We start from the raw sequence: 54,453 nt of genomic DNA on the forward strand, positions 1-54,453 counted from the left end.
GTAGATTTGAACACCTACAACAGAGCTGCAGATTTATTCCAGAAAGCTGGTGTGGAGTAGATTTGAACACCTACAACAGAGCTGCAGATTTATTCCAGAAAGCTGGTGTGGATTTGTCGCCGGAATCTGGCGGCGCTGCAAACCTGTCTTTGGATCCAACGACAACGATGACAGCTTCGTATACAAATTCTCTAACATCTGCGGCAAATACGAAATCTGGATTTACGATCAGCGGTAACTTCTTCACTTCGGGTTCTTTTACTGCGAATCCTCCGATTTGGGGAACAAAAGGGTCGACCAATGCGCAGGAATGGCTGCAGGCAGACTTCGGATCACCGAAAACATTTGACGATATCAAACTATATTTCTATAACGATAAACCGGATGTGTTTTACAGGGAGCCATCCATGTATGTGGTCCAGTACTATAACGACGCAACATCGTCTTGGACGGTTATTCCTAAGCAATATAAATCACAGCTCGTAGCCAACTACAATCATGTTCAATTCCCAACGATTACTGCACAGAAAATAAGGGTATTGATGACTCCAAAACCAGGAGCTAGTGTTGGCGTTAAGGAATTCCAAGTCTTCAATACAGGCGTGATTGCTCCGGAAGCTGTCAATACACCTCCTGTAGTTATTGCTCAACAAGATGCTACGGCGAAAATTCCTTTAAAGGCGAAGCTGATTACGAATATTACGGACGATGGATTACCTTCCGCCACGATTGAAAGTAGTTGGGTGATGAAAAGCGGAGTCGCGGGCGGCCAGGTATCTTTTACGAAAGATGCATCCGGTAATACGTTAGCTTCATTTAACAGACCAGGAAACTACGTGCTGACTATCAATGTCACGGATGGTGAATTGACCACATCTGTTGATGTCACAGTTACTGTAGACGCTCTTCCTAACTCTGTTAACTTAGCTTTACAAGCAACACCTAGCACTTCCTTTGTATCATCTTTTGAAAATCTGAATGCCATTAACGATGGTCGCAGTGATCCTGCCAGTTCAACAAGTAAGGGCAGCGGGGCATATGGTAACTGGAATAGTTCCCCCAAGACGCAATGGGTGGAGTACACTTGGGGAACTCCTGTGAATATTAACAAATCCGACGTATATTGGTGGACGGATAACGGCGGAATCTTGGCGCCTACGGCAAGTAAGCTTGAGTATTGGAACGGCACCGCTTATGTGGATGTTCCGAAGGCCGTCGGTAACGGGGTAGCGCTCAATAAGTATAATACAACAACATTCTCACCAATCACGACGACTAAATTACGGATGACTATAACCAGAGGCACACAATGGACTGGAATCTTGCAATGGAAGGTTTACGCTACGCCGACAATTAGCGTAAAACCGGTGAAGGTAAGCACACTGCACGATGTTCTGCCAGTTCTCCCGCCTAAAGTAACCAAGAATTTCGAGGATGGTTCAACGGTGACTGCAAGTGTAATATGGGATCAAGTGACACCTGCGCAAGTGGTGACACCTGGCAGCTTTACAGTAAAAGGTGTTGTTGACGGAACGAATATCGAAGCTGAAGCAACTGTATTCGTGAGGGTAACGAATGAAGTGACGATTAATAGCATACCAGATGAAAATGTCACTACTTTAGTTGGTCAAACACCTATCCTGCCATCGGTAATCGAAGCTTATTATAACGACGGCTCGATTGATAATATCAACGTGCCAGTGACTTGGGAAACCTATGATCCTAATTTGTTAAACCAAGCCGGAACATTCACTATTCGGGGTACGGTACCTGGTACCTCAGTATTAGCCAAAGTCAATGTTACAGTTATCCCAGGGCCTATTACATCGATTACAAATGCAATTGCTTCAACAATCGCTGGGGTAGCGCCTGTATTGCCGCCAAAAGTGAATGTGGTCTACGATAACGGTTCGAATGCTTCGGTGGACGTCGTATGGAATATAACTCCGGCACAGTATGCGACTCCAGGAACGGTTACAATTGATGGGGCCGTTGCCGGGACCACAATAGCAGCCAAATTGACTTTAACGGTAACAGCTAGAGCAGTTGCTAGCATTGCGCCAGTTAACGTAACGACTAATCCGGGCACAGCTCCAGTACTTCCATCCGTCGTAACAGCAACATATAATGACTCGACGATTGCATCGTTGAATGTTACATGGGATGAGATTGATCCTGCGAAATATGCTGCTGTTGGAACATTTAGTGTAAATGGTACGGTTGCAGGCACGACGGTGAAAGCAGTAGCGAACGTATCCGTTATAGCCGTTCAACCGTTTATTACAAGCATTAGCCCTGTAAGTGTATCAACAACAGCGGGAACTGCCCCGGTATTACCGTCATCTGTAACCGTAACTTATAATGACTCGACAACAGCATCTCTCCAAGTCACATGGGATGCGATTGATCCAGCAAGCTATGCAAGTGCGGGAACAATTAGTGTAAATGGTACGGTTGACGGTACTTCGATCAAAGCCGTGGCCAATATTATTGTAAATCTATTGGATGTCATCACATCCAACTTAATTGGACCTGATGATACTCATCAAGTCGTTTATCCAGGCCAATCGTTTGATATGACCTATGGATTAAGCAACCCGGATCCGATCTTAGTTGGTGGCATTTATGCCGAAGATTTGATCGTTAATTATGATCCGACACAATTACAACTAAGTGCGGTTACTTCGCTGATCGATGGCATTTTTGTGAGCCAAACTGGAACACCGGGGCACATCCGTATCCTCTCGGCGAGTAAAGGGGCAACTCATGCCATTAACAGCAGCAATAGTGGAGCGATCTTGAAGCTGAGTTTCTTGGCAAATCCCACTGCGCAGTCTACGAGCAGCACAGTCTCCTTGTCGGGCGTGGTTGTCTCCGACAGCCATGGCGTAGAGAAACAAGTGCAAGGCGCAACCAGCAGCGCTCAAATTACAGTCGTTGATAAATCGACTTTGACGACGCTGATCGCATCTGCACAAGCCAAGTACGACACGGCTGTGGAAGGAAGCTATCCGGGTCAATATCCAGCCGGATCGAAAGCGGCTTTACAAACGGCGATCGCGACGGCGCAAGCTGTAGTCAATAACGCTACAGCCACACCGGCTCAAGTAAGTCAAGCGGCAATTGATCTGAATACGGCAATTCAGACATTCCTTGCTTCGATTCACGTAGCGCTTCCAGGCGATCTGAACGGCGACAATAAATTCAGCATCGTAGACCTCGCCATTGTTGCAAGTCACTATGGTGAAATCGCAACTGATGCGAACTGGTTGGCAAGTGCGGATATCAATAATGATGGTGTCATTGATATTATCGATCTTGCTGCTGTAGCACATAATATTATTTCGCAGTAAATAAGTAATTGGTTTGGAGGAAGGCGGCCATCGCACGGCGCCTTCCTCCAAATTTATTTTACGAGAGCAGTGGAAAAAGAAGTGAATCGTGGTGCTTTCCAAAAAACGATGGTTTAAAGTCGTTATTTACTTGATGCTGACTATTATGGTGTTATCTAGCTTACTTTTTACCGCAGGCCTATTGTAAATTCCTGATCCTGTCATAGAAAAAGAGGTGAACTGTCTTGAAGAAAAGAGTAGGTTTTGCAATCTTGGTTGCGAGCGTCATTGTAGCTATGACAGTACCTTTTTTTATTATAAAATATCAAAGGCTTCATCGGATTCCTATTTGGCTATTGTCGATGGAGAAGGGATAACGAAAGCAGAGTTTATGGTTTTTTTTTAAGACTCAAAAAGACAAGTTACTTTCCGAAAAGATATTACCGACATAAATACCCAAACAGATTTCTGGAAAATTAAGATTGACGAAGATACTGCAGAAGAGGTGGTAAAGAAGAATACCTTAACTAAGCTTAAAGAACTTAAGATTCAGCTACAAAAAGCAAAGGAGAATAATCTTGCCTTGGATTCAAATGACTTACAAAATGCAAAAGGTGAAATATTGGCGACCTTCGCGGTCTCCACGGTACGTTTACCTTTAACGATGCGGACAACGCATCTAACGTACGCTTTAAGTGGGAGATGGGAGGAGGATCGCTGTATGATGCAGGTTGCTATCCAATCAGCGCTGCAAGGCTGATTTTGAACAAGGAACCATAAGCAGCTCTTTTATCCCCTGCTCATGATTATGTGGATATGATGGCTTCAGGTCTGATCGAGTTTGCAGATGGATTAGCTCTTACTTTTGAATGCGGCATGTGGTAGTCCTTTCGAAACACTTTAGAAATTTATGGAGCGAAGGGGCGGATAGAAGTGCCATTCACTTATTTGTGTGAGGCAGACAGCACGGCCGATTAACGGTACAACCAGAATAGAGACGACTGCGAGACTAAATCAATATGCGCTGCAAATTGATGATTTCGCCTCCAGCATTCATGGAGAACGTCCTCTGCGTTTTCAACCGGAAGATGCCATTCGAAATATGAAAGTCAACGACAGTTGTATGGAGTCTGCGGCTAGAAGAATACGGAACCAGCTGTAACATTTACCTCAATATGTTGGAAAAGGTTGTGGAATTGTGACGGAGCAATTAAAAGCCAAAATGAAGATAGATAAGGATTTCAAGATTGGAGATATTGACAATCGGATTTATGGCTCTTTTATTGAACAGCTTGGACGAGCTGTTTATGGAGGCATATATGAGCCTGGACATGAAACTGCTGATGAGAAAGGCTTCCGTCAAGATGTGATGAAGCTTGTAAAGCAGTTGAAAGTTCCTGTCATTCGCTATCCCGGAGGCAACTTTGTTTCTGGCTATAATTGGGAAGACGGAGTAGGGCCGGTAGAGCAGAGACCAAGAAGACTGGAGCTTGCCTGGAAGACCATAGAAACAAACAGTTTTGGAACGAATGAATTTGTACAATGGGCCAGAGAAGTTAATGCAGATGTTATGATGGCTGTAAATTTAGKGACACGCGGTGTAGATGAAGCACGTAATTTGATCGAGTACTGTAATCATCCGGGTGGGACCTATTGGAGCGATTTGAGAAAATCACACGGATACAAAGATCCGCACAATATTAAAATGTGGTGTCTCGGAAACGAAATGGACGGCCCTTGGCAAATCGGCCAAAAGACGGCTGACGAGTATGGAAGAATAGCATGCGAAACAGCAAAGGTGATGAAGTGGGTGGACCCTTCTATTGAATTAATCGCATGTGGCAGTTCTTTYCGCGCAATGCCGACTTTTGGACAATGGGAAGCAACAGTGCTTGAGCATACCTACGAACACGTAGACTATATTTCACTCCATACCTACTATGGCAATCCGCAAAACGATATTTCCAATTACCTTGCCCGCACGATGGATATGGATCAATTCATCCGATCAGTTATCGCCACTGCAGATTACGTACAAACCAAAAAAGGCAGCAAAAAGAAAATTCATCTTTCTTTTGACGAGTGGAACGTATGGTATCACTCCTTGGAAAGCGACAAAAAAATGTCTCCTTGGCAAATTGCTCCCGCGCAACTAGAAGACACGTATAATTTCGAAGATGCTCTGGTCGTAGGGTGTATGTTGATCACTTTGCTGAAGCATGCAGACCGCGTAAAAATGGCTTGTTTGGCTCAGCTTGTTAATGTGATCGCACCTATAATGACAACGACAGGCGGTCCGAGCTGGTGCCAGACTATCTTTTATCCATTTATGCATGCATCGCTATATGGAAGAGGAACGGCTCTACTTCCACTGGTCTGGTCCCCGGTATATGACAGTAAAGATTTCACGGATGTGCCTTATCTTGAATCTGCAGCAGTATACAATGAGGAACTGGAAGAGCTTACGATCTTTGCTGTTAATCGTGACGAGAAGCGCACGCTTGTTTTGGAATGTGAAATTAGAGAATTTGCAGGCTATAAAGCGATCGAACATATCGTTTTGGAAAATGAAGATTTGAAAGCTGTGAATTCACAAGATAAACCTGATCAAGTAGTTCCGCATAATAACAGAACAGTGCAATTAGACAATGGGCTGTTGACAGCTGAGCTGCCTAAAGTTTCATGGAACGTGATTCGTCTGAAAAAATAGAATTGTTATACTCAACTGCAAAGAGTGTAGGTCGAATGATTGTATTCGACCTGCACTATTCTTATTATATGTATTTAAAAATGATATTCGGAGGCTCTTTTTACATTTTTCTGCTTCGACAATTTTTGCTTTCATGATTTTTTCTGAAGCAGATACCATTCAGCCGGATATGCAGGTGTTTAACAATGAATCGGAAAAGCGTCCGGAGCTTCGCAACATTCAGGACTATCAGACGGGTTCCATTTATGAAACAAGAATTATTATCGATAACCATACTGGAGCTCATTTGGATGCGCCGTTACATATTCTGGAAAATGCGATTGAAAGAGGTTGTCGCAGGCTACTATTTTTTCATCCTTGCTCCTCTGAAATTGAAGGGAATTGAGGCCGCTCCGGCTAGGGCTATCCTGCTTGGATTTTGATTGACTACTTTGGGAGATATAACTATGAACAATTTTGAATTTGAAAATCCAACTCGCATTTTTTTTGGTCAAGGAATGGTTGACCGGCTTAGCGAACAGGTTGAGTCGTACGGCAAGAACATTTTGCTTGTCTATGGKGGAGGCAGTATCAAGCGGAGCGGACTATACGACCGTGTTAGAATATTTGCTGACATTAATAAATTCGCTTCTGCCTAGGATGTAGAATATAGTAAAAGCTGACCGCACACTGGTCAGCTTTTTTTATGTTGCTAATGGGAAGCACGATTAGGTAATTTCCTATAGATGAAATCCCGTTAACCTTATAATGAATCACTATATGACCAGAATATGACCAGTAGCTCATTTAAGGTACAAAACTGAAGAAAATAGCGTTGGAAATAAATGAAAAAAGCCTTGATTATCAAGGCTTTCACGGTATGACCTGTAGTGGGCTCGAACCACTGACCCCTACCCTGTCAAGATAGTGCTCTCCCAGCTGAGCTAACAAGTCGTTTATAGATACAGGTATCAATATACCAAAAAAACGAGAGATTGTCAATTGTTGGGCTGCGTTACTTCCGCCAGAAAAAAATCAGCTTATGCAGGATGGAATAAGGCTTTCGTCTCTTTTTGGACCGCGGAATGAAGGAGAATGGCTCCGATCTGGTCATGGAAGTGAAATTAATGTACCATAATTCAGCGATGTTTCCTAGTATAGCTTTCATCTTGCGTGAATTTATGGTAACTTGAGAACATTAGAGTTTGGGAGGATTAGCTATGACGAAACAACAACATCGTTGGAATTTACGTTTAAAGAGTAGTAATGTGTATTTAGGTACGGTGTACCTTGGCGACCCACTACCTGAAGTGGAAGATGTGATCATGATCGGCGAGAAGAAATATACGATTCTTGAGCTCGGAAGCACGCGCGACGCAAGTGACGTTTTCGTAGAAGAAGTGAAGAAGAAGTAATGGAAATAATCGAAGGAGCAGATCCAAGTGATCAGCTCCTTCTTTTTTTTATGTGATGTGGTATAAGGACGCAAGGCAATCAACGAACATTTTGTTATACTCTTCACGTGTGAGGTCTTTACTGCAAGCGATGTCTCTTCCCAAAAATTGAAACCAAGTAATTTCTGTAAGATTTTTCTTATACACAAACTTGTCATGCTGAATAAGAAAGGTATCATTTTCGAAAAAAGGTACTTTGTCAAATTGCAGGGCTGGTTCGTTTTGCTTTTCGCTCACTAATGTGGCCAGAAGAATTAACATGCGGAAAGGATCGCGGAAAATTTCGTATTGCGTGGTCATGGTTTCAACACTCCTTTTTCGGGTATCCAAGCAAGGTAATCATACTAAAACCAGAGGATTAATTATAGATGTTAGCTTAAACTGGTGAGGAAATTCAAGGGAAATCAGAGGAATTTGAAGGAAATAGAAAAAAGACTGAAGTCACTCTAAGGAGGATCGAGTGATTCAGTCTTTTTTGAGCTTGCTCCTACATCAAAGGATTAGCGTTTGTAGCCGCCTAAAGATTGTTCAGCCATTTGCACTAATCTTTTTGTGATGTTGCCACCGATTGAGCCAGCATCACGTGTTGCCAAATTACCGTTGTAACCAGATGGGGAGAGAGGGACACCAATTTCCTGAGCGACTTCATACTTCATTTGATCAAGTGCTGCCTTTGCTTCTTGTACGACTAAAGTGTTTGATCTGTTAGCCATTCAAAATCATCTCCTTTTTATTGGTACACCAGTATTATTTGAATGTTCAGAATATTTATTCGCTGAAATTAAAAAAAATTTTAGTATGTAAAATCAATAAACCCCCAACTGTGAAGTTGAGGGGGATATTTGATCATGTATGATAACGGTTACATTATTCTTCGGATTGTTCTGCTTCTTCCTCTGCAGCAGCTGCTTCTTCAATCGCTTCAGCGATTACTTCTTCAGCCTCTTGACTTACCACTTCTTCAGTGGATTCAGCAGAGTTTTCTTCTTGCTCATTTTGTTGTACTACTTCTTCTTCTTGGCTCATTTTTGTCACCTCCTCTGATACGTATAGTAACATTGTAGCACTTCTAATAGGTTATACAAGTAGGTTGAGAGCGAATCTATCAGATTTAATGTAGTCTTAATAGTTTTGTCATTCTATAGCGGAATTGTCATGCAAAATAAGTCGAATACAAGGAGAAAACCCGCTATTTTAGAGGGTTTCAGCTTGTATGCATGTTTTATTTTGCTATGAATATAAATGAGGCTAAGCAACAATATTTAATGTTTTACTATGCTGAGTTTCTATGAAAACTCATAGGAGGAATCCGAATGAATCGGTCGGATGTTATTTTAGAGCTACAACTTGTACCGGAATTGTTGAAACAAGCGGAAGCCATTTATGTCGATGCCGTATCTGAATTGAATTGGGCAAAGCATATGCTTCTAACGAAGGAGTATGAAGTCATTGGTGAAGGGCTCGTAACAGGAAAGAATGAGCTGCAGCGGCAGGCGGAATTATGGCCATACACGAAAGAGTTGCAAAAACAGGTTCTACAGATGGAAGACGCGGTTGAGCATACGAAGGTGGAATTTCACTTTTACAAACGAAAATTAGAAAACCTACAAATCATCGCTAAGCTCATGACTATTTTATAATCTCATTTAAAACGAACATGGAAGAGGATGCCTGTAATCGAAAGATTGCAGGTTTTTTGCCTTTTCAAAGGAGGAATTAGAAAATTTGTTAGTTGTTATGTGGTTATCGTGAKGGGCAGTTGTGCATCCTAAGGGTAGAATATACCAATGTGAAGTATTACAGGAGGATTGTACATAATGAAAACAGTTCAAATGATAATGACAGCAAGCTTGGGTCTCGTGATAGTGACAGGGTGCCAATCAGTTCGAAGTACCTCAGTATCAGAAGCCACCACATCGCCGGAAACGATTCGTGTAGCGCTCATAGGATCTAATAACCAATCAGTAGGTTCTGCGCAATTAACCGCTGTAAGAGACGGTGTACAGATCGATGTAGAAGTCAGCGGACTTTCTCCTGGCCTTCATGGTCTGCACATTCATGAGAAGGCTATATGTGAAGCACCAACGTTTGATTCGGCAGGAGTGCATTTCAATCCACATATGAAGGAGCATGGCTTCCTTAATCCGAAGGGTGCACATGCCGGTGATTTGCCAAATCTCATTGTAGATGCACAAGGTAATGGACGATTTAGCAGTGTTACGAAAGCCGTCGTCTTAGAAAAGGATAAGCCTAACTCGCTATTTAAACCGGGCGGAACTAGTTTAGTTATTCATGAGAAAGCAGATGACTTGAAAACAGATCCTTCTGGCAATTCGGGTAAGCGTATTGCATGCGGTGCTGTGAAATAAGGGAAGGAAGGGTTTCGACAACATGATCAAAACACAGGATCTCAAGCTGCAAATGGATGAATTAACCAAACAAAATGATATGGTACTCATTGAATTAGAGCAAGTCAAAAAAATGTTGATCTCAAGTGCGCAAGGCTCACAAGACAGCCAGGGGCAGCAGCAAGCTTCCTCTAGCGATGGAACTGCTGCGTCAAACAACTCGACACAAGATACGTCCCAGGGTCAAGGCCAAGGTCAAGGTCAAAGTCAAAGTCAAGGTCAAGGTCAATCACAAGCTCAAGGCCAACCACAGGGTCAGAATCAGAACCAAGGTCAAAATCAAGGTCAAAATATGAAATCAGACCAAGGAAATTCGAATAATCAGCAAGTGACTGATTTGGCGAATGAACTTTTGAAAATTAAAGATTTAGTCGTGAAACTGGAACAAAAAACGTCCCAGTACGTCAGCAGTCAATCGAATGGCTCGCTAACGGAAAAGGATGCGGTGAATCTCATTTTGACATTAATGAATGGGATGGTTGACTGGGCGAGCGAATTTGTCTCGTCTAAGGCTTCTTCCAATGGACAAGTGCAGTAACATTATCCCATGTAAAAAAAGCAAAAAAGGCTGAGTCTCTCAGCCTTTTTACTATGCCTATAAAATAAAAAATTAGGACTGTACAACGTTGGCTTGTAAATTCATTTGTTTGGCGCAATACTCGATAATTTCGCTACGTCTGACAATTCCAATGAATTTGTCGGAATCATCGACGACAGGTACGAAGTTTTGTGCTTTTGCCAAATCAATCAGGTCAACCATCTCGGCATGAATATGAACGGGTTTATTTTTAACACGTAAAGGAACCTCTTCAAGTACATGGCGATGAGCGTTCTCAAAGCCGATATGCGCTGCATTCTTGAGAAACCAAAGTAAATCTCCTTCCGTAACGGTTCCTACATAATGACCATCATCAGAAAGGATCGGAACAGCGGTATATCGATGATACTCCATGCGCTCCAACGTTTGACGAAGGGTTGCTTGTGGAGTCGCGGTAATGACCTCGGATTTAGGTAACAGGAAAAAAGCGATATTCATCAGTCACACTCCTTACATAAGAATCAATGTGTCTAGTATAGCAAACTTTGCGCATAGAATCTAAACCTGTGATGGATGCTAGTAGTGAGGTGAATGGAAATGAATCGAGCATTGACTACAGCTGTGATCGGTATTGGAGCCGCTCAAGCCATCAAATTACCATTAACGTATATGTTCAGTAAAAAATGGGATTGGTCACAATTGGTTCAAACTGGTGGTATGCCAAGTTCGCATTCTTCTGGCGTTACGGCACTCGCTACCTACATTGGGATGAAAAGAGGCTTCTCAGCCATAGATTTCGCGGTGAGCTCCATATTCGGCGCTGTCGTCATGTATGATGCGATGGGCATTCGTAGATCCGCTGGCGAAATCGCAGTAGAAGTGAATGATTTAGACGAAAAGGTGGAGCGGATTGCCCAGCAACACCCGGGGATCTATCACGCCAGAAGAAGGAAAGCGCTAAAGGAACGATTAGGTCATTTACCACGGGAAGTTGCAGCTGGTGCTCTGTTAGGATTTGCGATTGGTGCTTGCAGCTACTTATTGGAACGAAAGTAAAATGTGTAATCACTCATGTGGACAACTTTTTCGGAATGGGATAAGATCAAGAAACGATCTTAGAGAGGAAGATGCCCACATGAAAACTATTCGTGTTACAACAATGGATCAATTGAAAGCTTGTTTTGCTGTGCGATTTAACGTATTTGTGGATGAACAGCAAGTACCCGCACATCTTGAGATGGATGAAAAGGACGAGTCTCCTGAAGCCTGCCATCATTTGCTCATCATGGATGGTGAAGCTCCGATTGCGACTTCCAGATGGTATGAATACCAAGAAGCAACAGCCAAATTGCAACGTGTCGCTGTCTTGAAAGAGTATAGAGGAAGATCCCTTGGGAAACAACTCATACATGCTATGGAACAACAGGCTCTCGAGCTTGGTTGCAAATATGCAATTCTAGATGCGCAATGTCAAGCAGAAGGCTTTTACAGTCAGTTAGGCTATACGGTGATCTCCGATGAGCCTTTCTATGATGCCGGAATTTTGCATGTCAGAATGAAGAAAACTCTTTAACTTACAGCTGAATTGTCATTCCCATTGGTCATATTAACGGCAAGTGGGAAAGTAAGAATAAATCGTGTCCCTATACCGAGCTCACTCTCTACTTCTAATGTACCTTGATGATCCTGAACGATTTTATAGCAAATCGATAATCCCAAACCTGTACCCGTTTCTTTGGTTGTAAAGAAGGGATGGAAAATCTTGTCGAGTTGATCACTCGGTATGCCAGGACCATTATCCGCAATGACTAAAGTCGCGTTCTTCTGATCGCGGCTTAATTTCATGTGGATGGAACCGTTTGATTCCATGGCTTCGCAAGCATTCTTCATCATGTTTAACAAGAGTTGTATCATTTTATCTTGATCCATAAGCATGTGAACGGCATAGGTTGACTCATGAAAATGGATCTCATGTCCCGAGCTGGTCGCTTCGGACTCAATGAGCGAAATAACTTTGAGCACGCATTCATTCAACGAATGGGTTTGAAAGACAGTTTGGTGTGGTTTGGAGAATTGAAGGAACTCACCAGTTAAATCACTCATCCGATCAATCTCATCCATGATGAGTCCATACCAATTTTCAATATTGTAATCGCTTGCTTTTGATAATTGCAGAAAACCTTTAACCGTTGTTAAGGGATTTCGAATCTCATGAGCCATACCAGAAGCTAGTTCACCGACGACACGTAGTTTCTCTGAGCGCTGCATTTGCTCTTCACGTTTTAACCAAGATTCACGTTTCTTCATAAATAGATTATGCTCCGCGTGCAAAATAAGATCATCTTTCGTCAACGCGTCTTGAGGAAAGATGGCAATACCATATGTATTTTGGATCCCAGTAAGCTTAGGGAGTTCAGAATCAAGCTTCTGCTGATAGGAGGCTGTTGTCAGAAAATCTTTGTTAAGCGGCATAACGACAGCGAATTCATCGCCGCCATATCGCGAGATAAATAGTGCTTCTTTGAATAGGATTTGAAGGAGATCAGCCATTTGCTTTAGCACGAAATTACCAGCTTGAAATCCGCCAGAGGTATTCATTGCCTTCAGATCCGTGCAGTCGATAAGAAACAGCACAAGGGGTTGATGAAGTTTGATTTGCTGCTCGAGTCTTCGATGACATTCTTCATAATTATAGAGACCAGTAAGGGAGTCTTTTTGCGTTAATAAATGTCGCTCATTGCGGATACGTTCCAATTTGCCACTGCGGAGATGGATGGTTCGCGTTAGCCAAGTGACGGCAGCAAAGTCGAGGATACTCATGAATCCAAACATGGATTCCCTAGATGCCGAATGCGTGATGAAATTAACCGTAGATAAATAAATGATCATAGCGCTTACGGAAAATCCCCATGCTCTCCACGTATTTTCTTCCTTGAAGGAATAATGTGAAAGCGTTAATAAATATAAAGGATAGCATAAGGCAGATTGTCCAAGTGCGTGAAGAGAACCAATGAGGAGTAGTTGAAGATAAGGCATAGCCGGGTGTGAAGAGTGGAATCGAACGGATAAGACAAATAGACAAACAGCTAGAAGAAACAAAGGGATATTCAAGTCCGAGTGCAGATAAATCGTATATAGGCCATACAAGATTACATACACAAAATAAAACCCATTGATATTCACCGTATCAGCTCCCGATTGGAAATTTCCTCCGTTCATACACTCTTGTGACATGTTCTATGCTTGTCATAAAATCCCTGCTGTTCACGAAAAAAAAATGAAAAATGAAGGGGGGAATTATCGAAAGAAGCCCTGAGAAAATGAATTCTCAAGGCTTCAGTTTGCAGCAAGATCAATCGGAGATCTCGATGATTTCATGTTTGTGGATAAAGGTCATGGGACCTGTTTGACCAATGAATTCTGTCATGTGATCGTCATAGTGCATCAAATATATGAGTTTCTGAATATCCTCTGGAAGGGTAAGTAGTTCTTCCAATGTTGTGTGAACATATCCAGGTCCGTTTAATTGACAATCGTGAAAAATGGTGTGACAATTTCTTGTATGGGCAACTTCGTTGATGAGAAAGTCTTTATTAAATTGCAAATCAGCACTATAGAATGTCCGGTGATTAATGAACATCGAATAGTTAAGTTTCTGGGCAATGTGCAAGGTAGGGATGATTTCAATTGTTAGCTCTGGAGATAGTTGATAAGGTACTCTTTCCTGTAGAAAAACCAGTTCGAAATAGTCCTGAAGCTGATGGAAGTCATCCTCCGGATTATAGAGTCCGCCTTTCAAACTATTTTCCCAAAGAACTTCAGCTAATGCCTMTGTAACATAAAGCGTCACACGTTTGCGGTTATATTGATAGAATAAACGAAAGGCTACTTCTTCAAGGCCGCCTATATGATCAGCATGAATATGTGAAATAAGAATTCCATCAATTTGATCGAGCTCTATCGCAATCTCGCTAAGTGATTTAGGCACTGTGGGTCCACAATCAATAAGAATAGTGGCATCGGTAGTTCGAATTACTGCACTTGTATTGTAATACAATTTGGAAAAGGCACTGCCGGTTCCCAACATTTGAATTTGCAAACTCATTCAGTGTCCTCCAATTTTCGACAAAATCCATCTTTTTCTAATGTAACATGGGAGGTTGCTGTCTTTCAACCACTATATATAGAATTAAAGAAACAGTAAAGTGAAAGTAAACAAATAGAAGGTGTTGATTTCATAATGATTGGGTTACTTGTTAGTAGTATTCTTTTGCTGATTGTGCTTGGTGTTGTTGGGCTTTCAACCTACGTGGGGTGGCAATTAACGCATCCTAAACGGAAGATTGTGGATGATACCGCAGAGAATTATAACTTGCACCGAAAGGATGTCTCATTCCCAAGCCGAACAGAGGGGGTGCTGTTAGATGGCTGGTACTTGGAATCGCCCAAAGCGCCGTCCTTACCTGAAACCAAGACAGTCATCATGTCACATGGTTATGCGGGTACACGTCTAGAAAAAGGTCTTCCAGCCTTGTCATTGGCTCAAGTACTTGTGAATGCAGGCTATCATGTTCTGATGTTTGATTTTCGGAATTCAGGACGGTCAGAAGGGAAAACAACCACAATTGGCTTCCTAGAGAAGGAAGACATCCTTGGCGCTATCGATTGGGTACAGACCTATGCTAGCAAACCAACGGAAATAATATTACTTGGATTTTCGATGGGAGGCACGTCGTCGATCTTAGCTGCTGCGGAGGCGAAAGATGTGGCAGGTGTCATTACGGACAGCGCATTTAGTCAATTACTTCCTTATCTCAAAGAAAACTTGCCGGTGTGGTCAAAGCTTCCACGCTACCCTTTTACCCCGTTGATTCTATTTATTTTGCCAAAATTGATTGGCGTGAATCCACATGCTGTTGATGCATTAGCTGCCGTTGACCGGATTGTGCCAAGGCCTATCTTGTTCATTCACAGTAAAGACGATCAAGCTATCCCTTATACCAATAGTTCCCAGATGTACAAGCGTCATCCAGAGGATTTTGAGCTATGGATTACAGAGAAAGCAGGGCATGTCGGTACCTTTCAGCTAGAATCAGAAGCATATATTAAGCGTGTACTGAATTTTATTGCAAAATGTTAAATTCATCGCAACTCTTCCTAAACATCGGCGTATAAAGATGCAGACAGACAGATGACTAACGAGGTTGGAGGTTAAAGAGAGATGAAAGTTCAGCGCATTTTTACGTTGATGGTTGTGTTCTTTGTTTTAAGTACGGCTGCGGTGGTAGCCTCATCGATATGGGGGGATTATAAAGGGTATAGTATCGCTAGATTAGTCGTAAACAATCAAACGAAGGAATTCGCAGATTCCGATGTTCCGCCGCTTATTGTGGATGGCAAGACGGTACTTCCATTACGTGCAATGAGCGATGCTCTACAGTCCCTTCTCAGATGGGATGATTCGAGTAAAACAGCTTATTTGTTCAAGCCMAATGTACATATGTTCTTTACAACGGAAGTTCGTAAAGATTCGGCGATCGTCCCTTTCGGCGTTGTTGAACGAGGGAAACAAGCGGATTTTATCGTGTTCGCACAGGTAGATAACTTGAAAACAGGCATTAATTCCGTTCGCGTTTCCATTGTTTCTCCAAGTGGAAAAAGTGTAATTACACCTGTCGAGAAATCAATCTCCGATTCCAAAGAATCGTTCTGGTTGAAGGTTCCTGTCTATGGTGTTTCATTCGATGAAGCGGGTACCTATGTTGTTAAGTTTGCTATGCAGCAAAATGGAAGCAGTGAGTACTCTGTCGTTTCGGAAAAGCAAATTCAATCGGAGTAAAGCAAGCAGGGATTATCTGGTTTGACCTCTTAATATGAAAATGTTAGGATATTTAAGTAACTTATTACTTAATGAAATGAGGTTCTGCCTGTGAGCGATGAGAAGCATGTGCACGGCCCGGACTGTGACCACGATCACGACGAGCAAGGGGAAGACGTTTTTATCGTTACGGACGAGAACGGTGTAGAACATGAAATGGTCATGGTATATACCTTCCAATCTCAGGAGCAAGCGTATGCTGTTTTACTCGATCGTAATGATCCTGAAGCAGACGGCGTGATTTTCCGTGTTGAAGAAGAGGACGAAGATGCATTCCTCGTTAACATTGAAGATGAAGAAGAGTGGGAACGTGTAGTAACGATTTACAATGAAATCGTGGCTCAAGAAGGCGAAGAATAAGAGCTATACATAAGAACCCCCTAGCAGAGTGATCTGTTAGGGGGTTTCTGTTTGTGTTCATTCATTTTCTAGGATTGAAATACATGATTCTACCGTTAAATAGATGAAGTTCAGCTTTCAGAAGTTTGCCCAAATATTTGCAGAATTCATTGCCTTTGCTCTTGTCACCATGTGTGGCATTGTCAGGTAATACGAATTGCACGAACTGGCGCTCTTGCTCCTGGTTTTGTTCAGAACCGACCCCAACCACGATCGTATGATATAAAGCGTTGGTGCCTTTCAAATAAAACCATTTGCCTTCGCCTTCCGGCTTCGTCTCAATCGTATAAGGGAATCCGGCTTCGTCATACTCCCAACCAAGCTGTTTGGCTGTCAGGCTAAGTTGATCCCGATAATGCAGCAGCTTGTCCTTGATTTCATCCAAGGTAAGTGCCGCGACAGCGGATCCTGTTACGAATTTAATATAAGCGCTTTGAGCCATTCCTTGATCACCTCATTCGCAAAACATCACCCATATCATAGCATCATGTAAACGGTTTTACAATATATCCCTCAGGGTAGAGAGCTTAGAAGATGGCTTGTGTTTCTACGATCACTTTCACCTGTTGGACACTACGGTCTTCAGGCCCTTTAACAGGTAATCCGACCTCTACATGCTCAACGATATAATCAATTAGCTCCTGTGTAATAACTTCACCAGGGAGCAAGATCGGAATGCCGGGCGGGTACACATAGATGAATTCAGCAATGATACGATCGGCAGAGTCTTTAAAAGGAAGGATTTCCGTTTCTCCATAGAAAGCATCACGTGGTGTCAATGTCAATTGTGGGATCGCAKGAACCTTGATGACAACTTCTTTAACTTCGGCAACATCATCATTGATGTGAGATAACTCTCGCAAAGCCGTTAATAGAATGTCTACATTCTCTGGTGTGTCTCCTGGTGTGAAAAGACAGAGGATGTTGTACATGTCACTCATCTCGACTTCGATATTGTAGTGATCTCGCAGCCAATTCTCTACTTCAAAGCCCGTGACACCTAGCTTACGAACGTGTACGCAGATTTTGGTAGGATCATAAGCGTAAGTGGCTTCATCCCCGAGAATTTCTTCCCCGAAGCAATAGAGGTTCGGAATCTCGTTGATTTGCTTGCGCGCGTAGTGAGCAAGCTGAATCGTGCGTTCTGCCATTTCACGTCCGTTCAGAGCAAGGTGACGGCGAGAGGTATCTAACGAACCTAGTAAAATATACGAAGTCGACGTCGTAGTCAGCATCGAAATGATCGTCTGAATACGTTTCGGATTCACACGATTTCCTTTTACATTGAGGACGGAGCTTTGCGTCATGGAACCACCAAGCTTATGTACACTTGTAGCCGCCATATCAGCACCAGCATCCATAGCGGACATCGGCAGTTTCTCGTGGAAATGAATAAGGACACCGTGCGCTTCATCTACAAGTACGGGCATATTGTAGCTGTGTACGAGATCTACGATTTCCTTAAGGTTCGTACATACACCATAATAGGTAGGATTAATGACAAGCACGGCTTTCGCATCCGGATGCTTTTCGAGTGCACGGCGAACAGAACGAGTCGGAATGCCGTGATCAATTCCTAGATTTTTATCACGAGCAGGTTGAATGAAAACAGGCTTAGCTCCAACGAAAATAATTGCGGCTAGTACGGATTTATGGACATTCCGCGGCACGATAATTTTATCGCCTTCGGAACAAACGGTCATAATCATTGTCATAATCGCTCCGCTCGTGCCTTGCACAGAGAAGAACGTGTGATCCGCGCCAAACGCATGCGCAGCCAGCTTCTGAGCTTCTTCAATAACGCCCATCGGCTGATGAAGATCATCTAGCGGTGCTATATTGATGAGGTCGATGGAAAGGGCATTATCGCCTATGAAAGCACGAAACTCCGGGTCCATGCCGACTCCTTTTTTATGGCCAGGAATGTGAAACTGAATTGGATTTCTTTCCGCATGCGCAAGCAATGCAGAGAACAGGGGTGTACGGGTATGATCCACCTGATTATCGCTTCCCTTCTATCGTGGATTGCTTGTTCAAAAGTTGCAACAAACAAAATGAGTATATCAAACTAGAGATTTGATGCAAGTTAATTTTTTCAAAATAGTTTGCACAAAATGGGGTCAAACTAACACGGAGAAGTATAAATAGGCAAATAAAAGGAGAAATCGGATGATTTGGATGCGGAAATGGCGGGATAATCGGCTTTTCTCACCATTTGTGATGGAATTGTTAATTATTATGTTCGTCGTAGAATTTGTAAAGGGAGCCTTGCTTTTAACTGTTTTGCCGGTTTACATGACTACATCGCTCGGTGCTTCTGCATTTGTTATCGGATGGACGTTGGCTGCGCAATATATTGGCGATAATGTATTACGTACACCTGTGGGATGGATTATTGATCGGCTAGGATATCGTGTAACTATGCTAACAGGTGTGTTGTTGACTTTCCTTTCCGTTATTATCATGGCAATCACAACCCAATATCTGTGGATGATCGTTGGTTGTGCACTACTCGGATTTGGGACAGCCCCATTGTGGCCATGTGTTATTACAGGAACGACTGAAGTAGCAGGGGATGAGGGGAAAGCGACGATCATGAGCGTCGTTTATATGGCATGGCTGTCTGGGGTAGGGCTTGGTCCTGTGGCGATTAACTTCTTCGTTGGTGAAAATAACTATGCCTTTGCATTCAAGCTGCTTATCGGCTGTATGAGGGTAGTCGTGCTGGTCGCGCTCATGCTTCCACGCAAACAGAAGGTAGCTAACACGGCTCGTGGTTTAGGGGAGGAACAGGTTGCCCTCAAGCTGCATCACGTACAAAAGCCTACTTGGTTACATCGAGTATCTACCTATTTAAGCGAGGTTCGGAAATCGATGTCGATAAGCCCTCTGATGTTTCCGGCTATGTTTGCTCAGACATTTGCGCTAGGGATATTAACGCCGATTCTTACGCTCTATGCCAAAGAAGTATTGATGCTATCTTCCTTTCAATACAGCCTATTTTTGGTCGCTGGAGGTGCGGTTACCGTTATATTTCTGATTCCAATGGGCAAAATGGTAGACCGCTTAGGGATTCGCCCGTTTTTACTTATCGGGTTTACACTTAGTGCAGCAGCCTTACTTCTTTTCACTTACGTGAAATCCATGAGCATGCTGTACATCTTAGTGGCGCTGCTTGGTGTAGGTTATGCTTTCATTATTCCTTCTTGGAATGCGTTGATTGCTTCTGCCATTCCGCCTGAGAAAAGAGGGGCAGTTTGGGGGTTTTTCCTCACGATTGAAGGATGTGGGATGATAGTAGGCCCTATTGTGTCGGGTAAGCTTTGGGACGTATATGGATATCATGCGCCATTCCTTACGAGTGGATTTGTACTTATCTTGTTACTTGTTCTTCAAATGTTCATTTCCATCCCCAAAAAAGGTATGGTACGATAAGGAAAAAGAATTGGTTTGGAGGCTTAATGCATCATGAATAAACAGATTGGAATCATCATGTTGTTGCTGATGACGATCTTTATTGGTTTCGGAATTATCATTCCAGTGTTGCCAGAAGTCGTGACTGGAGCGGGAGCGAAGTTTCATAACGCCGTACTCTTGTCGGTGTACTCGGCAGCTTCCTTCTTAATGTCTCCTATCTGGGGAGGCTTATCGGATCGTATTGGGCGTAGACCGATAATTCTAATCGGACTGCTGGGCTTTAGTGTGAGTTTCTTAATTTTCGGCTTCGCCAATGATCATTTATGGATCATGTATGTATCCCGTATTCTAGGCGGCTTATTCTCAGGCGCGGCGACAGCTTGTGCTGTAGCTTATGTAGCAGATATTACAACGGCAGAGAATCGGACCAAAGGTATGGGCATGGTTGGGATGTCGATTGGGCTAGGCTTTATTTTCGGACCAGCACTTGGCGGAATTGTTAGCAAATGGGGAACGTACACGCCATTCTTTGTAGCTGCTGCGCTTTCATTTGCTTCATTCCTCTTAGCGGCTGTGATACTTAAAGAATCCTTGACATCGGACAAACGCAGATCTTCGAAAGAAAAAGCGCCTTCGCGCTGGACTGCTTTCGATGGTGCTTCTAAGTACTTGTACGTATTGTCATTCTTCGTGTCGTTCACGTTGGCAGGACTTGAAGCAACGCTTCAGTATTATCAAATGGACAAAATCGGCGCTACGCCGTTTGACATCGGCATGATGTTCCTCGCGAGCGGCATCGTCGGCGCCTTGATCCAGGGCGGCGTCGTACGCCGCCTCGTGAAACAAGGTGCCGAACAGCTCGTTATCGGCATCGGTTTATTGCTTTCAGCAGCTGGCTTCTTCCTGCTGCTGTACTCCAGCAGCGTCGTAACCGCTGCGATTTACTTGTCGGTCTTCGGCGCAGGCAACGCGCTGATCAGACCGTGTGTGACGTCGCTGATTACGCAGCGTACGAAGGTTGGACAAGGCGTCGCGACAGGCCTCAGCTCCTCCATGGACAGCCTGGGCCGCATAGCAGGCCCGCTCCTTGGCGGAGCGGTGTTCGCGATCGCCCATTCGCTGCCGTTCATCATCGGCGGCGTGCTTTGTCTAGCTGCGATCTTACTGCTGCAGCGCTTCATTATGGTTGATCGCCAAACTACCGCGCAACGAGCGGTTTAGCTGTACACAGAAAAGCTGCACATCCATTTCTCCGGAAGGAGAGGGGGTGCAGCTTTTTGTTTGCAACAGCACGCTATCGTGGCGACAGACCATACAAAATGAACTTAATCGTATAGTCAATTTCTTTCTCTTCATCCCAGTCCGCATCAGGGACAAGAAGAAAACGAGCAATGAGAAAGCCGACTATCGTGGAAACGATCAGACGCATTGTAGTTGGCGCAGGGAGTTCAATGATTTGCCCCTGCTTTTGGAAATGCCGAATGGCTTTATAAGCTTTCTCCAGCACCAGAACGGCCACTGTTTCTTTAAATTGTTCGCGAAGCTCGTTGTGGAACGGGATTTCATGCATGAAGATTTTGATGACTGGAAAGTGCCTGCGCGCAAATTCTAAGCGATTCACAATAATTGCACGTAGGAATTGCTCGACATCGGGATAATCCGCTTCCAAAACCTTCGTAAAATCTTTAACCGCAAATGGTGCAATGAGCTTGGACATCATCGGTGCTACGATCGAGAGGAGCAGCTCTTTTTTTGTTTTGTAATGACGGAAGATCGTGCCTTCAGCGACGCCAGCTTTCTGTGCAATCTCACTTGTAGAGGAGCCTGCAAAACCTTTCTCAGAGAAAATCTCCACAGCCGCTTGAACAATCTTAATCTGTTTATCGGTCATTTTATCTTCTTCGTCGTTCAGACGCAGCAGTTCAGTTAACCATGGCTCGATCTCGGACATTGCATTCACCTCTTTCTCCGTTCTAGACATCCATCCATTATATCTTACGATGCTTCTTTAATGCCACAATATTCAAGATCATAAAGACGAGTGTAAAGGCTGCAAGTACAAGCACATCAAGCCAGATGCGATCCCAGCCTGCGCCGCGAATCATAATATTCCGCAGAGCGTCAGCGCCATAGTACAGCGGCATCAAATGACCAATCCAGCGTAGGTAGACAGACATTGTATCCAAGCTGAACAAACCGGAGAAGAAGACCTGAGGCACAATGATGAGCGGGATGAACTGAATCATTTGGAACTCATTGTTCGCGAAGGCAGAAATCAAGGTTCCCAAGGAGAGCGCAGCCRGAGCCAGCAACAGGGTAATCAGCAGCACATACCAGAAGGATCCTACCATCATCAAGCCGAGAACGCTCGTTGCAAACCAAGCAATAAGTGTCGCTTGCAAGGTAGTGAAGATTCCAAAACCAAGGATGTACCCCACAACGATCTCCCATCGACGCAAAGGTGTAGCGAGCAATCGTTMCAAGGTCCCGCCTGTACGTTCTCTCAAGAAGGACACACCTGACAGTAGGAAGACGAAAAAGAAAACGAAAAATCCAATAAGTACCGGTCCGAAATTGTCAAAAGCGGCCATATCAGCGGCACCGTGTAAATACGATATCGTTGGCGCAAGTACGGATGCGGTGCCAGTCGGGGCTGAGCTTTGYAGTGACTTTTGCAGCAGGAAGAGAACAGCTTTGTTCTTGCTTGGATCACTGCCTTCCAGGGTTAATTGCGGTGTAGTTCCATTCATGACTAGCACAGCGTCTAAGTTGACATGATMCAGTTCTATTTGCGCTTCTTCTGCCGAGTAGACAGTAACCTCCGCGTTCAAATCCTGCAGCTTCTGAATAAGCGGGGCAGGAACATTTACGGCGCCAAGCTTGGGCACATAGGTGTTGCCATTGAAAACTAAGGACATCATGAACAAAATGAGCATAGGAGCTACCAGCATCATCATGAGAGTTCGTTTATCATGGAAAAATTGACGAAGAATGCGTATAACAATGGCCCGAATTCTCATGCGTGAGCACCTCCATAAATTAAGAATGCTTCTTCGATCGTGGAGGAAGAGGTAGCGTGTTTTAACTCCTCTGGCGTACCTATGGCGGTGAGGCTTCCGTCTCGAATCATACCGAGTTGATGGCACTTGTCTGCTTCATCCATTACATGTGTGGTCAGAAGAATGGTAGTTCCATTCAGACTTAGATTCATGAGCTCCTGCCAGATCGATTTGCGTAACACAGGGTCAATCCCTACGGTAGGTTCATCGAGAATAAGGATGCTTGGCTCGTGGAGCAAGGAAATGGCAAGCGATAACCGTCGCTTCATGCCCCCCGAATAGTTGCTGACTTGTTTCTTCAAATGATCGCTCAAATCAACGAGCTCCATGACAGCTTGAATGCGCTGCTTACATTTGGCTCCTTTGAGGCCATATAAGGCTGCGAAAAAAGCCAGGTTCTCCTGCGCCGTCAATTCGGTATATAAGGCATCTGATTGCGCCATATAGCCGATTTGGGAGAGCATAGCTAGCTGTGGCATCTTCTGGCCAAGTACGGTCACCTGACCGGTTGTAGGGGCATCAATGCCTGCGATCATGCGGACCAGTGTTGTTTTACCCGAACCAGAAGGACCTAGTAGTCCAAAAATCTGTGCGCGAGGAACTGCAAGCGTAATGTCCTTCAGAACCGTTTTCTCACCAAATTGCTTGCTGACTCTTTGCACTTGAATCGATGTGGCGGATGTCATGGTCTGCACCTCTTTCAATAAATAATAAAGTGAGTAATCACTCATTTTTGATTCTAAACCCATCATACGATAAATTTATGCAGTTGAGAAGTGAGTAATCACTCATTTTTTAAAGTGAGGTGCTAATACTGAAAAAGAGGCATTCCATAGAATGCCCCTCCTGTTAACGCCAAACTACTTTTTCGCTTTTGGTTCCATTTTGTGATCAACCCACTTCTCAATCGAGGGTGTTAATTGATCCTTAATCGATACCACTAGCTTGTCTTTGGAAATGCCTTTCGCTTGCGCAATTTCAGCCAAAGACTTACCTGCATGCAGTTGTGCACGGAGTTCGTCTTTACTCATGCCTAGCGATTTTGCGAGCTTTTCAGTGTCGGGCTTTAAGCCGAACTTATGTTTGCCATGCCCAGGATGGTGAGCTAGCAGGTTCTTCTCATTGAGAATGAACTTCAAATGCTCGCCGAGCTTTTGCTTCATGTGCTCGCCTTGGTCAGCAGTCAGCTTGCCATCTTTCACTGCGGTTTCAATCTTCGTCGTCCGAAGTTGTTGCAGCTTCGCAGTCAGATCGGCTTCCGAGATGCCTTTTTCAGCGGCGACCTCCACAATGCTTTTCCCGCTCTTCAGCGACTTGAAGAGAACTTCTTTGTCGACACCGATAACCGTTGCGGATTCTTCAATAATCGGCCATTTCCGTTTATGGTGTCCGCTTTGACCAGTCTCATCTGACTGTTGCAACGTAACGGTTGGCTGATCTTCTGAATCAGGGTTCTGTGCGACAGCAGAGAGGCTGCCACCCAAGATACAGGTGAGTGCGATGGAGCTTATGAGCATCTTCCTAATGTTTGTTGCTTCCATGGGATTCGAGGCCTCCTTTCCTGTTTATTGGGAATTACAGGATTTAGTCTGCGCAGGAAAGCCGYGTTTTAGTTGAAAGCAACCTTAATTTAATATAAATTTTTCGTGAAATTAGAGCGATGGTGTGTCGACAGCAAGTTTGTACAACGGAATCAGCTTCTCAAAGGTTTGTTCGATTAAAAGTTCCAACTCAGCAGGTTTTGCTAACACGGGGTCATCGAAACGGAGGTTTCGACCGATGAGCAGCTCTGCTTTTTTGACATCACGGAAGCGAATTAAGGCTTCGTTCCAGCCTGTAGTGTCGAGTTGAGACACGGAAATCGTATCTTTTTTCATATGATCAAAAGAAAGTAGGAAATCTGTTGGAATTTCGGCTTGAATCTGCTTCAAATTGTTCATGTAAGTCGTAGCGATATTGCCTTTGTTCGGCAGCTCATAAATGAGTGCAAGCCAGATGAAAACTCGATCATCGAAAAGACCGACCTGGAAGTGAGGTACTTGCTTGTAGCCGCGTTTGTTAGGACAGATAGCCATCCAGGTGTCGACAGGAGGATTGATCTTACGTCGTAAGTGTTTGGCAATATGGAGGAACATTTCGGTTCCCGATTGGACAGATAATTCGGTTGCCAATACATCGCCAAGGGCTTTGAATTTAGGTTGAATTCGCTCGCGAATGGCGGCCATTCGTCCGTCTAATCCCTCGATGGCGAAGGTATCGAAATCGTGTTGTGTAAATCCTGTAAAACTCATTATGGAAGTTCCTCATTTCACATGCATGTTTTTCAACTATTCTAAAGCAATTTCGACCAACTCGCAATGAATCAAGTGCATTGTTTGGTTAGCTTTTATAGGTCAATAGAGGGAAATTGTCGAAACAAGGAGGTAAATTAAGGTAGTTGTCGAATGAGTTAAGGTAACAAGCTAGGAAAGGTACAGGAGGAATTTGGATGAAGAAGATGCCAAAATGGTCGAAGGTTGCAATCGTTGGAACACTAATGGGAACATGTTTTGGGGCAGGTGTATATGCACAAGATGTACTTCAACGTGTCGATGCGTATCTCAGAAGTGATTATAAAGTTGTCGTAAATGGTCAAGCTGTTCAATTAGCGAATCCGCCATTAATTTATAATAATTCAAGTTATTTGCCCGTTAAGGAGTTGGCTGGTCATTTAGGCGCTGTCGTGAATTGGCAGGAAAGTACGAAAACGATTTATGTCGTCCCGCGCGTGAATTCGAATCAGCCAGTTGTGGGAAATGAATCGAATTATACGGAGATGGTCTTGCAATTTCCCTATGCGCAATATATGGATTACCAGGGAGCATCCTACCCGGTCTTACTTAATAACACAGATCAAACGTATTATCGGTTGAGCGATATTGAACGAATGGGAATCCGAACAGATGGTTTACGTAAAGCAAAAGAGAAATTTACGGGTCAAGTGTACGTGAGTGAAACTGAATTGAAAAATGTATGGGGGAACCAGCCCCCACAGATGTCTTATTCCAGGTATGAGACATTAGTCGTGTCAGGTGAGACCGATCCGCTTAAATTGAAGGCACTGAAGACTTATGTTGATTCTTACCGTTATTTTGTTGTGGATAAAGTAAGTTACTCTTGGAATCCAGTCATTATTGATAAGCTGCCGGAAGAAAACACCTATTATTACTTGTTGAATAATAATGGACATTTCTTCAAAACCACGGTCAAGTTAACGCCTTTTATCAATTATAGTAATGAAATTTCTGATTACCTAGTTGCCAGTACTTCGGTGGAAGATATCGAGGCGGGTAAAGTCGTGAATTAGGTTCTCAGCCTTGCTGTCGCTTCAGGTAAAAAATGGCAATTTGAGTGCGATCTCGGAGGTTCAATTTACTTAAAATTTCAGTTACATAGTTCTTCACCGTACCTTCGCTCAGGAATAGCTCCTGGGCGATTTCTTTATTTGAAAGGCCTTCGGAGATTTTAGCAATGATAGCCTGCTCATTAGCTGTCAAGCCATACCCATCAAATGGATGGGCCTGTGCATCAGCTTTTGGGGGACTATCTTGAATGAAACTGGTTAGTTTCTTCGCAATATCAGGATGAATGAGCAAATTTCCTTGCTTCACCGTCTTAACGCCTTGAATAATACGATCTGGGGAAATATTTTTTAATAAATAACCGCTGGCGCCGTTTCGCAGTGCTTGTATGATGTACGCATCATCATCGAAGGTAGTCAGAATCAGTATCGCGATTTCCGGGTACGCTTCTTTGATTTGTTTTGTCCCTTGAACACCATCGCAGAGCGGCATACGGATATCCATGAGGACTACATCAACTAGTGTTCCATTTTGAATAAAGGTGAGTGCTTCGTTCCCGTTCGTACAAGTTCCAACAACCGAGATTTCAGGATCAAGACCAATAATTAATTGTAAGCTTTCACGAATAAATGGATCGTCGTCGGTTATGAGTACATGAATCATCAACAATCCCTCCTTTTAAGTAGCTTCATTGTGTCGAAAAGCTGGCAGCACGGTAGTTACGGTGAAATGTTCCTCATTCGAAATAATAAGATGCCCGCCAATCACTTTAATTCGTTCTTCCATACCGGATAAACCAAGCCCTTTAACCGTAGGCTCCATCTGACGTGTGCCATTATTAGAGACTCCCATGGTCACTTGATTGGCTGTGTACTGCAATGTGATCTGAACGTATGTAGCAGCGCCATGCCGAATCGCATTAGAGATCGCTTCCTGTGCATTTCGGTAAAGAATGTATTCAAGGCTTGGATACAATTCATAAGGCATTCCCTGAATATCGAGTTCAATGTCGATAGCGTTCTCTCGAGTTAGCTCATCAATTAATGTAGCCAAGGAATAACTTTGCAGCGAATGCTTGTTCGGTTTCAATCGACGTACAGTTGAACGAAGGAGTTCCATACTCTCACCGAGTTGATCGCGAACAGAACGTAACATCTCAGTACCTTTGGTTGGTTGAGAGGGGAGGATGGTAAGTGAGGCCTCCATCATCATTTTGATTCGAATAAGCTTATGTCCCAAATCGTCATGCAAATCATGTGAGATGCGGTTACGTTCTTCCGTTTGGGCAATGTTCTCTACTTTTCGGGCATAATCCATTAATTGAAGACGGGCTTCATCCAATTCATAATGCTTCTTTCGGAGTTGATCATAGAGCAGCTCAACATCATCTTTATTTTTTTTCATTCGCTGAAGCTGGAAAGATAGGATGGCGATTGTGCCAAACATCACGTTTGCAAAGATGAAATACATAGATGGTTGATTTTGCAAGGAAAAATTAAGAACAAGTAGCTGTAACAGAATTGCTCTAAATTGCTGCTGACGATTCAACTTGGGTACGTAAGTCAGAAGGGTTGAGAAGAACGAGAGAAACCATACGCCTTCGAAATGATAACTCATCCAGCCTGTACAGGCGATTTCAAGGAGGAGCATCCAGTTCGTGTTCGGGAAGCGTGTTCGCCTCATTTCGATCAGTCCAATAAATAGGAGTACGAATAGCGCATAGGTGTTATTGGATATGTAGACTTCCAAATACATGGAAGCAATCGCAGGTACGAGTAAGAGAAGATAGCGTGTGAGTAAGAGTTGGTTTATCAATCGAGATTCGCATCCTTTATCTTAGTAAAGAAAGTATAGCATACGACTTTTCGTTGGATAACACTTTTCTTAGCAAAAATAAAGTGACTTTTGTCACTTTGTAAAATGACTTCTTCTACCTGTCGAGTTGCTCACAAAAGCGTACAATTACGGTAATAAGTGCAGTGAAGAAAGGGAGAGATGTATGAGCTTTGTTCAATTGAAGGATGTAGTTAAGAAATATGACAATCGTATTTCTGTAGATCATCTGAATTTGACGATTCGAGAAGGTGAAGTTTTTGGTCTGTTAGGACCTAATGGAGCGGGCAAAAGTACAACGATTAAAATGCTAAGCGGATTGCTGAAAATCGATCAAGGTGACATCTTGGTAGGTGGCAAATCTGTTGCTAAATACCCAATGGAAGTCAAGCGTAATTTGGGGCTCGTGCCTCAAGATTTAGCGATATATGAAAACTTAACAGCTCGGGAGAACGTCACTTTTTTCGCTAAATTATATGGGTTGAGAGGAAAGCTGCTCAAGGAGCGAGTGGAGGAATCGTTAGCCTTTGTGGGACTCCTAGATCGTGCGAGTGATAAGCCTAGTTCATTTTCAGGTGGCATGAAACGAAGACTGAATATCGCTTGTGCTATCATGCATCAACCAAAGCTGATTATTATGGATGAACCAACGGTGGGGATCGACCCTCAGTCACGTAATCATATCTTAGATTCGGTAAGAGAATTGAATCGAATGGGATCGACGATCCTATATACCTCCCACTATATGGAAGAAGTGTCGGCCATTTCGACGAGAGTCGGGATCATGGATCATGGTCATCTCATCGCTTGCGGAACGCAGGAAGAGCTGCGTAATCAAGTTTCCCAGGACAATAAAATTGTGCTTCAAATTACGAACCTCACGGACCAAGCAGTTAAAGAGTTGAGAGAGTATCCGTTGATAAAACAGTTAAATGCAAATGAACAAACCCTTGAACTGATCGTAAGCGCGTCACAAAGTTATTTGCAAGATATCCTCTTCATTTTGTCTAAACATCAGGTGAAAATACAATCGCTCACGCAGGTGGAGCCTGATCTAGAAGCTTTGTTCCTGTCATTGACCGGAAGAACCTTGAGAGATTAGGGGGAGATTCACATGCCAATTTGGACCGTTGCTAAATATGAAATCCTCAGGAAACTGCGGACCCGCTATGTGCTGTTGATTCAATTTCTAATGCCCTTACTGCTCATTTTTATTTTGGGATCAGCTCTCTCAGGCGTGTTTAAGGCCGAGGATAAAGCATTAAATTCAGTCAAGGTTGATATCCTTCAATCGGATTCAGGAGCTTTGCAGGAAGGTTTTCAAAAATTCTTGGCATCTCCAGAGACCCTAAAGCACCTGCAAACCCATGTGATATCAACACGCGAGGAAGCGATAAAACGGTTGAAGAATGGAGAATCTGAATTTGCAGTTATCATCMCGAACGATTTCAGTGCTCAGGTGCAGGCGGGAAAAGCAGCCCAGTGGGAGATGATATTGGGTCATGATTATTTGAAAAATGTAACAGCTCAAATGGTGTTTCGCACCTATTTCGATAAAGTGAATCAGATTCAAGCTATTCAGACTACAGCTCGTACAACGTCTTTGGAGCCTCTAAAGCAGGTCGAAGGCATATCCTCACGTGGGGCTGCAAACCCTTCGTTGGTACATGTAGGCCAATTAGCAGCTTCAAATGGCAACTACACGGCCATGCAATATTATGCGGCGTCGATTCTCGTGATGTTTTTATTATATTCGGGCATGATCACTGCTTTTAGCTTACAGAATGAAAAGGTGAATCACACGTTATCTCGTTTGAATGGCATGCCTATTCGTGAGTATCAAATTTTACTTGGTAAAATTAGTGGGAATATGTTCCTTTCTATTGGTCAGGCTGCAGTTATCATCGGTGCCACCAAGCTATTCTATGGTGTGGATTGGGGTTCTCAATTCCTAACACTCTTTCTTATTTGTTTATGCATGATTCTAGCTTCTATGAGTTTGGCCATCGTAGTCATGCTCCTCTTCCAATCAGATAGTATGATTGCGGCGATTTTTCAAACGGGCATTATGATTATGACATTCTTAAGTGGGGGCTTTACACCGCTTCCTGATGGATTTCTTAAGCAATTAGGTTCATACACATTAAACTATTGGGGGATGCAAAGTATGTTTCAACTCATGCTGGGGAGCGAAACGTCTATAGTAGCGCATCACTTATTGATTTTAGTTTGCATGGCCATTGGCTTGTCGCTAATCGCATTTCTTGTTTACCGTAAAGGGGGATATCATGAATAGTTTGGCGATCGCTCTAAATATGCTGCGCCGTTCCCTTTTTCAACGAAAAGGACTTCTCATGTATTTGGTTATCCCGGCTGCCGCGGTGTCACTCATCATTACTGTTCTTGGTAAACAAAGTGAGCATCGAGCAGACATCGCTTATCTTAATTTGGATCAAGGTGCATTAGGCACACAGGTCGTACAAGAGTTAAGTGCATTACCTGATTATCGGTTGACATTGGCTGCATCTGAAGCCGATTTGAAAAACGATGTTATTAAACAGAAGGTCACCGGTGCCTTCATCATACCTGCAGACTTAAGTGAAAAGTTATTAGCAGGAGGAACTTTGCCGCAGCTTGACATGTTTCAACTCAATTCGAATGAATCCACGATTACATTCAAAATAAGTCTGGAAGGCATTTTATCCAGGTATCAAGATACGATTGCTTTATACAGTAAACAAGGTCTGACAGAGACTGATTTGCGAGAGAGCACCTTGCAAACAATTTCTCAAATTCAAAAGTACCAAGTTAGTCCTAAAATAACGGATTTGGATTTGTATACGAATCCTAACATGCATATCGTGATTGGACTCATGCTGATCTTCATGATGGGCTTAATGAACAATACAGTGTCTCTCGTTATGGAAGATCGAAGACTTCGTACATTATCAAGAACGTACACAGCGCCAGTTAGAGCTTTTGAAATTGTAGCAGGAAATTTCTTGGGCAGTTTTGTTGTGGGTACACTTCAAGTGCTAGTTATCCTCTTCATTACTAGATACGTGGCTGGATATGAGTACGGTCTCCCATTCATATCTCATTTTGTCATCTTAGAATTTTTCCTGTTAGCGAGCATGGGAATTGCCAGTGCTGTAGCGAGTATGGTGAAAAATGCGACTAACATGAACGTGATAAACGCTCTTGTTGTTACGCCAACCTGCATGCTGGGCGGATGCTTCTGGCCGATTAGCCTCATGCCGGAATGGATGCAAAAGCTCGCAAACTTTGTCCCGCAAAAGTGGGCACTCGATGCGATCGAACGTATGTCTGCAGGAGAACCATTGTCTCAGCTATGGATGAATATAGGGGTATTGGCTTTATTCGGTCTTATCCTTATGAGCATTGGCTCAGCAATCCTCAATCCGGCGGAATCTGAAGCTGGTTAAATAAACTCAAAGGGCAGCTCCTGAAGTACAGGGCTGCCCTTTATCAACTGTGAAGTATTAGATTACAAAAGCGCTAGTGATAATAACTAACAAGATGAAAAGAACCAAAATTGCTGCAGAAGATCCATATCCACCGCCACAGCCAACTCCACCAACTCCACCAACACCTGCTACACCATAACCCATATCATTCACCCTCTCTGTTTGAAGTCTTGTTCATTGACTTTCGACATAGCATATGGAGCAATACGGTAGATGGAATGGGCTGTGCGAGAATTCTGTCATGATTGTGCTGGTGTCCTTAGTCAGGTGCGGATATTACAAGGATGTATGTTATAATGATCAAATGGACAAGGAAAGGAGAATGGTTGGAGTATGACAGAGAATGAAATTGCAGAGTGGATGTTGAATGAGTTGAAATCGGCAGGGATTTTGTATCAAAAGGATGCCGTAGACTATATTCTTAAGACTTATGGGGAATCCTTTATTTATGTCAATGACAATGGGAATCAAGCCATTTCCAAAGAGGTCAAGAAAATCTTCAAGAAATTGCATGGCGGTAGAGCTGCATGGGAACGCGATGGATTTTTCTGGGGCTGGCATTAATCATAGGATGGCAAGAACATGGGCTGTAGCTGATGGCAAACAGGCATCGGCTTTTTTGTGCGCTTTCTTTTAAAAAAATATCCATAATCCAAGTTGCTAAAACATAGAATTCATAATAAGATAACTGTAAGAACACAAGTTGTCTGAATATTTAAATAAATGGTTTGCGCCAATTATGGAGGGGATTGCCGTGAGTAAGAGTCATGAAGTGGAGTATTGCAACCTAGAGTTACGATTTGATCGCCGGCTAATCCGGAACTTCATTAAAGCCCTCATCCAAGAAGGATATTCGCTCTACTGGAACGAAAGTGAACTTCAATTTATCATCTCAATTCGCACAGGGCGCAAGTTGATCAAGCTGAAATTCGAACGAATTGGCGAGAAGTATAAGATTGTTGGCAATTATTCATTCAAAGATGAGAAGCTTGCTGAAATGATGGAGAAGCTTATCGGAGATACTCGCGGTCATGCCGTAGTGAAAAGATTTAAGGATCGGCAAATTCTCATTGAGAATATTATGTTCGGGGAAATCATCCGCATGGTGGAGATTAGCGGAATTGAACATAAGGTGCTGTATCAGAAGGAGCCTGCTGTGACCGTAGAAGAAGTCATGCAAGCACTAAGATCGAAGCGGACAGACGAACGCATCCCTATTTTGCGCATGGAGCTTGATTATGAATTAGCTACGCTGCAAGATGCACTCTCATCCGGGGACACCAAGGCCGCGATGGAAAGTAAAGTTAAATTGATCGAATTGAGACAAGAAATGCTTCTATTGGAGATGTGAGAATGAATAGTGTGCTGGGATGAAAGAGAGCCTGTATGAACGTATACGGGACTCTCTTTTGTGTGTTTATAAGGGGAGAAGAATGAAACATATACAGGAATGAAGCTATCGAATATAATTGTTTCATTAAAATTAAAGCGCTTATACTTTTTATTGTGAGTTACAGGAGCTGAAGATATGAAAGTCAGTATTTTTGATGTAGCGAAGAAAAGTGGACTTTCTGTAGTCACGGTCTCCCGCGTAATCAATCAAGCAGGTACGGTGCGCGAGGGGAATCGGCAAAAGGTGCTGCAAGCCATGAAGGAGCTGGACTACCAGCCGAATGCAGCTGCGCGCAGTTTAGCCAGAGGTAGGACAGGTATTATTGGTGTTGCGATATCGACCCTCAACGATTCATTCTTCGATGCCGTGGTGAAAGAAATGAATGATCGCTTAGCAGAGCGCGGCTATTTCCTTGCTTTATCGGTCTCGACCGATGCGTTCAAATCCTTTGAGAACTCTTTATTTCAAGAAGATCGGGTAGATGGGTTAATCGTCGTGTCTCCCACGAATGAATTTGCCTATGTAACGGAGTTGGAGAAGAAGAAAATCCCTTTTGTGCTGATTGATAATCAGTATTGTCATGATGCTGTATCGTCTGTCATTGTAGATAACTTCATCGGCGGCTATGAAGCAACCAAGCATCTTATTGATCTCGGGCATCAAACGATTGCTCATATTCGCGGACCAGAGCCCTTCTTGAGCAGTGCGGAACGTGAGCGCGGTTATATTCATGCGATGTTGGAAGCAGGTTTGACTGAGTTGTGGATTGAACAAGGTGATTTTAGCATCTCTTCAGGCTACGATATTGCAGATGGTTGGATACGTAATAATAAGGTGCCAACTGCTGTATTTGCAGCAGATGATTTCATTGCAATCGGTTTGATGGATGCATGCAAAACGGTAGGATACCAAATTCCCAATGATATGTCGATCGTAGGGTTCGACGATCAAATATTCGCTTCTGAATTTCGCCCACATTTAACAACGGTACGTCAGCCTGCCAATGAACTAGGGCGTTGCGCCGTCGATGAATTAATACGTAAGATTGATGGTGTGGTAGACATAGACACGTATCCCACGATAAAGTTGCTGCCAGAGTTAGTAGTGAGACAATCGACAGCAAAGAGAAATCATACATAATGAGTTGTGGACTCCCTGAGAAGGGAGTTTTTTTGTCTCGCGAAAAGACTATTGTTAACGTGTGCATAGATGTGATATGCTTCTGTTAGAGGTGAATGTATGAGCGCAACTATTAAGGATATTGCGAAGCTCGCGGGTGTTTCCCACACGACAGTTTCCAGAGCGTTGAATAACAGTCCGCTCATTCAAGAGGAGACGAAGGAGCGCATTCGCATCATCGCTGAACAGCTGGATTACACGCCGAATTATAATGCGAAAAGTTTAGTGCTGGATCGTTCGTATAACTTGGGGCTATTCTTTACAACACTAAGCAATGGAACTTCCGCTGGTTTCTTCTACGAAGCCATTCGAGGGGTTAACTCGGTGATTCGAGATCGCTACCAGTTGATTGTCAAGGGAATCGATGATTACACTAGCTTTCATTCCATCACCAAGAAGAGCTTTGATGGCATAATTATTGTCAGCCAAAGTGACGACGATGGGCCGATCATTGAGCATATTGCGAACAAAGGGATTCCGCTCGTCGTATTGAATCGGCCAGTGGACACCGCCGGTGTTCTGAATGTTCTCTCTGACGAGGAGCAAGGTGCTTTTCATGCAGGAGCTTACCTTGTGAATCAGGGTCATAAGAAAATCGCCTTAATCGAGGGGCGTAAGGGCTTTAAATCTGCGCAGAATCGCAAGGATGGCTTCGAACGAGCAATGGAGCATTATGGGATTTCCATTCCAGCTGCGTTCCGCATGCCRGGACTTTACGATTTGGAAAGTGGTCATCAAGCAATGCAGCAATTTTTGAGCCTCGAAGAGAGACCGACAGCGGTTTTTTGCTGCAATGATGAGATGGCACTAGGAGCCATTAAAGCTGTGTTTGAAGCGGGTTTACATGTCCCTAAGGATATCTCCGTGGTTGGTTTTGATGATACGGTATTCGCGGCCTATGTGACACCTGCCTTAACGACCGTGCGCAGGCCGATCGAACAAATTAGCAAAGAAGGCGCACTGCGTCTCCTAGGTAATATAGAGAATAAATTGCATACAACCGAGCAAGTTCTATTGCGAACCGAATTAATTGTTCGTGAATCTGTGCAATTATTACAAGCATAAGAAAGTGGGGAAAGTCGATGAGTATTCTAAGAGAATTGTTAAATGACATTCCGATTCCGCAAATGGTCAAAATTCGTCAGAAATTTGATCGTTCGATTCTGGAAAATCCTTTGCAGGAACTTGCCGATAAGCTCGAAAGCAGTGGCGTTATGCCGAGTATCCTTCCTGGCCAACAAGTTGCTGTGGCAGTAGGGAGCAGAGGGATTGCCAATATTGCGGGTTTCACGAAGACAACCTTGGATGCCATTAAGGCACGAGGTGCACATCCGTTTATCGTACCGTGTATGGGAAGTCATGGCGGGGCGACTGCGGATGGCCAGACTGAGGTGCTCCAGCACTTTGGTATTACGGAAGAAACGATGGGAGCACCGATTCGCTCTTCCATGGACGTGGTCAAAATCGATCAACTACCGAATGGTTTGCCTGTTTATGTAGATCGCATTGCATCAGAGGCAGATGCCATTGTCGTTATTAACCGTGTGAAGCCGCATACCGCATTCCGCGGACGCATTGAGAGCGGCATCATGAAGATGATCGCGATTGGCCTCGGCAAGCAAAAAGGGGCTGAAGCTTGCCATCAGCTTGGCTTTAAATACATGGCAGAGAATGTTCCTGCGATGGCAAATTTGATGATCGAGAAGCTGCCGATCGTCTTTGGCGTAGCCCTCGTAGAGAATGCTTACGATGAAACTTGTCAGGTTGAGGTTCTTCCTGCTGCCGAGATTGAAGCGCGTGAGGAGCTGCTGCTTGTTGAAGCAAAATCACGTTTGCCGAAAATTTTATTCGATGAAATCGATGTGCTAGTGATTGATTATATCGGTAAAAATATTAGCGGTGACGGTATGGATCCTAACGTAACGGGACGCTATCCTACTCCTTATGCACATGGCGGACCCGAAGTGTCAAAGATGGTTGTTCTTGATTTGACACACGAGACCAAAGGGAATGCCAATGGCGTAGGTACAGCGGATTTCACTACTCAACGTCTAGTTGATAAGACAAATCTAGAATTCACGTATGCCAATGGGTTAACTTCTACGGTCTGTGCACCTACGAAAATCGCGACGACTTTAGAAAATGATTTCTATGCGATCAAAGCTGCCGTGAAAACTTGCAATATTTTAGATTACACGACCTGTAAGCTTGTTCGTATTCAAGATACACTTCACTTAGGTGAGATTGAAATTTCGGTGAACCTCCTTGAAGCCGCTCGTCAGCATCCGGATATTGAAATTTTATCAGAGCCATTTGAGCTAACATTCGATGCAGAGGGGAATATTTGCCCATGACGCAAAGTCAGAAGCCTTATATCATAGCTGCTGATATTGGAACAACGAGTACCAAAACGCTGGTTATTGATCGGGATGGGCAGGTACTTGCCTCCCATTCCATCGAATATCCGCTCTTCACCCCTGCCGCAGATCGTGCCGAGCAGGATCCAGATCAAATCTTTGATGCTGTGGTGCAGGGGATTGGCGCCGTTGTTCGCAAGCAAGGCATCTCGCTTGAACAAGTGCTTTGCGTGTCCTTCAGCTCAGCGATGCACAGTATAATTGCCGTAGATGAGCACAATAAGCCATTAACCCAATGTATTACATGGGCGGACAATCGTGCCGCGAAATATGCGGAGGATTTGAAGCAGAGTGGGCTTGGTCAACAGATTTATGCGAGAACAGGCACACCGATTCACCCCATGTCACCACTTTTGAAATTGAAGTGGTTCGGGGAGCATGAACCAGCGCTTGTTCGAAATACCCATAAATTTATAGGGATTAAAGAGTATGTGTTTGCCAAGTTGTTTGGTMAGTATTTAATCGACCATTCCCTGGCGAGTGCAACAGGATTATTCAATCYGGAGCAATTGGATTGGGATGCGGGTGCGCTTGATTATGCAGGGGTAACACCTCAGCAGCTATCCGCACTTGTGCCAACGACACATCGTGTAGAAGGCATGAGCTCTGCTTATGCTGATGCGATGGGCTTGTCCACGGACACGCCATTTATTGTCGGCGCTTCCGATGGTGTACTTGCCAACCTTGGCGTCGGCGCCTTCGAACCCGGCGTTGTCGCGGTTACGATCGGTACGAGCGGCGCAGTCCGCAGCGTCGTGAACAAACCGCAAACGGACCCCGAGGGTAAGTTATTCTGTTACGCGTTAACCGAAAACTTCTGGGTCGTTGGTGGGCCGATTAACAACGGAGGTATTGTATTCCGTTGGGTGAGAGACCAGATCGCGACAGCAGAAGCAGAAGAAGCACGCCGCATGGGCATGGATCCTTATGATCACTTGACAGCACTTGCTGCTGAAGTGGGAGCAGGCTCCGAAGGATTGCTTTTCTTGCCATTGCTATCCGGCGAGCGTGCGCCTTATTGGAATGCTAATGCACGTGGCGTTTATTTTGGTTTATCACTTAGTCATCAGAAGAAGCATATGATCCGTGCCGCATTGGAAGGCGTCATGTTCTCCATTCAAGCCGTTGCGACATCGTTGGAGCGCATGATGGGACCTGCAACCGTCATTCGTGCATCAGGMGGCTTCGCTCGCTCAGAGTTCTGGCGTCAGATGATGACCGATATGCTCGGCACGGCCGTTACCGTTCCAGACTCCATCGAGAGCTCAGGAATTGGCGCAGCTTTACTTGGTCTACTCGCAATGGGGGAGATCGAGGACTTATCGCTTGCGCATAAATGGATCGGGGTAGGAAAGGCTCACGAGGTGAATGAAAACGATTATCGCGTATATCAACAATTGACATCTATTTATACGAGCGTATATCATCAGTTAAAAGATCAATTCGACGCGATCACCGCTTTTCAAAGTCAGCACCTACGGAGTCCTCAATCATAATACTTTTTAGACAAAGCACTATTATTCGAGAGGATGACGACAATGAACTTATTCGATCTTTCTGGGAAAACAGCAGTAATTATTGGCGGTAATAGTACACTTGGTGGCTCAATGGCTTTAGCTCTTGCTGGACATGGTGCAAAAGTAGCTATCGTCGGGCGGAATCAAGAGAAAAGCGAACAGGTTCAAGAGGCTATTGCTGCGATTGGCGGCGAAGCGAAGACTTTCCAAGCAGATGCAACCAAACGTGAAGATTTAGAGCAAGTCCTTCAAGATGTTATTGCTTGGTCAGGCAGTGCGGATGTTCTTATGAATTGTCCAGGTAAAAATAGTGCGACACCTTTCTTTGACATTTCCATGGAAGAATGGGATTCTATTATGGAGGTAAATTTGAAAAGCGTCGTGCTAGCTTGCCAAGTGTTCGGGAAATACATGGTTGAACGAGGTGAAGGCGGAAGCATTATTAATATTTCATCCGTTTCCTCGGATCCACCACTTTCTCGTGTGTTCACTTACTCCGCTTCTAAAGCAGCTGTGAATAATATCACACAGAACCTAGCCCGTGAGTTCGCTCCGAGCCGTGTGCGTGTGAACGCGATTATTCCAGGCTTTTTCCCAGCAGAGCAGAATCGTAAGATTTTGTCGCCTGAGCGGATCGAATCCATTATGCGTCATACGCCGATGAATCGATTTGGTGAAGCTGCAGAGCTTCAAGGTGCTGCGGTGTACCTGGCTTCAGAGAAAGCTTCGAGCTTTGTAACAGGAACAGTTTTGAGAGTAGACGGCGGTTTTGGCGCGATGACGATTTAACTATTTATATATCGGAAGGGTGTATGAGAGACATGTCTAAGCAACAAATAGGTGTTGTAGGTTTAGCAGTAATGGGGAAAAACTTAGCATTAAACATTGAAAGCAGAGGCTTTACGGTATCCGTATTCAACCGTTCTGCTGAGAAAACGAAGGAGCTTCTTAATGAAGCACCAGGCAAGCAACTTGTAGGTACATATACGGTTGAAGAATTCGTTCAATCCCTTGAAGTGCCGCGCAAAATTTTGATCATGGTCAAAGCAGGCGGACCTACAGATGACACAATCAACCAATTGCTTCCGCATTTGGATAAAGGCGATATTTTGATCGACGGCGGAAATGCATTCTTCCCGGACACACAACGTCGTAACAAAGAGCTAGAAGCTCACGGTATTCGTTTCGTTGGAACAGGTGTTTCCGGCGGTGAAGAAGGCGCGCTTAAAGGACCTGCGATCATGCCAGGTGGCCAAGAAGACGCGTATAAATTGGTAGAGCCTATCCTAACAGCAATCTCAGCTAAAGTTGGCGAAGATGCTTGTTGTACGTATATCGGGCCAGACGGCGCGGGTCACTATGTAAAAATGGTGCACAACGGTATTGAGTATGGAGATATGCAATTGATTTGTGAAGCTTACCAATTGCTGAAAGATGTACTTAACGTTAGCACAGAAGAGCTTCATGAGATCTTCACGGAGTGGAACAACGGGGAGCTGGACAGCTACCTGATCGAAATCACACGTGATATTTTCACGAAATATGATGCTGAAACAGGCAAACCAATGGTTGACGTGATTCTGGATTCCGCTGGACAAAAGGGAACAGGAAAATGGACCAGTCAAAGTGCTCTGGACCTTGGCGTGCCGCTTTCTATCATCACAGAATCCGTATTCTCCCGTTTCATCTCTGCGATGAAGGAAGAACGCGTAGCAGCAAGCAAAGTACTCAAAGGACCTGATGCTCCAGCATTCACAGGGGATCGCAAAGCGTTTATTGAGGCTGTTCGTCAAGCTCTTTACGCAAGCAAAATTTGTTCGTATGCACAAGGTTTCGCTCAAATGAGAGCTGCTTCCGAAGAATACAAATGGGATTTGAAATACGGCAGCATCGCAATGATCTTCCGTGGCGGTTGTATCATCCGCGCTCGTTTCCTTCAAAATATCAAGGATGCGTATGATCGCAATCCTGAGTTGAAAAACCTGTTGCTTGATTCCTACTTCACAGACGTAGTGGACAACTACCAAGGATCATGGAGAACAGTGATTGCAGAAGCGGTTACTCGCGGTATTGCAGTACCTTCCTTCGCATCCGCACTTRCTTACTACGACAGCTACCGTACAGAAAGATTGCCAGCTAACTTGTTACAAGCACAACGTGATTACTTCGGTGCTCATACATTCCAACGTGTAGACAAAGAAGGCTCCTTCCACTACAACTGGATGGGGAACGAGTAGTTATTTCTCATCTTGTAAACCGTATGCCGCTTCTCGCAGCCACAACTTCAGTCGATCAGCTTCTTGATCGAAGCCGTTGCGTTTGTGAATCAGCATGAGGGATATCTCTGCAAAATAACGGAAATTTCTTAATAATCGTGGTTGAGTTAGACCCTGCATCATCGGGTCTTCTTCAGCCACTTTTTTCTTAATAAATTCCAAAATCCAGACGACATCCTCTTTGCATAGTGTATAGCTTGGGTGCAAAATTTGCTCCAGTTTGCGTTGTGTACGATTGGTCAAGGCGGTAGTTTGGTTTTGCTGCAGCACAGTTGGGTTCAAAGCTCCATCTCTCCTTATCGGCGTGGTCTCTCTAAAATCTTAACTGTTTGTGCTAGAATTTATTCACACTACTATATGATTTTTTAATGGATTGTATTCATGCTGAAAGGGCTATGGTATGATGTTGGGAAAGTTTGTATGACTAGCATATGGGAAAAGGGGATTTGTGTGACAGTCAGAAATATTGTGCTTGTTGGATTCATGGGAACAGGGAAATCAACCGTAGGCAAGAAGCTTGCAGAGCGTTTAGGATGGAGTTTTTGTGATTCTGATGCCGTGTTAGAAGAGGTACAACAGACAAGTATACCCGAAATATTTCGGGATTATGGTGAAGCACGCTTTCGCGCTCTGGAAACCGAGACGCTGGCACATATATTAGACAGTGAGGGCCAAGTTGTTGCGACGGGCGGCGGTGCGGTACTTGCAGAATCTAATCGAATTTGCATGTTGCAGCATGGCTTTGTTGTCGCGTTGAATGCAACGGCGGAAACGATTATCCAAAGAGTGAGTGCGGATACGAATCGGCCTTTGCTGCAGGGGAATTTGGAAGAAAGAGTTCATACATTAATGGAACAAAGAAAGCATGCCTATGATTTCGCTCATACGTCCATTGATACGACGGACTTAAGCGAAGATGAAATTGCAGATCGCATCATTCAGCAAGCGGCGTCATTAGGGAGAAGATAAGCTTTTCAGCTTAATCTTCCCACTCGAGCATGCCGCCGGTCATGTTCTTAAGACCTTTATAACCGTTGGCTTCAAGATAGCCTAGTGCGCGTCCGCTTCGATTTCCACTACGACATACTAAAATGACTTCGTCGACTTGTGGGATCTCGCTAAGCCGCTCTGGCAATTGGCCTAATGGAATATGTATGGCGCCTTGAATCATACCTTCAGCTACTTCCTCATCTTCGCGAACGTCGATAAGTGTTAGCTGCTCTCCTTGCGCGAGTCTTGCTTTGATCTCGGATGGTAGAATCGTGTCCATGATATGCCTCCATGTTTGTATTTTCAGAAGAAAGCTTCTTACTTAGTATGATAGAAATATAACGACGTGATGTCAAACGAAGTGTTTCTTTAATATATAAGAACTTGTATGTTGTACACGATAAACTGGCTATATTTCTAGATAAACGCTCCCGTCCAAGAAACGGCGGAGCCGTTTATTTCGTCTAGCTTTTCCAAGATGCAGCTGCTAGGTCGGAAGGTTCCCAAGTTAGATTTCGTATGGTACACTGTCAATAAATCTTAGGATCTCTATCATCCCGCTGATGATTGGTTTCTTGTCATTCATTCTGCTGGATATACATATAAACTACTTGCGAAGGAGTTAACAAACGACATGAAAGCCATCGTAAAACCAACTTCCCATCTTGAAGGGGAAATTAATGCTTTATCCTCCAAAAACTACACTACACGCTACTTGCTAATCGGTGCACTAGCGAATGGGACAAGTACAATCTATTACCCAGCTCATAGTGAAGATAGTGATGCTATGAGACGATGTGTACGTGATCTTGGCGCTATTATAGAAGAAGATGATGAGAAAATTGTAATCACAGGCTTCGGCAAGAACCCTAAGCATGTGTCTGAATTGAATGTTGGGAATGCTGGTGCAGTGCTCCGCTTTTTGATGTCTACGGCTGCTTTCTGTCCGGAAGTAACTTTTGTGAATACGTATCCGGAATCATTGGGTAAACGTCCTCATGATGATTTAATCGATACTTTGCAACAAATGGGCGTAGAAGTACAACATAATAACGGTCGTTTGCCGATAACAATTAAAGGGGGACAACCTCGCGGCGGCAAAATCACCGTTTCTGGTAATGTGAGCTCGCAGTTCCTGAGTTCTTTGTTGTTTATGACGCCTCTGCTGGAAGAAGACAGTGAAATTGAAGTTCTGCATGATTTGAAGTCCAAAATTATTGTAGGGCAGACGCTTGAAGTGTTAGCGCAAGCGGGTATCGTCGTTCATGCAAGTGAAGATTTGATGCACTACCGTATTCCAGGTGGACAATCCTATGAAGCCAAAGAATATGTGATCCAAGGCGACTATCCAGGTTCAGCAGCCATTCTAGCTGCCGCTGCGATTACGAATTCCGATGTGCGTGTACTTCGTCTGGAAGAGAACAGCAAGCAAGGTGAGAAAGCTTGTGTGGACGTTCTGAAGGCAATGGGAGTTAATTTAACGCATGACAACGGTGTAGTTCATGTACGTGGGAATCAACGCCTTGTTGCTGGTGAATTCGATGGTGATCATTTCACCGATGCTGTTCTTGCGATGGTTGCTGCGGCTGTGTTTGCAGAAGGTACTTCGCGTTTCTACAATGTTGAGAACCTACGGTATAAAGAGTGTGATCGTATCACAGATTATTTGAATGAGCTTCGCAAGGCTGGAGCTGATGTAGAAGAGCGTCAGAGTGAGATTATTGTTCATGGTAAACCACAAGGGGTTGAAGGTGGCGTAGAAATTAATGCGCATTTCGATCATCGTGTCATCATGGCTTTAACTGTAGTTGGTCTGCGCTCTGAGAAGGGTTTAACGATTCGGGATGCCCACCACGTGGCGAAGTCGTATCCACAATATTTCGACCACTTGCGCTCCATTGGCGCACAGGTTGAGCTAGTGAGCGAGTCCTAGAATCTCAATTACATTGAATGGGTGAGTCAGCATGAGGATTATTTGGCAAGGATTGAAAGTGACGTTTGGATTGTTTCTCGTAGCAGGGCTGACATTTGCGAGCAGCGTATTTGCTGTATTGCTTTATGCGAAGGCTACAGGGAAAGAACCAGCTTTATTCGCTTCTGGTCCGGTAGTCTTAGCAGTTGATAAACCCGCCGCTACGGTGAAGGACACCGTGAAGCCGACACCATCGCCAACGCATGCACCAGTCAAATCAGCGATGCTGGATGTCCCCGTCATACAGCAACTGCCCGAGCTGCCTGCTGGCTGTGAGATCACAAGTCTTACGATGCTGCTGAAGTACTATGGCGTAAACAAAACAAAGATGGAATTAGTCTCCGAGATGCCAACAGACATGACACCAGCAACATTGGATGCCAATGGCAACATCGCTTACTGGGGCAATCCGAACTCCGGCTTCGTTGGTGACGTAACACGTAAGAAAAGAGGCTTTGGCATCTATTCTGCAGGATTGTTTCCGCTTATGAAAGACTATATCCCTCAAGCGATTAATATAACAGGGGAAGCATTTGAATTGTATGAGCAGCAAGTGGCGCATGGGATCCCAGTTATCGTTTGGACGACAATTGACTACAATCTACCGTACAAATGGGTAACGTGGGATACACCAATCGGTCCTCTAAAGACAACGTATTCGGAACATGCTGTTGTCCTTGTTGGATTTGACGAAACGAATGTTTACTTAAATGACCCATTGAATGGCAAAAAGCAAGTTAAAGTGAGTAAAGCACAGTTTGTTGAAACTTGGGAAGCAATGGGGAAACAAGGTCTAACCTACTTGAATAAATAGGAGAGCGATCCACATGACATTTGAGAATCCGTCTAGGGAACACATCAAAGAATTGCTTGCCCATGCAGGGAATATCGCTGTTGTAGGCTTGTCTGATAAACCAGATCGAACATCTTATATGGTATCTGCCGCCATGCAAAGCCGAGGATACCGAATTATTCCCGTTAATCCGAATGCAGATGAAATTCTAGGTGAGAAATGCTATCCATCGTTATCGGACATTCCTGAGACTGTGGATATCGTGAACGTGTTTCGTCGAGCTGATCAGGTAGTTCCAGTGGCTGAAGAATCAGTTAAGATTGGGGCGAAGGTGTTCTGGTTGCAGCTAGATATCGTGAATGAAGAAGCAGGACGAATTGCCAGCGAGGGTGGCTTAGAAGTCATCATGGATCGCTGCATTAAAGTGGAAGATGCGATACTGAACCCGCGTAACAATTAATGCAAGTCCCATAAGGAAGCCTCAATCAAATAAACCGCTAGTCGATCACCTTTGCAGGGGAACGATTAGCGGTTTTCTCATACGTAGGAACTAGGCTTTCAACACATCGTGATCTACATAACGAGCACCGTTAAGCTCACTAATTACATTGATAGCGACTTTGGCTCCGTCACCAGCAGTGATAATCGTATGCATGCTGACACCAGCCGTCGTACCTGCTGCCCATACACCTTTTACACTTGTATTTCCTTGTACATCACAGTCAACAATAGATTTAATTCTCGGTTCAGTACCTTCTTTTGTCGCGATACCAGCAGCTTCAGCAAGTTCAACGGATAAACCAGTTGCTAGAATAACATGCTTACATGTGTATGTACCATTTTCTGTGGTGATCTCAAAACTATCTTCATTCTTTACTAGCTGAGTCGCTTTGCCAGTTACGAATTCAGTGCCAAATTTAGCAGCTTGTTTCTTGCCGATCTCAACCAAATCTGGCCCGCCAATCGCTTCAACACCATAGTGATTCTCGATCCATGCACGTTTCGTAACACTCTGCTCATTGTCGATGACGAGCGTTTTCTTGCCTGCTTTTGAAGTGAAAAGTGCAGCACTCGCACCGGTAGGACCTGCACCAATAATAATAACATCATAAGACATAAGCGTATTTCCTCCTTGAATTCTAAATTTGGGTACAAATGAATTATGACAGCTATCAGGGGACTTAGTCAACTTTCGCGTTTACTATGTAGAATAACCCTGATGGAATAAGCGATCTGCTTATTTTTTTTGACAAAAGCACGAACAAGCTTTACGATTTGATAAGAGAATCTTATGCTTATGGAAGATACTCTTCGAAATTGCTAAGGGATGATGCTTACGAAGTCAGTTTTCTGACGAAAACTTTTAGGAGGTTAGCATTCGTTTGAACTGGATGGGGAACTTACAACAGCTTGGCCGCTCCTTAATGCTGCCTACCATTGCGCTTCCTATTGCTGCTGTGCTGCTTTGTCTAGGGGATTTACCTTGGGATGCTATACATGCTTCAAGCTTTGGGGAAATGCTGTCATTAGCTGGAAATACAATCTTTGATTATATACCAATTATCTTCGCTGTTGGTGTGGCATTGGGATTAACAGAAAGTGCTGGAATAGCTGGTTTATCGGCTATGCTAGGGTATTTCATGTTTACCCGACTCATCGAGCATGGGCTGGGCACGCAATTTCAATTAGGCGTTTCTGGCGGGATCTTGATTGGGCTGTTGGCTGCAATCATCTATCACCGCTGCAAGGAAATTAAGCTTCCGGAGTACATACAATTTTTCGGTGGACCTCGGATGGTGCCGCTCGTCATGGGCCTCGCAACGCTCATTGTCTCTTATATCATGATCTGGCTTGGTCCTTATCTGGAGACGCTTATGGGCAAAATATCAAGTGGATTACTTGGATTAGGCGGCTTCGGTGCATTCATATATGGGATTGCTCATCGCTTGCTCGTACCTTCGGGCTTACATCATATTTTGAATAACTTTTTCTGGTTTCAAGTGGGGGCGTACGAGACGCCATCTGGACAATACGCCTATGGCGATTTGCCGCGATTTTTTGCTGGCGATCCATCTGCAGGGATGTATATGGCCGGTTTATACCCGATCATGATGTTTGCATTACCAGCTATTGCTTTTGCAATTATCGGAGAAGCGAGGGAAGATTTAAAGCCGAAGATCAAAGCTACATTCTTAACGGCTGCATTGGCTTCCTTTTTAACTGGTGTAACAGAGCCGATTGAATTTGCTTTCCTTTTTGTAGCACCTTATTTGTTCGTTATTCATGCCATCCTTTCGGGCGTAGCTATGTGGATCGCTTATGAGTTAAATATCCACCATGGATTCTCTTATTCGGCTGGGGCTATTGACTACATCATTAATCTGCACTTATCACACAATGGCTTATTGTTGATTCCGATTGGGCTGGTCTATGGTTTACTGTATTATTTCTTATTCCGATGGGCGATTCAGAAGTTCCGAATTCCTACACCGGGTAGGGAAGAAGGCTCATCGCTAGAAGAGTGGGCTGGGGACATACCGTATCGTTCTCCGTTAATTTTGCAGGCACTTGGTGGGAAGGACAATATTAAGAAGATTGAAGCCTGTATTACCCGATTGCGACTTACGCTTGTCAATGATCGTCTGATGGACATCACGGCATTACGACACTTAGGAGCAGCAGGCGTCATACGTCTTGGAGGAGGCAATGTTCAAGTCGTGTTTGGAACATTTTCAGAGCTTATACGTGAAGAAATTATGAAGGTATTACGTAAAGATATTCATGTCGTCTTATTTACATCTCCAATGCAGGGACGTATGATCCCTATTGAAGAAGTGCCTGATCGTATCTTTGCCTCCCGACTCGTCGGGAATGGTGTTGCTTTTATTCCTGAAAAAGGTGAGTTGGTTTCCCCTGTTGCAGGTACCATTATGCACATTTACCCAACTATGCATGCACTGGGGATCTTAACGGATGAAGGTCTTGAAGTCCTGCTGCATATCGGAATTGACACGTCCAGCTTACCAGGCAAGTGCTTTAATGCTCTGGTGAAGGAAGGCGATCGTGTGGAAGCAGGACAGCTGCTAGTGAAGTTCAACTACAACAAAGTTAAGAAATTTGCTTCTTCCTTAGCGACACCTATGATAATTACGAATCCAGATATTGTGAAGTCATGGAGTTTTGCTCCGTTTAAGCCAGTTAAGAAAGGCCAAGGCTCTGTTATGTCCGTTGTCCTTAAGCCGACTAAATCCGAGGGGGGGACGAACGGATGATTAGAGGTGTAGGCGCGTCATCGGGAATTGCAATGGGTCAAGCGTTTGTTATTCCCACTTGGGAATGGGATTTTCCAGAGAAAATGATAGATGTGACAGATTTAGCTTATGAATTCGAGCGATTGTATGATGGCATTCGGCATTCTAAGGATGAGCTAGAGCTAATCAAACAAGAGATCAAAGAAGTTGTAGGGCAAGAACAAGCCTATATTTTTGATGCACATTTGGCCATTTTGGAAGACCCCATCTTCATGAATGAGATTCAAGGTATTATTGAGCTGCAATATAAAGCCGCAGAAGTCGCCGTGAAAGAAGTCATTGACAAATTTGTAGGTATGTTTAATTTAATTGATGATGAATACATGAAAGAACGCGCTTTAGATATTAAAGATGTCGGTAATCGTCTCTTGAAGCATTTATTGGGGGATACGAGCACGACGGTTCCGCCGATTGATCATCCTTATATTTTAGTTGCGAAGGAGCTTACCCCTTCACAGCTTGCTCATTTGGATCCAACGAATGTGCTAGGACTGTTGACAATTCTGGGTGGCACGCACTCGCACGTGTCGATTATGGCCAGAGCGATGTCTGTCCCTTATGTACTCGGATTAGAAGGAAAGCTGCTGCGTCCTATTCAAAATGGTGATTTCTTGATTATTGATGGTCAAGAAGGCACCTTGTATATTAATCCGGATAAGATTACAATCGAACGTTATCAAGCACGTAAGAAAAACTGGCTGGAGTTCAAGGAAAGCTTGCAAGAAATTGCCGATGTAGCTCCGCTGACGTTAGATAGAAGCTTGGTTAATCTACATGCGAATATTAATTCTGTTATGGAAATTGACCAAGTATTGCGGAATGGCGCATCAGGTGTAGGGCTTTTTCGTACCGAATATTTGTATATGGATCGAGATTCATTGCCTAGTGAAGAGGAGCAATTTGAGGTCTATCGCCACGCGGCAATGCAGCTTAAAGGACGTCCAATCGTGATCCGAACCCTGGATATTGGCGGCGACAAGAAACTTGACTACATGCCGCTTGCCAAAGAAGATAATCCCTTCCTAGGCTACCGGGCCATTCGAATCTCTCTGGATCGAACAGATCTCTTTATGACGCAGCTAAGAGCGATCTTAAGAGCAAGTCATTATGGGAATGTGAAGATCATGTATCCGATGGTGACCTCCATCGAGGAGGTGCGTCAAGCGAAAGCGCACTTAGAAAGAGCGAAGCTGGAGCTAAGTAGTCTTGGTGTGCCTTTTAATGCTAATATTGAGGTTGGACTTACCATTGAAGTACCTGCTGCTGCCATCATTGCTGATGTGCTTGCTAGCGAAGTGAATTTTATGAGTATTGGCACAAATGATCTAGTTCAATATGTTCTAGCAGTTGATMGAATGAACGAGAATATCGCGCACTTATATAATCCTTATCATCCGGCCGTTATTCGATTACTTAAACTCGTGATCGATGCAGGTAAGCGTGTTGGCATTCCTGTAGGCGTATGCGGGGAAATGGCTGGAGATATTCGGGCTCTGCCAATTTGGCTTGGACTGGGCATTGAGGAGCTGAGCATATCGGTTCAGACGCTCTTGCAAGTCAAGCACAGACTGCTTAGCAGTGATGCCGCGACATGCAAGGCATTAGTAGATCGAATTCTAATTTGCAAAACAAGCGATGAAATCTTGGAGCTTCTAGCGCAAACGGAACAAACGGAATCCATTGTAGGAGGTAATTAGTATGGAGTTAGCAGGTTTGAAGGTGCTAGCCTTCGTTGATGAAGAATTTGAAGATTTGGAAATGTGGTATCCTGTCTACCGGTTGCGTGAAGCAGGCGCAATTGTAGACATCGTTGGACCTAAAGCAAAAACTGTCTATCATGGCAAATATGGCGTACCCATCACGACGGATTATGCATTCGATGAAGTGAAATCTTCGGATTATGTTGGTCTTTATGTTCCTGGTGGTTGGGCACCTGACAAGCTTCGTCGTTATGCCGATGTGCTTAGACTTACGCAGGAGTTTCATGCGGATGTGAAGCCTATCGCGCAGATTTGTCATGCAGGCTGGGTTTTGATTTCTGCCAAAATCGTTCAAGGTTACACGATGACATCCACGCCAGGCATTCGCGATGATATCGAAAATGCTGGGGCCATTTGGGTTGATGAAGAAGTAGTGGTGGATCGCAATATCATTTCAGGGCGTAGACCACCGGATCTTCCGGCATTTTCCAAACGTTTTGTGGATGAAGTTATCTCCTTTAGCAAACAACTGCAAAAGTAACATCTCTCTTCCATAGGTGGCAAAAACTACTATGTATTGATCAGAAGGAAATCTGATGACATCGTAGAATAACATAGTACAAGCAACTAATGTACATGCCGCCTGTCAGTGAAGGAGTGTTAGAATGCAAAAGTATTGTAAGTGCGGACGCACGATGAACCTTCGTCTGCGCACGGTTATTTATCAAAGTAAAGTAGATATTGAGAATGTTCCTATCTATTCCTGTGAGGGCTGTGGACGAAGTGAGGTTGTACCTCATGTAAAGCCTGAACTTACCGGTCTGATCGGTAAGCTGGGTAGTAAACCAGAGAAGCAGCAATTCTTCTTCCATGAAGTTTCGGAGGTTGCCTTTCTGCTGTTAAAAGTAACAGAAAAAGAGCGTATGAATGATTCTATGGAGAAAATTGTGGAGGAACGAATCAATGAGCTGTTGGACATCTTATTGCTAGCGCAATCGCTAGGCGATGAGCCATGGGCTGAGGAAATTCGTAAACGTTTATCGCAAATCACTCAAAGCGCAATTTCAACCTAAAAATGGGCTGCCAATCTCGACAAGAGGTTGGCTTTTATTCTATTTGTGACCCTTTTGAAAATAAAATGAAAATTATTTTCAAAGCATTTTCATTTTGCATTGCAAGATGGATTAATTTGTCGTATCATAACGATAATATACTAGGTTCGCAGAATACTTGTGAAAATGGAGAGAGTAACCGTGACCGTAACCATTTATGATGTAGCGAGAGAAGCAGGCGTTTCCATGGCAACCGTATCTCGGGTCGTTAATAATAACCCGAACGTGAAGCCGCAAACACGTAAGAAAGTTTTTGAAGCCATTGAACGATTGGGTTACCGTCCAAATGCGGTAGCTAGAGGATTAGCAAGTAAAAAGACGACAACGGTTGGCGTTGTTATTCCCGATATATCCAATTCTATTTTTGCTGAAGTAGCGCGTGGAATTGAGGATATTGCGAATATGTACCATTACAATATTATTTTGTGTAATGCGGACAAGAAGAAAGAGAAAGAAATTCGTGTAATCAACACGTTGCTTGAGAAACAAGTTGACGGGTTGCTCTTCATGGGTGGTGTTGTTACGGAAGAACATATTCAAGCTTTCCGTACGTCATCCGTTCCGGTTGTCCTATGTGGCACGAAGGATGAGAACCAAGCGATGGCATCCGTTGATATTGATCATGAGGCGGCTGCATTCGACGCAGTGAACGTACTGATTGAAGCAGGGCATCGCGATATTGCCATGATTTCTGGGACTCTACAGGATCCAGCGAATGGCTTTGCTAGATATCAAGGCTACAAACGTGCACTTGAAACGGCTGGCATTCCAGTACGTGATGAGTATGTACGGATTGGAAATTACCGTTATGAGTCAAGCGTAGATGCAGTCAACTATTTCTTGGAGCTTTCTCCTAGACCGTCCGCCATTTTCTCGGCAACGGATGAAATGGCGATTKGCGCTATTCATACGATTCAAGACAATGGGCTTCGTGTTCCTGAAGATATCGCTGTAATCAGTGTGGATAATATCCGTATGGCCTCCATGGTTAGACCCACATTAACGACGGTAGCTCAACCGATGTATGATATCGGAGCTGTGTCGATGCGACTACTGACGAAGCTGATGAATAAAGAATCAACAGAAAATATGCAAGTTATTTTACCGCATGAAAWCATTAATCGTCACTCGGTTAAAGCCCGAGCTTAAGTGAAAAATAAACCTCTAATCGTGTCCTTCCATTCTGGAAGAGGTGCGATAGAGGTTTTCTCATGTAAGAAGAGAGAGAGGGAAATTAGTATGGCTTGGAACAAAATCGCACTCATAGGAGCAATGAATGAAGAAATTGAGCTGCTCGTTGCTCATATGACAGATATAACCGAAACGGTAAAAGCAGGCATTACCTTTCGAGAAGGTACTTATTTCGGTAAAGATGTCGTTGTCTGTCGCACAGGCGTTGGGAAAGTGAATGCTGCAGTAACCACGCAAATTCTAATTGATCAGTTCGGTGTAGAAGCAATTATCTTCACTGGTGTAGCTGGGGCATTAGATCCTGAGTTGCAAATTGGCGATCTAGTTATTTCCACGGAATGTGTACAGCACGATATGGACGTGACAGCACTAGGATTTCCACGCGGCGTAATTCCGTATGCGGAGAACTCAGTATACACAGCTGATCGCAAACTCGTAGAGTTAGCCGTAGCTTCGGGAGAGAAATTGTTTGCAGGTAAAGTGAAGCAGGGTAGAGTGCTGTCAGGCGATCAATTCATTGCAAGCCGAGAAGTAGTAGCTAGTCTGTATCAAGAGTTGAACGGTGTTTGTGTGGAGATGGAAGGATCCTCCGTTGCACAAGTATGTGCGATGAATGGAATTCCTTATGTTGTCTTGCGCTCCATGTCCGACAAAGCAGATGGTTCTGCGCATGTGAATTTCGCGGAGTTTACGGTGATTGCCTCGGAGAATTCGTATAAAATGGTTGAAGATATGGTGAAGCAGCTGTAAACTGCTGCTATCCATGAATAAAGCTCAGAGCATCGCCTAGTTGGCGGTGATCTGAGCTTTTCTCATCTTCGGAACGATTTATTTCAAATACATCATCGCCAGTTCCTTGGTCTGTCGATTCTTCTCGGTGATCACCTGGCGCCTTGGGATCGGCGCCCAAGCTTCGACCGGGTCGAGCCACGTCTCCACGAGTGGGACGGGGCTCTTGCCCTGCCAGGCGTCTAGCCACGCCTGGGGCAGCCTCAGCTGGGGCTCCGCCTCCAGCTGACTCATCATCGCCTGCTCGCTCATGACGAGCCAGAGCAGGCTCCAAGCCCGCGGTACGACACGCCAGATGTCGTACCCGCCGCCCCCGAGCGCGACCCACCGACCTTCGCACCACTGGTGCGCAAGTCGATGGATAAGCTCGGGCATGGCCTTGTACACGCGCATGGAGCAATGTACATGCGCGAGCGGGTCGAAAGCATGGGCGTCGCACCCATGCTGCGAGATAATGACGTCCGGCTGGAAGCGGGCGATCAGCTCGGTTAGCACCTCGCTGAAACATTCCAGCCAAGAATCATCCTCGGTATAGGGCTCCACCGGGATGTTTACATTCGTTCCGAACGCGTCGCCTTCTCCGCGTTCGTTCACAGCCCCTGTGCCGGGGAATAAATATTTCCCCGTCTCATGAATGGACAACGTGCCGACCTGCGGGTCGGCGTAGAAACTCCACTGCACGCCATCGCCGTGGTGTACGTCTGTGTCGATGTAGAGCACCTTAGCGCCATACTTCTCTTTGGCATAAGCGATCGCCGCAGACGCGTCATTATAGACGCAGAAGCCTGCACCCTTGCTCTGCAGGGCATGGTGGAGGCCGCCGCCTAAATGTAGKGCATGAGGTGCTTGGCCGGACATAACGAGGTCTACGGCAAGGATAGAGCCGCCTACGACCTTCGCAGTGATGTCATGCATCCCTGGGAAGTAGGGCGTATCGTCTGTGTCGAGCCCGAAACGGGCCGCTTCACGCACCCAGCGTTCCTCAGGAGCAGGAACACTTAACGCTTTCACCGCCTCGATATAAGGAGCTGAATGCACCCGCAAGAGTTCTGCATCAGTCGCTGAGCGAGACGTAAGTACCGCATTGTCTGGAAGAGCGCCAGATTTACGTAGTAAATCGACGGTCATGATGAGACGATCCTGATTGAAGGGATGCGTATCATTAAATTTATATTGAATTTCTTGATCATCATAGATAAACACAGGTTCCGTAAACTTCATGTCCATTTCCAAATTCCCCCGAATTGGCTAACAATTTCGTTTGAAGATCTGCTGCTAACTGCATCTTATGGARCTAATACATAAAGCGCTGCTGAAAACGCACGCGATCAAACTGCTCGACTGACGAGATAGGTACTTGCTTCCCGATCCTCACCATCAGACAATTGGCGGGATGTGAGCAAATTTCTGGATCATCAGTGGCAAACCAGACCATATCGATGCTTTTCATGAGCTTTTCCATCATTTGACGATATTCCCAAACGGTTAATTTACTCGTTTCCAAATCCCAATGCCAATAATATTCGGTAGTGAAGCAAATGACATTTTCCATTTGATCATCTTCAAATGCAAGCTGAATCATCTTTTTGCCTAAACCAATCGATCTGTAATCATCAGCGACCTCAATCGCGCCTAGTTCAATTAAATCCTTCATATTGCCTTGTGACCATCGCTCAATTTCATCTGCGTAATGGAATGTAACGTAACCGACAATGGTGGATCCATCTCTCGCAAGGATGATTCGTCCTTCAGGCAACCCGGCGATCTCGATGAGTGCTTCGAGTTGTTCTTTAGGCCTCCTGAAGGCGTCGAGTTTCGTGTGCATGGTGAGTTCCTGCAATTTTTCTGGTGAAACGGGACCCTCAATTATAATTTCAGGTTGATCGGGAGCAGTGCGCAAGCTTTGTGAGTGGTAGATTTTGATATGCTGCATAACTTTTGCTCTCCTTCTAAAAAACAGCATGATGGGCGTTTCCT

59 protein-coding genes, 1 tRNA gene and 1 pseudogene are annotated in these 54,453 nt (G+C 44.3%); 39 read left to right on the top strand and 22 right to left on the bottom strand.

The window, feature by feature from the left end:
- Positions 1-62: 62 nt before the first annotated feature.
- The 6 genes and pseudogenes from AC1DLM_RS24060 to AC1DLM_RS24085 all read left to right on the top strand — a co-directional run.
- The gene (locus AC1DLM_RS24060) at positions 63-3,353 is read left to right on the top strand and encodes an Ig-like domain-containing protein (RefSeq protein ID WP_477571391.1); all 3,291 of its coding nucleotides are present in this window, start codon (positions 63-65) and stop codon (positions 3,351-3,353) included.
- A 91-nt stretch (positions 3,354-3,444) separates the two neighbouring features.
- Positions 3,445-3,540 (top strand): stressosome-associated protein Prli42, encoded by a 96-nt coding sequence (gene prli42 / locus AC1DLM_RS24065; protein ID WP_441989125.1) that lies wholly within the window; start codon positions 3,445-3,447, stop codon positions 3,538-3,540.
- A 413-nt stretch (positions 3,541-3,953) separates the two neighbouring features.
- Positions 3,954-4,112 carry a Gfo/Idh/MocA family protein gene (locus tag AC1DLM_RS24070; RefSeq protein ID WP_477571415.1) on the top strand — a complete coding sequence of 53 codons (159 nt, stop codon included), beginning with the start codon at positions 3,954-3,956 and terminating at the stop codon, positions 4,110-4,112.
- Positions 4,113-4,554: 442 nt separating this feature from the next.
- Positions 4,555-6,042, top strand: a complete 1,488-nt coding sequence (gene arfA, locus AC1DLM_RS24075) for an arabinosylfuranosidase ArfA (protein WP_477571416.1) — start codon at positions 4,555-4,557, stop codon at positions 6,040-6,042.
- A gap of 245 nt (positions 6,043-6,287) precedes the next feature.
- Positions 6,288-6,464, top strand: a complete 177-nt coding sequence (locus tag AC1DLM_RS24080) for a hypothetical protein (RefSeq protein WP_441989045.1) — start codon at positions 6,288-6,290, stop codon at positions 6,462-6,464.
- Between the two features lie 24 nt (positions 6,465-6,488).
- Positions 6,489-6,641 (top strand): annotated as a pseudogene (locus AC1DLM_RS24085) (NADH-dependent alcohol dehydrogenase); the annotation flags it as partial.
- A gap of 261 nt (positions 6,642-6,902) precedes the next feature.
- Here the strand turns inward: AC1DLM_RS24085 and AC1DLM_RS24090 are convergent.
- A tRNA-Val gene (locus AC1DLM_RS24090) sits at positions 6,903-6,975 on the bottom strand.
- A gap of 266 nt (positions 6,976-7,241) precedes the next feature.
- On the opposite strand from AC1DLM_RS24090, the gene AC1DLM_RS24095 reads away from it, so the two are divergent.
- A complete protein-coding gene (locus tag AC1DLM_RS24095) occupies positions 7,242-7,436 on the top strand; it encodes a hypothetical protein (RefSeq protein ID WP_028558119.1) in 195 nt (64 codons plus the stop codon).
- Positions 7,437-7,484: 48 nt separating this feature from the next.
- Here the strand turns inward: AC1DLM_RS24095 and AC1DLM_RS24100 are convergent, their stop codons facing one another.
- The 3 genes from AC1DLM_RS24100 to AC1DLM_RS24110 all read right to left on the bottom strand — a co-directional run bounded on the left by AC1DLM_RS24100 (position 7,485) and on the right by AC1DLM_RS24110 (position 8,501).
- Positions 7,485-7,775: a hypothetical protein gene (locus AC1DLM_RS24100; RefSeq protein WP_236287618.1), complete on the bottom strand. Its 291-nt coding sequence runs from the start codon at positions 7,773-7,775 to the stop codon at positions 7,485-7,487.
- 200 nt (positions 7,776-7,975) lie between these two features.
- Positions 7,976-8,188, bottom strand: coding sequence for an alpha/beta-type small acid-soluble spore protein (locus AC1DLM_RS24105; protein ID WP_056612568.1), 213 nt, complete (start codon positions 8,186-8,188; stop codon positions 7,976-7,978).
- A 154-nt stretch (positions 8,189-8,342) separates the two neighbouring features.
- Positions 8,343-8,501 carry a hypothetical protein gene (locus AC1DLM_RS24110; RefSeq protein ID WP_171635404.1) on the bottom strand — a complete coding sequence of 53 codons (159 nt, stop codon included), beginning with the start codon at positions 8,499-8,501 and terminating at the stop codon, positions 8,343-8,345.
- 287 nt (positions 8,502-8,788) lie between these two features.
- On the opposite strand from AC1DLM_RS24110, the gene AC1DLM_RS24115 reads away from it, so the two are divergent.
- The 3 genes from AC1DLM_RS24115 to AC1DLM_RS24125 all read left to right on the top strand — a co-directional run bounded on the left by AC1DLM_RS24115 (position 8,789) and on the right by AC1DLM_RS24125 (position 10,421).
- Positions 8,789-9,115, top strand: coding sequence for a hypothetical protein (locus AC1DLM_RS24115; RefSeq protein ID WP_056612566.1), 327 nt, complete (start codon positions 8,789-8,791; stop codon positions 9,113-9,115).
- Positions 9,116-9,292: 177 nt separating this feature from the next.
- Positions 9,293-9,844 (top strand): superoxide dismutase family protein, encoded by a 552-nt coding sequence (locus AC1DLM_RS24120; RefSeq protein WP_441989046.1) that lies wholly within the window; start codon positions 9,293-9,295, stop codon positions 9,842-9,844.
- Positions 9,845-9,866: 22 nt separating this feature from the next.
- A complete protein-coding gene (locus tag AC1DLM_RS24125) occupies positions 9,867-10,421 on the top strand; it encodes a hypothetical protein (protein WP_441989047.1) in 555 nt (184 codons plus the stop codon).
- A gap of 72 nt (positions 10,422-10,493) precedes the next feature.
- Here the strand turns inward: AC1DLM_RS24125 and AC1DLM_RS24130 are convergent, their stop codons facing one another.
- The gene (locus AC1DLM_RS24130; protein ID WP_441989048.1) at positions 10,494-10,919 is read right to left on the bottom strand and encodes a CBS domain-containing protein; all 426 of its coding nucleotides are present in this window, start codon (positions 10,917-10,919) and stop codon (positions 10,494-10,496) included.
- Between the two features lie 99 nt (positions 10,920-11,018).
- Between AC1DLM_RS24130 and AC1DLM_RS24135 the strand changes: the two genes are divergently transcribed.
- The gene (locus AC1DLM_RS24135) at positions 11,019-11,477 is read left to right on the top strand and encodes a divergent PAP2 family protein (protein ID WP_441989049.1); all 459 of its coding nucleotides are present in this window, start codon (positions 11,019-11,021) and stop codon (positions 11,475-11,477) included.
- Between the two features lie 79 nt (positions 11,478-11,556).
- Positions 11,557-11,994 carry a GNAT family N-acetyltransferase gene (locus AC1DLM_RS24140; protein WP_477571392.1) on the top strand — a complete coding sequence of 146 codons (438 nt, stop codon included), beginning with the start codon at positions 11,557-11,559 and terminating at the stop codon, positions 11,992-11,994.
- On the opposite strand, the gene AC1DLM_RS24145 is transcribed toward AC1DLM_RS24140, so the two are convergent.
- Together AC1DLM_RS24145 and AC1DLM_RS24150 are read right to left on the bottom strand one after the other, a co-directional pair.
- On the bottom strand, positions 11,991-13,604 hold the full coding sequence (locus AC1DLM_RS24145) for an ATP-binding protein (RefSeq protein ID WP_477571393.1): 1,614 nt from the start codon (positions 13,602-13,604) through the stop codon (positions 11,991-11,993). The two genes, AC1DLM_RS24140 and AC1DLM_RS24145, sit on opposite strands and share 4 nt — an antisense overlap.
- Before the next feature lie 169 nt (positions 13,605-13,773).
- Entirely contained in the window at positions 13,774-14,526 is a 753-nt protein-coding gene (locus AC1DLM_RS24150; protein ID WP_477571394.1) for an MBL fold metallo-hydrolase, read from the bottom strand.
- 135 nt (positions 14,527-14,661) lie between these two features.
- Here AC1DLM_RS24150 and AC1DLM_RS24155 point away from each other — a divergent pair, with 135 nt between their 5' ends.
- The 3 genes from AC1DLM_RS24155 (at position 14,662) to AC1DLM_RS24165 (ending at position 16,659) form a co-directional block, all read left to right on the top strand.
- Complete coding sequence (locus AC1DLM_RS24155) at positions 14,662-15,561, top strand: alpha/beta hydrolase (protein ID WP_477571395.1); 900 nt, start codon at positions 14,662-14,664, stop codon at positions 15,559-15,561.
- A gap of 81 nt (positions 15,562-15,642) precedes the next feature.
- Entirely contained in the window at positions 15,643-16,260 is a 618-nt protein-coding gene (locus AC1DLM_RS24160) for a stalk domain-containing protein (protein ID WP_441989054.1), read from the top strand.
- Between the two features lie 90 nt (positions 16,261-16,350).
- Complete coding sequence (locus AC1DLM_RS24165) at positions 16,351-16,659, top strand: DUF1292 domain-containing protein (RefSeq protein ID WP_171635424.1); 309 nt, start codon at positions 16,351-16,353, stop codon at positions 16,657-16,659.
- 61 nt (positions 16,660-16,720) lie between these two features.
- Here AC1DLM_RS24165 and AC1DLM_RS24170 read toward each other — a convergent pair whose 3' ends face one another.
- Positions 16,721-17,140: a DUF1885 family protein gene (locus AC1DLM_RS24170; protein WP_171635426.1), complete on the bottom strand. Its 420-nt coding sequence runs from the start codon at positions 17,138-17,140 to the stop codon at positions 16,721-16,723.
- 85 nt (positions 17,141-17,225) lie between these two features.
- Complete coding sequence (locus AC1DLM_RS24175; RefSeq protein ID WP_477571396.1) at positions 17,226-18,695, bottom strand: aminotransferase class I/II-fold pyridoxal phosphate-dependent enzyme; 1,470 nt, start codon at positions 18,693-18,695, stop codon at positions 17,226-17,228.
- Positions 18,696-18,867: 172 nt separating this feature from the next.
- Between AC1DLM_RS24175 and AC1DLM_RS24180 the strand changes: the two genes are divergently transcribed.
- Both AC1DLM_RS24180 and AC1DLM_RS24185 read left to right on the top strand, forming a co-directional pair.
- Positions 18,868-20,133 (top strand): MFS transporter, encoded by a 1,266-nt coding sequence (locus tag AC1DLM_RS24180; protein WP_477571397.1) that lies wholly within the window; start codon positions 18,868-18,870, stop codon positions 20,131-20,133.
- A gap of 33 nt (positions 20,134-20,166) precedes the next feature.
- Positions 20,167-21,336 carry an MFS transporter gene (locus AC1DLM_RS24185; protein WP_441989057.1) on the top strand — a complete coding sequence of 390 codons (1,170 nt, stop codon included), beginning with the start codon at positions 20,167-20,169 and terminating at the stop codon, positions 21,334-21,336.
- 73 nt (positions 21,337-21,409) lie between these two features.
- On the opposite strand, the gene AC1DLM_RS24190 is transcribed toward AC1DLM_RS24185, so the two are convergent.
- The 5 genes from AC1DLM_RS24190 to AC1DLM_RS24210 all read right to left on the bottom strand — a co-directional run bounded on the left by AC1DLM_RS24190 (position 21,410) and on the right by AC1DLM_RS24210 (position 25,465).
- Positions 21,410-22,066, bottom strand: coding sequence for a TetR/AcrR family transcriptional regulator (locus AC1DLM_RS24190; RefSeq protein ID WP_477571398.1), 657 nt, complete (start codon positions 22,064-22,066; stop codon positions 21,410-21,412).
- A 37-nt stretch (positions 22,067-22,103) separates the two neighbouring features.
- Positions 22,104-23,135 carry an ABC transporter permease gene (locus AC1DLM_RS24195; protein WP_477571399.1) on the bottom strand — a complete coding sequence of 344 codons (1,032 nt, stop codon included), beginning with the start codon at positions 23,133-23,135 and terminating at the stop codon, positions 22,104-22,106.
- Positions 23,132-23,860, bottom strand: coding sequence for an ABC transporter ATP-binding protein (locus AC1DLM_RS24200; RefSeq protein WP_477571400.1), 729 nt, complete (start codon positions 23,858-23,860; stop codon positions 23,132-23,134). The genes AC1DLM_RS24195 and AC1DLM_RS24200 overlap by 4 nt, the downstream gene beginning before the upstream one ends.
- Before the next feature lie 174 nt (positions 23,861-24,034).
- On the bottom strand, positions 24,035-24,715 hold the full coding sequence (locus AC1DLM_RS24205) for a hypothetical protein (protein WP_477571401.1): 681 nt from the start codon (positions 24,713-24,715) through the stop codon (positions 24,035-24,037).
- A 111-nt stretch (positions 24,716-24,826) separates the two neighbouring features.
- Positions 24,827-25,465 carry a DUF1054 domain-containing protein gene (locus tag AC1DLM_RS24210; protein ID WP_477571402.1) on the bottom strand — a complete coding sequence of 213 codons (639 nt, stop codon included), beginning with the start codon at positions 25,463-25,465 and terminating at the stop codon, positions 24,827-24,829.
- Positions 25,466-25,662: 197 nt separating this feature from the next.
- Between AC1DLM_RS24210 and AC1DLM_RS24215 the strand changes: the two genes are divergently transcribed.
- Positions 25,663-26,520, top strand: coding sequence for a stalk domain-containing protein (locus AC1DLM_RS24215; protein WP_441989063.1), 858 nt, complete (start codon positions 25,663-25,665; stop codon positions 26,518-26,520).
- Between the two features lie 4 nt (positions 26,521-26,524).
- Here the strand turns inward: AC1DLM_RS24215 and AC1DLM_RS24220 are convergent, their stop codons facing one another.
- Positions 26,525-27,178, bottom strand: coding sequence for a response regulator transcription factor (locus AC1DLM_RS24220; protein WP_441989064.1), 654 nt, complete (start codon positions 27,176-27,178; stop codon positions 26,525-26,527).
- 15 nt (positions 27,179-27,193) lie between these two features.
- The gene (locus AC1DLM_RS24225; protein WP_441989065.1) at positions 27,194-28,330 is read right to left on the bottom strand and encodes a sensor histidine kinase; all 1,137 of its coding nucleotides are present in this window, start codon (positions 28,328-28,330) and stop codon (positions 27,194-27,196) included.
- Between the two features lie 184 nt (positions 28,331-28,514).
- On the opposite strand from AC1DLM_RS24225, the gene AC1DLM_RS24230 reads away from it, so the two are divergent.
- From AC1DLM_RS24230 to AC1DLM_RS24240, 3 genes are read left to right on the top strand one after another with little or no spacing between them, the layout of a single operon-like run.
- Positions 28,515-29,450: an ABC transporter ATP-binding protein gene (locus AC1DLM_RS24230; RefSeq protein ID WP_436242709.1), complete on the top strand. Its 936-nt coding sequence runs from the start codon at positions 28,515-28,517 to the stop codon at positions 29,448-29,450.
- Between the two features lie 12 nt (positions 29,451-29,462).
- A complete protein-coding gene (locus AC1DLM_RS24235; RefSeq protein ID WP_477571403.1) occupies positions 29,463-30,644 on the top strand; it encodes an ABC transporter permease in 1,182 nt (393 codons plus the stop codon).
- Positions 30,637-31,794 carry an ABC transporter permease gene (locus tag AC1DLM_RS24240; RefSeq protein WP_477571404.1) on the top strand — a complete coding sequence of 386 codons (1,158 nt, stop codon included), beginning with the start codon at positions 30,637-30,639 and terminating at the stop codon, positions 31,792-31,794. The genes AC1DLM_RS24235 and AC1DLM_RS24240 overlap by 8 nt, the downstream gene beginning before the upstream one ends.
- 57 nt (positions 31,795-31,851) lie before the next feature.
- Here AC1DLM_RS24240 and AC1DLM_RS24245 read toward each other — a convergent pair whose 3' ends face one another.
- Positions 31,852-31,980 carry a YjcZ family sporulation protein gene (locus AC1DLM_RS24245; protein ID WP_441989068.1) on the bottom strand — a complete coding sequence of 43 codons (129 nt, stop codon included), beginning with the start codon at positions 31,978-31,980 and terminating at the stop codon, positions 31,852-31,854.
- Positions 31,981-32,169: 189 nt separating this feature from the next.
- Here AC1DLM_RS24245 and AC1DLM_RS24250 point away from each other — a divergent pair, with 189 nt between their 5' ends.
- The 8 genes from AC1DLM_RS24250 to gndA all read left to right on the top strand — a co-directional run bounded on the left by AC1DLM_RS24250 (position 32,170) and on the right by gndA (position 40,579).
- Complete coding sequence (locus AC1DLM_RS24250; RefSeq protein ID WP_171635459.1) at positions 32,170-32,400, top strand: DUF6953 family protein; 231 nt, start codon at positions 32,170-32,172, stop codon at positions 32,398-32,400.
- A 190-nt stretch (positions 32,401-32,590) separates the two neighbouring features.
- A complete protein-coding gene (locus AC1DLM_RS24255; protein ID WP_056612513.1) occupies positions 32,591-33,187 on the top strand; it encodes a hypothetical protein in 597 nt (198 codons plus the stop codon).
- Between the two features lie 177 nt (positions 33,188-33,364).
- Positions 33,365-34,369, top strand: a complete 1,005-nt coding sequence (locus AC1DLM_RS24260; RefSeq protein WP_441989069.1) for a LacI family DNA-binding transcriptional regulator — start codon at positions 33,365-33,367, stop codon at positions 34,367-34,369.
- A 99-nt stretch (positions 34,370-34,468) separates the two neighbouring features.
- Complete coding sequence (locus AC1DLM_RS24265; RefSeq protein WP_441989070.1) at positions 34,469-35,473, top strand: LacI family DNA-binding transcriptional regulator; 1,005 nt, start codon at positions 34,469-34,471, stop codon at positions 35,471-35,473.
- Positions 35,474-35,490: 17 nt separating this feature from the next.
- Complete coding sequence (locus AC1DLM_RS24270; protein WP_441989071.1) at positions 35,491-36,762, top strand: nickel pincer cofactor-dependent isomerase, group 22; 1,272 nt, start codon at positions 35,491-35,493, stop codon at positions 36,760-36,762.
- Positions 36,759-38,321: a gluconokinase gene (gene gntK / locus AC1DLM_RS24275; protein WP_477571405.1), complete on the top strand. Its 1,563-nt coding sequence runs from the start codon at positions 36,759-36,761 to the stop codon at positions 38,319-38,321. The genes AC1DLM_RS24270 and gntK overlap by 4 nt, the downstream gene beginning before the upstream one ends.
- A gap of 42 nt (positions 38,322-38,363) precedes the next feature.
- On the top strand, positions 38,364-39,131 hold the full coding sequence (locus tag AC1DLM_RS24280) for an SDR family oxidoreductase (RefSeq protein ID WP_171635468.1): 768 nt from the start codon (positions 38,364-38,366) through the stop codon (positions 39,129-39,131).
- Positions 39,132-39,163: 32 nt separating this feature from the next.
- Positions 39,164-40,579 (top strand): NADP-dependent phosphogluconate dehydrogenase, encoded by a 1,416-nt coding sequence (gene gndA, locus AC1DLM_RS24285; RefSeq protein WP_477571406.1) that lies wholly within the window; start codon positions 39,164-39,166, stop codon positions 40,577-40,579.
- Here the strand turns inward: gndA and AC1DLM_RS24290 are convergent, their stop codons facing one another.
- On the bottom strand, positions 40,580-40,900 hold the full coding sequence (locus AC1DLM_RS24290) for a hypothetical protein (protein WP_246303051.1): 321 nt from the start codon (positions 40,898-40,900) through the stop codon (positions 40,580-40,582).
- 168 nt (positions 40,901-41,068) lie between these two features.
- Between AC1DLM_RS24290 and AC1DLM_RS24295 the strand changes: the two genes are divergently transcribed.
- Entirely contained in the window at positions 41,069-41,587 is a 519-nt protein-coding gene (locus AC1DLM_RS24295; protein ID WP_441989074.1) for a shikimate kinase, read from the top strand.
- A 10-nt stretch (positions 41,588-41,597) separates the two neighbouring features.
- On the opposite strand, the gene AC1DLM_RS24300 is transcribed toward AC1DLM_RS24295, so the two are convergent.
- Positions 41,598-41,888 carry a rhodanese-like domain-containing protein gene (locus AC1DLM_RS24300; RefSeq protein ID WP_056612497.1) on the bottom strand — a complete coding sequence of 97 codons (291 nt, stop codon included), beginning with the start codon at positions 41,886-41,888 and terminating at the stop codon, positions 41,598-41,600.
- 354 nt (positions 41,889-42,242) lie between these two features.
- On the opposite strand from AC1DLM_RS24300, the gene aroA reads away from it, so the two are divergent.
- From aroA to AC1DLM_RS24315, 3 genes are read left to right on the top strand one after another with little or no spacing between them, the layout of a single operon-like run.
- Positions 42,243-43,541 carry a 3-phosphoshikimate 1-carboxyvinyltransferase gene (aroA, locus tag AC1DLM_RS24305; protein ID WP_477571407.1) on the top strand — a complete coding sequence of 433 codons (1,299 nt, stop codon included), beginning with the start codon at positions 42,243-42,245 and terminating at the stop codon, positions 43,539-43,541.
- A 31-nt stretch (positions 43,542-43,572) separates the two neighbouring features.
- Positions 43,573-44,394, top strand: coding sequence for a C39 family peptidase (locus AC1DLM_RS24310; protein WP_477571408.1), 822 nt, complete (start codon positions 43,573-43,575; stop codon positions 44,392-44,394).
- Positions 44,395-44,407: 13 nt separating this feature from the next.
- Complete coding sequence (locus tag AC1DLM_RS24315; RefSeq protein ID WP_477571409.1) at positions 44,408-44,833, top strand: CoA-binding protein; 426 nt, start codon at positions 44,408-44,410, stop codon at positions 44,831-44,833.
- A 90-nt stretch (positions 44,834-44,923) separates the two neighbouring features.
- Here AC1DLM_RS24315 and AC1DLM_RS24320 read toward each other — a convergent pair whose 3' ends face one another.
- Positions 44,924-45,490, bottom strand: a complete 567-nt coding sequence (locus AC1DLM_RS24320; RefSeq protein WP_477571410.1) for an NAD(P)/FAD-dependent oxidoreductase — start codon at positions 45,488-45,490, stop codon at positions 44,924-44,926.
- A 265-nt stretch (positions 45,491-45,755) separates the two neighbouring features.
- On the opposite strand from AC1DLM_RS24320, the gene AC1DLM_RS24325 reads away from it, so the two are divergent.
- The 6 genes from AC1DLM_RS24325 to AC1DLM_RS24350 all read left to right on the top strand — a co-directional run bounded on the left by AC1DLM_RS24325 (position 45,756) and on the right by AC1DLM_RS24350 (position 52,437).
- Entirely contained in the window at positions 45,756-47,645 is a 1,890-nt protein-coding gene (locus tag AC1DLM_RS24325) for a glucose PTS transporter subunit IIA (RefSeq protein WP_171635482.1), read from the top strand.
- Complete coding sequence (gene ptsP / locus AC1DLM_RS24330; RefSeq protein WP_056612485.1) at positions 47,642-49,381, top strand: phosphoenolpyruvate--protein phosphotransferase; 1,740 nt, start codon at positions 47,642-47,644, stop codon at positions 49,379-49,381. Before AC1DLM_RS24325 ends, ptsP begins: the two co-directional genes overlap by 4 nt.
- 1 nt (position 49,382) lies before the next feature.
- A complete protein-coding gene (locus tag AC1DLM_RS24335) occupies positions 49,383-49,925 on the top strand; it encodes a type 1 glutamine amidotransferase domain-containing protein (protein WP_477571411.1) in 543 nt (180 codons plus the stop codon).
- A 124-nt stretch (positions 49,926-50,049) separates the two neighbouring features.
- Positions 50,050-50,457 (top strand): hypothetical protein, encoded by a 408-nt coding sequence (locus tag AC1DLM_RS24340; RefSeq protein ID WP_171635487.1) that lies wholly within the window; start codon positions 50,050-50,052, stop codon positions 50,455-50,457.
- 180 nt (positions 50,458-50,637) lie between these two features.
- A complete protein-coding gene (gene ccpA / locus AC1DLM_RS24345) occupies positions 50,638-51,645 on the top strand; it encodes a catabolite control protein A (protein ID WP_477571412.1) in 1,008 nt (335 codons plus the stop codon).
- A 90-nt stretch (positions 51,646-51,735) separates the two neighbouring features.
- Positions 51,736-52,437, top strand: a complete 702-nt coding sequence (locus AC1DLM_RS24350) for a 5'-methylthioadenosine/adenosylhomocysteine nucleosidase (RefSeq protein WP_477571413.1) — start codon at positions 51,736-51,738, stop codon at positions 52,435-52,437.
- A 78-nt stretch (positions 52,438-52,515) separates the two neighbouring features.
- Here AC1DLM_RS24350 and AC1DLM_RS24355 read toward each other — a convergent pair whose 3' ends face one another.
- Positions 52,516-53,697, bottom strand: a complete 1,182-nt coding sequence (locus AC1DLM_RS24355; protein ID WP_441989127.1) for an acetoin utilization protein AcuC — start codon at positions 53,695-53,697, stop codon at positions 52,516-52,518.
- Between the two features lie 73 nt (positions 53,698-53,770).
- A complete protein-coding gene (locus AC1DLM_RS24360) occupies positions 53,771-54,409 on the bottom strand; it encodes a GNAT family N-acetyltransferase (RefSeq protein ID WP_477571414.1) in 639 nt (212 codons plus the stop codon).
- Positions 54,410-54,453: the final 44 nt, after the last annotated feature.

It is taken from the genome of Paenibacillus sp. 01T442 (assembly GCF_056398345.1).

Bases quoted from the DNA above. Each gene is read 5' to 3' on its own strand.
- AC1DLM_RS24080 (WP_441989045.1), top strand. From the start codon at position 6,288: ATGAAACAAGAATTATTATCGATAACCATACTGGAGCTCATTTGGATG.
- AC1DLM_RS24095 (WP_028558119.1), top strand. From the start codon at position 7,242: ATGACGAAACAACAACATCGTTGGAATTTACGTTTAAAGAGTAGTAAT.
- AC1DLM_RS24100 (WP_236287618.1), bottom strand. From the start codon at position 7,775: ATGACCACGCAATACGAAATTTTCCGCGATCCTTTCCGCATGTTAATT.
- AC1DLM_RS24105 (WP_056612568.1), bottom strand. From the start codon at position 8,188: ATGGCTAACAGATCAAACACTTTAGTCGTACAAGAAGCAAAGGCAGCA.
- AC1DLM_RS24110 (WP_171635404.1), bottom strand. From the start codon at position 8,501: ATGAGCCAAGAAGAAGAAGTAGTACAACAAAATGAGCAAGAAGAAAAC.
- AC1DLM_RS24115 (WP_056612566.1), top strand. From the start codon at position 8,789: ATGAATCGGTCGGATGTTATTTTAGAGCTACAACTTGTACCGGAATTG.
- AC1DLM_RS24120 (WP_441989046.1), top strand. From the start codon at position 9,293: ATGAAAACAGTTCAAATGATAATGACAGCAAGCTTGGGTCTCGTGATA.
- AC1DLM_RS24125 (WP_441989047.1), top strand. From the start codon at position 9,867: ATGATCAAAACACAGGATCTCAAGCTGCAAATGGATGAATTAACCAAA.
- AC1DLM_RS24130 (WP_441989048.1), bottom strand. From the start codon at position 10,919: ATGAATATCGCTTTTTTCCTGTTACCTAAATCCGAGGTCATTACCGCG.
- AC1DLM_RS24135 (WP_441989049.1), top strand. From the start codon at position 11,019: ATGAATCGAGCATTGACTACAGCTGTGATCGGTATTGGAGCCGCTCAA.
- AC1DLM_RS24140 (WP_477571392.1), top strand. From the start codon at position 11,557: ATGAAAACTATTCGTGTTACAACAATGGATCAATTGAAAGCTTGTTTT.
- AC1DLM_RS24155 (WP_477571395.1), top strand. From the start codon at position 14,662: ATGATTGGGTTACTTGTTAGTAGTATTCTTTTGCTGATTGTGCTTGGT.
- AC1DLM_RS24170 (WP_171635426.1), bottom strand. From the start codon at position 17,140: ATGGCTCAAAGCGCTTATATTAAATTCGTAACAGGATCCGCTGTCGCG.
- AC1DLM_RS24180 (WP_477571397.1), top strand. From the start codon at position 18,868: ATGATTTGGATGCGGAAATGGCGGGATAATCGGCTTTTCTCACCATTT.
- AC1DLM_RS24185 (WP_441989057.1), top strand. From the start codon at position 20,167: ATGAATAAACAGATTGGAATCATCATGTTGTTGCTGATGACGATCTTT.
- AC1DLM_RS24190 (WP_477571398.1), bottom strand. From the start codon at position 22,066: ATGTCCGAGATCGAGCCATGGTTAACTGAACTGCTGCGTCTGAACGAC.
- AC1DLM_RS24200 (WP_477571400.1), bottom strand. From the start codon at position 23,860: ATGACATCCGCCACATCGATTCAAGTGCAAAGAGTCAGCAAGCAATTT.
- AC1DLM_RS24205 (WP_477571401.1), bottom strand. From the start codon at position 24,715: ATGGAAGCAACAAACATTAGGAAGATGCTCATAAGCTCCATCGCACTC.
- AC1DLM_RS24210 (WP_477571402.1), bottom strand. From the start codon at position 25,465: ATGAGTTTTACAGGATTTACACAACACGATTTCGATACCTTCGCCATC.
- AC1DLM_RS24215 (WP_441989063.1), top strand. From the start codon at position 25,663: ATGAAGAAGATGCCAAAATGGTCGAAGGTTGCAATCGTTGGAACACTA.
- AC1DLM_RS24220 (WP_441989064.1), bottom strand. From the start codon at position 27,178: ATGATTCATGTACTCATAACCGACGACGATCCATTTATTCGTGAAAGC.
- AC1DLM_RS24230 (WP_436242709.1), top strand. From the start codon at position 28,515: ATGAGCTTTGTTCAATTGAAGGATGTAGTTAAGAAATATGACAATCGT.
- AC1DLM_RS24240 (WP_477571404.1), top strand. From the start codon at position 30,637: ATGAATAGTTTGGCGATCGCTCTAAATATGCTGCGCCGTTCCCTTTTT.
- AC1DLM_RS24245 (WP_441989068.1), bottom strand. From the start codon at position 31,980: ATGGGTTATGGTGTAGCAGGTGTTGGTGGAGTTGGTGGAGTTGGCTGT.
- AC1DLM_RS24250 (WP_171635459.1), top strand. From the start codon at position 32,170: ATGACAGAGAATGAAATTGCAGAGTGGATGTTGAATGAGTTGAAATCG.
- AC1DLM_RS24260 (WP_441989069.1), top strand. From the start codon at position 33,365: ATGAAAGTCAGTATTTTTGATGTAGCGAAGAAAAGTGGACTTTCTGTA.
- AC1DLM_RS24270 (WP_441989071.1), top strand. From the start codon at position 35,491: ATGAGTATTCTAAGAGAATTGTTAAATGACATTCCGATTCCGCAAATG.
- AC1DLM_RS24280 (WP_171635468.1), top strand. From the start codon at position 38,364: ATGAACTTATTCGATCTTTCTGGGAAAACAGCAGTAATTATTGGCGGT.
- AC1DLM_RS24300 (WP_056612497.1), bottom strand. From the start codon at position 41,888: ATGGACACGATTCTACCATCCGAGATCAAAGCAAGACTCGCGCAAGGA.
- aroA (WP_477571407.1), top strand. From the start codon at position 42,243: ATGAAAGCCATCGTAAAACCAACTTCCCATCTTGAAGGGGAAATTAAT.
- AC1DLM_RS24310 (WP_477571408.1), top strand. From the start codon at position 43,573: ATGAGGATTATTTGGCAAGGATTGAAAGTGACGTTTGGATTGTTTCTC.
- AC1DLM_RS24315 (WP_477571409.1), top strand. From the start codon at position 44,408: ATGACATTTGAGAATCCGTCTAGGGAACACATCAAAGAATTGCTTGCC.
- AC1DLM_RS24320 (WP_477571410.1), bottom strand. From the start codon at position 45,490: ATGTCTTATGATGTTATTATTATTGGTGCAGGTCCTACCGGTGCGAGT.
- AC1DLM_RS24335 (WP_477571411.1), top strand. From the start codon at position 49,383: ATGGAGTTAGCAGGTTTGAAGGTGCTAGCCTTCGTTGATGAAGAATTT.
- AC1DLM_RS24340 (WP_171635487.1), top strand. From the start codon at position 50,050: ATGCAAAAGTATTGTAAGTGCGGACGCACGATGAACCTTCGTCTGCGC.
- AC1DLM_RS24350 (WP_477571413.1), top strand. From the start codon at position 51,736: ATGGCTTGGAACAAAATCGCACTCATAGGAGCAATGAATGAAGAAATT.
- AC1DLM_RS24360 (WP_477571414.1), bottom strand. From the start codon at position 54,409: ATGCAGCATATCAAAATCTACCACTCACAAAGCTTGCGCACTGCTCCC.